Source organism: Streptomyces sp. NBC_01465 (genome assembly GCF_036227325.1).
Taxonomy (GTDB): Bacteria; Actinomycetota; Actinomycetes; order Streptomycetales; family Streptomycetaceae; genus Streptomyces.
Genome location: NZ_CP109467.1, coordinates 569596 through 625832, shown reverse-complemented (window position 1 = coordinate 625832; position 56237 = coordinate 569596). Strand labels below are relative to the sequence as shown.

Genomic DNA, 56237 nt, shown 5'->3' with positions numbered 1-56237 from the left:
CGAGCAGTTGATCTCCGCGTACGGAAGCGATCTGCGGATGCGGACCCGTATCGACCTCGCCCCCACTGCCCGCCTGGTCTACCGCGAGGAGCAGATCCTCGGCCGCCACGGCGAAACCCCCGGCACCCTCACCACCCGGCTCACCGTGCACCGCGCCGGACGCCCGCTCCTGGACCAGGAGTTGAGCTACGGCCCCGGCGCACCCGGCGGCTGGGACGGCGGCGCCGTCCTGGCCGGGCACCGGGCGGTCGGCCAACTCCTCCTCGTGGACCCGGCGTTCGAGGAGAAGAAGCCGGAGGCGAGGATGCTGTCCGAGACAGCGGTCCTCGCCCCCCTGGCCGGCCCGGCCGTCCTCGTCACGGCAGTCGCCGCCGACGCACTCCTGCTGCGCAGGCTGCTCGACGGCGTACTGCGGGACGAGGCCGGGTGACGCGGACCGTCAGCCGCCGGCTCAGCTGCCGACGTACCAGCTGAATCCACCGTTGGACGCGGCCACGGCCAGCAGGATGCCGAAGATCACCAGGTCGGCGATGCCGAGGATCACCGCGGATTTCGCCATCCCGCGACCACCCTTGACGGCTGCCTGTTTCAGGCCCACGGCACCGAACACGATGGCCAGCGGGCCGAGGACGACATTGAAGATGAGCAGGCCGACGATGCCGCAGACGAGGCCCGCGACGGCCAGGCCGTTGGTGCGCGACTCACGGCGCGATGCGCTGGTTCCGTAACCGGACATGAGCACTCCTTGAGTCTCGGGGACATCCGAGTCACCCGTAATGTCCGTTCCATGCCGGGGAGTTGACGGAAATCTCCGGGCGCACCGCTCAGCGGGACCGGCGGGTCCGGCTATCGGATTGGTAAAGAAACATCCGTACGACCTGTTGGCGGGTGCACTTCAGGCGCGAGGATCCCCGGGTACGTACAGAGACGCGCCGCCACAAGCGGCGCTTCACGGAGGGGGAGGTACCACTTGAGACGCACCGCAGTGCTCGGCTCGGCCGGCGCGATCGCCGCCGCGGCGACCCTCATAGCGAGTGCCATGGCAGTCCCGGCGACGGCAGACGGCCGTCACCACGGAGGCGGTCACGGCTCCAGCAGCAACATCGAGGCCTACGGCGCCGCGATCGCGGCCGCGAAGGCCGCGAAGACCGGCATCGACTGGAAGGACTGTCCGGCGGACTGGGGCTTCTCGAAGCCGATCCAGTGCGGCTGGGTGACCGTCCCGGTCAACTACGCCAAGCCCAACGGCAAGCAGATCAAGATCGCCGTCGACCGCGCGGTCTCCACCGGCACCGCGGCCGAGCGCCAGGGCGCGCTGGTCTACAACCCGGGCGGCCCCGGCGGCTCGGGCATGCGCTTCCCGACCCGGGTCACCAACAAGAACCCGCTCTGGACGAACACCTCGAAGGCGTACGACTTCGTGGGCTTCGACCCGCGCGGTGTGGGCCACTCGGCGCCGATCTCCTGCATCGATCCGCAGGAGTTCGTCAAGGCTCCGAAGGCCGACCCGGTCCCCGACAGCGAGGCCGACAAGCTGGTCCAGCGCAAGCTGGCCGCCGCCTACGCGGACGGCTGCGCCCAGCGCAGCGACAAGGACCTGCTGCCGCAGATGACCACGCCGAACACCGCACGCGACCTGGACGTCATCCGGGCCGCGCTCGGTGAGAAGAAGCTCAACTACCTGGGCGTCTCCTACGGCACGTACCTCGGCGCGGTCTACGGGACGCTCTTCCCGAGCCACGTCCGTCGCATGATCGTCGACAGCGTGGTCAACCCCGAGCAGTCGAACATCTGGTACGAGGCCAACCTCGGCCAGGACGTGGCCTTCCAGGGCCGCTGGAACGACTGGGAGGCGTGGGTCGCCAAGTACGACTCCGTCTACCACCTGGGCAACACCCCCGCGAAGGTCGAGGCCAACTGGCTGAAGCTGCGCGCTGCCGCGAAGAAGGCCCCCATCGGCGGGGTCGTCGGACCGGCCGAGCTCCTCGGCTTCTTCCAGAGCGCCCCGTACTACGACTCCTCGTGGGTGCCCGTCGCCTCCACGTGGAGCAAGTACGTCGCCGGTGACACCCAGGCGCTCGTCGACGCCGCAGGCCCCGACATGTCGGACATCGCGGGCAACGCCTCCGCGGAGAACGGCAACGCGGTCTACACGGCGGTCGAGTGCGCGGACGCCAAGTGGCCCACCAGCTGGAAGAAGTGGGACAAGGACAACACCGAGCTCAACAAGAAGTACCCGTTCCTGACCTGGTCCAACGCCTGGATGAACCTGCCGTGTGCCACCTGGCCCACCAAGCAGCAGACTCCGGTCAAGGTCAAGACCGGCAAGGGGCTTCCGACGGTCCTGATCGTCCAGTCCCAGCGTGACGCGGCCACCCCGTACGAGGGCGCCGTGAAGCTGCACCAGGCCTTCAAGGGATCGCGTCTGATCACCGAGAAGGACGCGGGTTCGCACGGTGTGACCGGTCTGGTCAACCCGTGCATCAACTCCAAGGTGGACAGCTACCTGCTCACCGGCAAGACCGACAGCCACGACGTGACGTGCACCCCGCACGCCACCCCCGTGCCGTAGGTCGAGCCGCAGAGGGGCCGGTCGGAGCGATCCGGCCGGCCCCTCCGTGCCGCGGTCAGCGCGCGGCCAGCCAGGCGTCCTCGGCCGCGTAGTCGAAGAGGTCGCCGTGCGGGTCGTACGTCCTGGCCATGTCGGGGAAGGCCACCCGCCAGTCCGCGCCCCGCAGCCGCTCGGCCAGCAGGGCGACGGTCACGGGCAGGGAGTCGGCGTACGAGGTCACCGGCCGGTAGCCCAACTCGCGCTCAGCGGCCGCCATGTCGAGGACGATCGGGTGCGCACCGCTCCACGGGGTCGCCCCGACGGTCTTCTCCGGCGGCGCGCCCTCCACCGTGACGATCTCGCTCCGTACGCCCAGGACTTCGTCGATCGCCGCGCTGATCTCCGCGACCGCCGGAGGCTGCGGATCGCCGCCGTTGAGCACGCGCGTGCCCGGCTTCGACGCGGCGAGACGGATGAGCTCCGCCATGTTGGAGGTGTGCACCGGGTGGAAGGTGCTGCGGCCCCCGTAGGCGAGGATGCGCACCGGCCGCCCGTCCAGCGCCCGCTTGACGAAGAACAGTTCACGCGGCGCCTTGCAGTGCGGCCCGTGGATCGCACCGGCGCGCAGCACCGTCGTGGGCAGCGGGCTCGCCAGCAGCTCCTGCTCCAGCGCGATCTTCCGCCCGGGGTACGTCGTGTCGTCCGCGCCCACGGTGTTCTGCGTCGCGGCCATCGGTACCGGGAAGCGCGGAGCGCCGTCCGGTTCGCCCTGGGTGGCGAGGCTCCGCCCCGCGGAGTCCTCGTACACCGAGAGGCTGGAGATCACCACGGCCGAGCCGATGCGGTCGGCGAGCCCGGACAGCTGCCGGCCGTGCTCCTTCCCGTACGCGACCATGTCCACCAGGACGTCGCAGCCCTCGCCCAGAGCCGCCGCCAGCGCCCCCTCCTCATTGCGGTCGACGGCGACCGCCCGTACCTCCTCGGGCCAGCTCGCGTCGCGTACGCCGCCGCGCGAGGCCGCCCGCACCTCCCAGCCGTCGGCGAGAAGCGCGGGCACCGTCGACCGTCCCAGGAGTCCTGTCGCCCCGACCACAAACGCTGTTCCTCTGCTCATGGACCGACCGTAGGCAGGGACTGATCTTCGCGACCAGGGTGTTTCGCCGTCAGCTCAAGGGCCGGCGCAGGAACTTCCTGGCCTCCTCGGCCTTCACGTCGGCCGCGTATCGGTCCACGTACTCCTGTCCGGAGAGCCCGAGGATCGCGTAGATGATCTCGTCGGTCACCGCCCGCAGAGCGGCCTTCTCGTTCTCCATGCCCGCGTATCGCGCGAATTCGAGCGGCTCCCCGAAGCGGATCGTGACGCGCTTGATCTTCGGCAGCTTCCGTCCCGGCGGCTGGATCTCGAAGGTGCCCACCATCGCGCACGGCACCACCGGCACCTGCCCCTTGATCGCCATCACGGCGACCCCGACCTTGCCCTTGTAGAGCTTGCCGTCGTGCGAGCGGGTGCCCTCGGGATAGATCCCCAGCAACTCGCCCTTGCGCAGCACCCCGAGCCCCTCGCGGACGGCGGCCTGCCCCGCCTCCTTGCCGGACCGGTCCACCGGGATCTGACCCGCGCTGCGGAAGAACGCGGCGGTCAGCCGGCCTCTGATGCCGGGACCGGTGAAGTACTCCTGCTTGGCGAGGAAGGTGATCCGCCGCTTCAGGACGACCGGCATCAGGAAATGGTCGGAGAACGAGAGGTGGTTCCCGGCGACGATTGCCGCGCCGTCCTCCGGGATGTGCTCGAGCCCTTCGATCCTGGGCCGGAAGAGGACTCTCAACAGAGGCCCCAGAAAGATGTATTTGAGCACGTAGTAGAACATTGCGGCCCTGCCCTCCCCGTGATGCGGTGCCGACGCACAGTAGTCGCTGCGGGACCTCCTGCGGAAGCCGCTGACAGGGGGAGATGCCCAGCTCGTACGAGGGAGGACCGGCGTGGCCGCTTGCCGCGCGCCGACGCCGGACGGTGCCCTGGCCTCGCCCCGTGACATCACATCCGTACCGCGAGCCCCAGGAGCCCCCTCATGCGTATCGCCGCACCCCTCGCCGCAGCAGCCCTCGTCGCCCTCGCAGTGGCCGCCCCCGCCCAGGCGGAGCCCACCCCTCCGCGAGGTCTCTTCCTCACGGTCACCGGCGACGAGAACACCTGGATCCGCGGCGTACTGCTGCAGTGCCCGGCGGACGACACCACCCACCACCCGGACGCCTGGGCCGCCTGCGAGGCGCTCGACGAGGCGGGCGGCGACCTGGACCGGCTGCCCGGCGACCCGCACGCGTGCACCAAGGAGTACGCGCCGGTGACCGTCGGCGCGACGGGCACCTGGCGCGGCCGCCCCACCGCCTGGCACAAGACCTTCGCCAACGCCTGTGTGCTGGACGCGGTGACCGGCCCGGTCTTCCGTTTCTGAGCCTCTGGGTCAGTTGCCGCGGGACGCGACCATCCCCAGCGTCGAGAGCCCCAGCACCACCCAGCTGAACCAGAGCCAGCCGTTGCTGCCCAACACCACCGTGTAGCCGGTCACGGCGACCAGCGCGCCCACGGTCACTACACCCATCGCCTTCGTGGAACCGGTCATGAATATGGCCCCCTCCTTCGAGTGGAGGGGGCCATCGTCACCCGGAGCGTGCCCGCTCCGCTACTGCTCGCGCGTCTGCAGTGATGCCAGATATGCGTTGTACGCCTGCAGTTCCTTGTCGCCGTCGCGGTCCGCGGCCCGGTCCGAGCGCCGTGCGATGCGCTGCTCGGAGCGGTACCACTGGAAGACCAGCGCGATCAGCACGAGCACCGAGGGGATCTCACTGAACGCCCAGGCGATCCCGCCCGCCGCGCTCTGATCGGCGAGCGCGTCGATCCCGAGCGAGGAGGGCGGGTTCTTGTACGTGGAGATCATCGGCTCCGTCGCCATCATCAGCGCGATCCCGAAGAAGGCGTGGAACGGCATCCCCGCGAAGAGCTCCAGCATCCGCATCACATAGCCGGGCCGGTGCGGGCCCGGGTCCACGCCCATGATCGGCCAGAAGAAGACGAGACCGACGGCCAGGAAGTGCACCATCATCGCGAGGTGCCCGGTCCTGCTGCCCATCAGGAAGTCGAACAGCGGCGAGAAGTACAGCGCGTAGAGGCTCGCGATGAACAGCGGGATGGTGAACGCGGGATGCGTCACGATCTTCATGTACCGGCTCTGCAGCAGCGCGAGCAGCCACTCGCGCGGCCCCTTGCGCTTCCCCCGCCCGGCCACCGGCAGCGCGCGCAGGGCCAGGGTCACCGGGGCGCCGAGCAGCAGCAGGATGGGGGAGAGCATGGAGATCACCATGTGCTGCACCATGTGCACGCTGAACATGACCATGCCGTAGTCGTTGAGCTTGGTGCACATCACCAGCGCGACGCTCAGCACGCCGAGCGTGAACAGGACGATCCGGTGCACCGGCCAGCTGTCGCCGCGCCTGCGCAGCCGCACCACACCCCAGCCGTAGAGCGCGAGCCCCGCCAGGCAGCCGATCAGGAAGAAGGGGTCCGCGGAGAATTCGAGCCCCCGCCCCAGCGTGAACGGCGGCAGATCCATGTTCATGCCGTGCCCGCTGTGATCCATCCACTCGCTCCTGATTCGTGCCATATGGTCCGCACCAGAGTAGAACTGCCCCCAGCCGCAGCTGCGACCGGGGGCAGTTCCTTACGAATGGGGCGTAATCAGAGCACGCACTCGGCCTCGGCGTACCGCTCGGCCGGAACCGTCTTCAGCGTCTCCGTGGCCTCGGCGAGCGGGACCATGACGATGTCGGTGCCGCGCAGCGCGGTCAGCATCCCGAACTCGCCGCGGTGCACGGCCTCCACGGCGTGCCAGCCGAAGCGGGTGGCAAGGACGCGGTCGTACGCGGTGGGCGTGCCGCCGCGCTGGACGTGACCGAGGATGACCGGGCGGGCCTCCTTGCCGAGGCGCTCCTCCAGCTCGACGGAGAGCTGGTTCGCCATCCCCGTGAAGCGCTCGTGGCCGTACATGTCCTTGACGCCCACGTCGAGGCTCATCGAGCCTCCCTCGCGCGGCTTGGCACCCTCTGCAACGACCACGATCGCAAACTTCTTGCCGGCCGAGAATCGCTTGCCGACCAGCTCGGTCAGCTCCTCGATGTCGAAGGGGCGCTCGGGGACGACGATGGCGTGCGCACCGGCCGCCATGCCCGAGTGCAGTGCGATCCACCCGGTGTGCCGTCCCATGACCTCGACGATCAGCACCCGCTGGTGCGACTCGGCGGTGGTCTTCAGCCGGTCGAGGGCCTCCGTCGCGACTCCGACGGCGGTGTCGAAACCGAACGTCACGTCGGTGGACGCGATGTCGTTGTCGATGGTCTTCGGTACGCCGACGATCGGCAGCCCCGCCTCGGAGAGGAGGTTGGCGGCCTTCAGTGTGCCCTCGCCGCCGATCGGGATGATCGCGTCGAGTCCCAGGTCGGCCACGTGCCCCTTGGCCGTCTCCACGCCGCCGCGCAGGTGCGCGGGCTGGACGCGGGAGGAGCCGAGGATGGTGCCGCCGCGTGCGAGGATGCCGCCGACCGCGTCGAGGTCGAGCTTGCGGTAGTCGCACTCGAGGAGGCCCCGCCACCCGTCGTGGAAGCCGATGACCTCGTCGCCGTGGTCGACGACGGCACGGTGAACGACCGATCGGATGACGGCGTTGAGGCCGGGGCAGTCCCCGCCGGAGGTGAGCACACCAATTCGCATTGCCCGAAAAACCTTTGCAACGTGGGCCGATGACCGGACCACGTCGTCCGGTTGGATCCCCGCCACCCTACCGGCGCAGGGTGGCGGGACCGAACCGGGCGTCCGCCTGCTGGACTTCGCTCAGAAGAGCGAACAATGCGTCATGCGGGCTGCGTTGCGGATGCAATGCGCTCGGCGCGCAGCGCCTCGTACCACCGGTCGTCGGTGGGCGGCAGCGCGTTCACATCGAGGGCCAGCTTCAGCAGCAGGTCCGCGATCTGCGGATTGCGGGCGAGAACCGGGCCGTGCATGTACGTACCGAAGACGGTGTCGTTGTACGCGCCCTCGGTGCCGTCCCCCGTGCCGTTCCCGTTGCCGAGGCGCACTCGTGCGAAGGGGCGGGCGGAGGGGCCGAGGTGGGTGATGCCCTGGTGGTTCTCGAAACCGGTCAGCTGCGGCAGCCCGAGCCGGTCGTCGATGTCGGCCAGCACGTCGCCGACGCACCGCTCGCCCTCGCCGCGGGTCGAGATCACGTCGAGCAGGCCGAGGCCCGGCTCGCGCTCGCCGAGGTCGTTGATGAACTCGTGGCCGAGGATCTGGTACCCGGCGCAGACCGAGAAGATGATCGCGCCGTTGGCGGCGGCCCGGCTGAGCCCGCCGTCACGGCGCAGCCGCTCGGAGGCGAGGCGCTGCGGCCGGTCCTCACCGCCGCCGATCAGATAGATGTCGCCCGAGGTGGGCACCGGCTGGTCGCTGCGTACGTCGATGCGCGCGACGTCCAGGCCGCGCTGACGCGCCCGGCGCTCCACGACCAGGGCATTGCCCTGGTCGCCGTAGGTCGACAGCAGGTCGGGGTAGACCCACACCAGGCGCAGGCTGTTGTCGCTCATGGCTCTCCTCAAGGGTCAGTTGCCGACTCGGCGGCGCACGTCCTGGAACGCGGTGTAGTTGGCGATGAGTTCGATCCGCCCGGGAGCCGAGTTCGAGACGGCCTCGTCGACGCTGTCGCAGACCCTGAAGTCCAGACCTGCGACCTCGAGACGTACCGCGAGGTCGAGCCTGCGGTCGCCGATGACACAGATCGGGTGTCCGGCGAGACGCGTGTAGTCGACGTCCCACAGCCAGGAGGTGTCCGTGCCGTCGGCGCCGCGGGCGTTGACGGAGAGGATCACCGGAGTGGGCGGCGGGTCGATCAGCGAGAAGGTCTCCAGCCAGCCGGCCGGGTTCTTCGCGAGGAGCAGGCGCAGATCGCGGCCCTGGAACTGGACCACGTCATAGCGTCCGGCGACGGCCTGTACGGAGTACATCCGCTCCAGCGCCACCTGCGGCGGCACACCGAACGTCGCGGCGACCGCCGCGGTGACGGCGGCATTCGCCTTGTTGGCGCGGCCCGGGAGCTGCAGCTGGATCGGCCACGCCGAGCCGTGCGGATCCAGGACGTGGTCGCCGGAGAGGGCCCAGGTGGGCGCGGGGCGGCGGAAGCCGCACTCGCCGCAGAACCAGTCGTCGCTCGGCCGCTGCAGCACACCGCCGCAGGACGGGCACGACCAGGCGTCGTCCTTCCACTCCTGGCCGGCCGCGACCCACACCACGGTGGGGGACGAGGAGGCGGCCCAGACGATCAGCGGGTCGTCGGCGTTGGCGATGACCACGGCCTTCGTACCGGCGAGGCCCTCGCGCCACTTCTCGGCCAGCATGCGCGTCTCGGCGGCGCGGTCGAGCTGGTCGCGGGAGAGGTTGAGCAGTGCGATCGCCTTGGGCGTCACATCGCGCGCGACCCCGGCGAGGTACTTCTCGTCGACCTCGATCACGCCGTAGCGGGCGTCCGAACCGCCGGCCAGCGCCGAGGTGATACCCGCGGGCATGTTGGCGCCCAGGGCGTTCGACACGACCGGGCCACTGGCCCGCAACGCCTCGGCGATCAGCCGGGTCGTCGTCGTCTTGCCGTTCGTCGCCGAGACGAGGACCACGTCCAGATGCTGCGCGAGTCGGCCCAGCAGGTCCGGGTCGAGCCTCAGCGCGACCTTGCCGCCGATCACCGATCCGCTGCCGCGCCCCGCGGCGCGCGATACCGCTGCCGCGGCCTTGCCTGCCGTCACGGCCAGTTTGGCGCGTGGCGTCAGCGGCTCCGTGTTGCCTGACATCGTCCCTGATCCTCCTTGCATCGACGCGGCCTCAGCCTATCGAGATCCTTCACGCCGCCTGACCTCGGCTCCACCGGCGGCGGGGCCCACTCGTACAGAACGTAACCTTGCCGCCATGCGAAACCGTCCGATCCCCGGCAGTTCGGGAGTCGCGCAGGACATGTCCCTGCTCGGCGACCCGGTCCTGCACGCGCCCTGCGAACCCGTGACCGAGTTCGGCCCGTCGCTCGCCCGGCTCGTCGAGAACATGTTCGCGACGATGTACGCGGCCCAGGGTGTCGGCCTCGCCGCCAACCAGATCGGCGTGGCGCAGCGGGTGTTCGTATACGACTGCCCCGACGACGAGGACGTCCGCCACCTGGGCCATGTGGTGAACCCGCGTCTGGTCGAGGCGGACGGCATCACCGTACGCGGCCCCGAGGGCTGTCTCTCGCTGCCCGGCCTGGAGGCGGCGACGCCCCGCTTCGACCACGCGGTCGTCGAGGGCTTCACGGTGAACGGCGACCCGGTCAGGGTCAGCGGGACGGGTTTCTTCGCCCGCTGTCTCCAGCACGAGTGCGACCACCTCGACGGACTCGTCTACACGGACCGGCTGAGCGGCTGGCGCAAGAGCAAGGTGATGCGCGCGGCCCGCAAGACGCCCTGGGGTGCGAACGCGTAGGGAGCTAGAAGCCCGGCCCGCCCGCGCGGTTGCCCGCCGCGGCGAGCCGGCCCCAGAGCAGATCGGCCAGCGAGCGCACCAACTCGGCGCGCGAGCAGGGCCGTTCGCCGAGCCACCAGTCTCCGGCGGCGTGCATCATCCCGACGATTCCGTGCCCCCACACCCGCGCCAGCTGCTCGCTGCCCGGGCCGAGGTCGACGCGCTCGGCGATCACCTGGGCGAGCTCCTCGCCGAGCCGGCGCAGCAGGGGCGCCGAGTGCATGCCGATGTCGAACCCGTTCGCCGGCAGCGCGGTGTCCGAAGCGTCCTCGGTGGGATGCATCAGGAAGCGGTAGACCTGGGGCCGGGCCTCGATGGCCGCGAGGTAGGTGTCGAGCGTGGCCTCGACCCGCTCGCGGCGCTCGGCCGGGGCGTCCAGGGCGGCGCGCAGGGCCTCGAGGAGGGCGTCGGTGTGGCGCTTGGCCAGGGCGCGGTAGAGGCCGCCCTTGTCGCCGAAGTGCCGGTAGAGGATCGGCTTGGTGATGCCGGCCTCGGCGGCTATGGCGTTCATGGAAGCCTTGGGGCCGTCCCGGAGCACCACGCGGTCGGCAGCCTCGAGCAGTTCGCGGCGCCGGCTCTCAGCCGTCCGCTGCTGCGTGGCCTGTGTGGTGCTCATGGTGCTTCTCCCCGCCCGTCCGTACGATTCCGTTCCCCCGCCGAAACGTAACAGGTTGACAGGGCCTACTTACCAGTAACAGACTGCCGTTACCGCAAGTAACGCCCTGGAGAACCGCAGTACTGGAGGGGACATGGCCGAGTTCACGCTCGAGCTCAACGACGACCAGAAGCAGGTACGCGACTGGATCCACGGCTTTGCCGCGGACGTCATCCGCCCGGCCGCCGCCGAGTGGGACGAGCGTGAGGAGACTCCCTGGCCGGTGATCCAGGAAGCCGCCAAGGTCGGCATCTACTCGCTCGACTTCTACGCCCAGCAGTTCTTCGACCCCACCGGGCTCGGCATCCCGATGGCGATGGAGGAGCTGTTCTGGGGCGACGCCGGCATCGCGCTCTCCATCGTCGGTACGGGCCTGGCCGCGGTCGGCGTCCTCGCGAACGGCACCGAGGAGCAGATCGGCACCTGGATCCCGCAGATGTACGGGGACGCCGCCGACGTGAAGGTCGCCGCCTTCTGCTCCTCCGAGCCGGACGCGGGCTCGGACGTCGCGGCGATGCGCACCCGCGCCGTCTACGACGAGGCCAAGGACGAGTGGGTCCTCAACGGCACCAAGACCTGGGCGACCAACGGCGGCATAGCCAACGTCCACGTGGTCGTAGCGGCCGTGGACCCGGAACTCGGCTCCAAGGGCCACGCCTCCTTCATCGTCCCGCCGAACACCCCCGGCCTCTCCCAGGGCCAGAAGTTCAAGAAGCACGGCATCCGCGCCTCGCACACCGCAGAGGTCGTACTGGAAGACGTACGCATCCCGGGCCACTGCCTGCTCGGCGGCAAGGACAAGCTGGACGACCGCCTCGCCCGCGCCCGTGAGCGCGCCAAGGCCGGCGGCGGCGAGCGCGTGAAGAACGCCGCGATGGCCACCTTCGAGGCCTCGCGCCCGGCCGTCGGCGCCATGGCGGTGGGCACCGCACGGGCCGCGTACGAGGTCGCCCTCGACTACGCGAAGACCCGCACCCAGTTCGGCCGCCCGATCATCGACAACCAGGGCATCGCCTTCCAACTGGCCGACATGCGCACCCAGATCGACGCGGCCCGTCTCCTGGTGTGGCGCGCGTCCTGGATGGCGAGCGCGGGCAAGCCGTTCACCTCGGCCGAGGGCTCGATGTCGAAGCTGTACGCCAGCGAGACGGCCAAGAAGGTCACCGCGCAGGCGATCCAGATCCTCGGCGGCAACGGCTTCACCCGGGAGTACCCGGTGGAGCGCATGCACCGCGACGCGGCGATCTACACGATCTTCGAGGGCACGAGCGAGATCCAGCGCCTGGTCATCGCCCGCACGCTGTCGGGGATGCCGATCCGCTGACGCGGGTCACGCAACCGTACGAAGAGCCCGAAGAGCCCTCTCCCGCGCACGGGGGAGGGCTCTTCGGCATGCCCGAAAGTTTTTTCCGCGGCGATGTCGAGAACCCGTGGTCCACTCCGTCCCAGGGGTGGAAGCGGCCACAATGGGCCGCACCAGTACCGAGGAGTGATCACGATGGCCAAGTACCTGCTGCTCAAGCACTACCGGGGCGCCCCGGCCGCGGTGAACGACGTCCCCATGGACCAGTGGACGCCTCAGGAGATCTCGGACCACATCCAGTACATGAACGACTTCGCCGCCCGGCTCGAGAAGACCGGCGAGTTCGTCGACGGTCAGGCGCTGGCCCCCGAGGGGACGTTCGTCCGCTACGACGGCGAGGGCCGGCCGCCGGTCACCGACGGTCCGTTCGCCGAGACCAAGGACGTCATCGCGGGCTGGATGGTCATCGACGTCGACACCTACGAGCGTGCCGTCGAGCTGGCCGGGGAACTGTCGGCCGCTCCGGGTGCGGGTGGCAAGCCGATCCACGAGTGGCTCGAGCTGCGCCCGTTCCTGACCGAGATGCCCACGATCACCGAATGACGTCCCCGATGAACGAGGCCCGCCTCCGGAGCCTCACGCCGGGTGTGCTCGGCATCCTCGTCCGCCGCGGAGCACCTTTCGCGGCGGCCGAGGACGCCGTCCAGGACGCGCTGGTGGAAGCGGTCCGCGTCTGGCCGTCCGACCCTCCGCGGGACGCGAAGGGCTGGCTGGTCACCGTGGCCTGGCGCCGCTTCCTCGACGCGACCCGGGCGGACACCGCCCGCCGCCGGCGCGAGGACCTGGTCGAAGAGGAGCCGGAGCCCGGGCCCGCGCCCGCCGCGGACGACACGCTCCAGCTCTACTTCCTGTGTGCCCACCCGTTGTTGACACCGTCGTCCGCGGTCGCGCTCACGCTGCGCGCGGTGGGCGGGCTGACCACCCGGCAGATCGCCCAGGCCTACCTGGTGCCGGAGGCGACGATGGCGCAGCGCATCAGCAGGGCCAAACGTACGGTCTCCGGCGTACGGCTCGACCGGCCCGGCGACGTCGCCACCGTGCTGCGCGTTCTCTACCTGGTCTTCAACGAGGGCTACTCCGGCGACGTCGACCTCGCCGCCGAGGCCATCCGCCTCAACCGGCAACTCGCGGCCTCGATCGACCACCCGGAGGTGGCGGGGCTGCTCGCCCTCATGCTGCTCCACCACGCCCGCAGGGCTGCCCGCACGGCGCCCGACGGCAGCCTGGTCCCGCTCGCCGAGCAGGACCGCGGCCGGTGGGACACCGGGGCGATCGCCGAGGGAATCGGGATGTTGCAGGCGGCCCTCGCCCGCGACCGGCTCGGCGAGTTCCAGGCGCAGGCCGCGATCGCGGCACTCCACGCGGACGCACTCACGGCCGAGGAGACGGACTGGGTGCAGATCGTCGAGTGGTACGACGAGTTGGCGCGCCTGACCGACAGCCCGGTCGTCCGGCTCAACCGCGCGGTGGCCGTCGGCGAGGCCGACGGGCCGCGCGCCGGCCTGGCGGCGCTCGCCGCACTGGACGGATCGGTGCCCCGCCACGACGCGGTCGCCGCGTACCTCCACGAACGCGACGGCGACCTGGCGACGGCGGCCCGGCTCTACGCGGAGGCGGCCAGAAAGGCCCCCAACCTCGCCGAACGCGACCACCTGACCCGCCAGGCCGCCCGGATCAACGCCGGCGGGGTCAGGCAGGCAGGTGGGCCTCGATAGCCGCGACGAGCTCAGGAGCCTCGGGCTCCGTACGGGGCGGAAGCGGCCCGCCACTTCACCCCGGCCGCCGTACCAGCGCTTCACGCCGTCCATGAAGCACACGGTGCCGTGAGCGCGCCGGCCAGGCGGTCTTAACCCTTGTCCCTCACGTCGCGCCAAGATGCTTGGAGAAGCGCAGCGCCCTCGAACAGGTCGCCCAGGCACAGATCGAAGCAGCGCGCGACAAGTGGTGGACCGAAGCGCAGAAAATGTCACTCGCCGCGTGCCCGCACGGAGGCTCTTCATGGACGCGGCGAGTGAGCACTTCGCGCGTGAGCGGGATCTCACCGGTTCTGAACCCGGATCGTGATCGTGCGCTCGTCCGTACGGCTCTGGCTTGTGGAGATCAGGCACGCCGCCGAGTACGTGGAACCGGCAACACCGCCTGAGATCCACGCCGATGTGGTTCAGAGGTGCAGAGTCAGGTGCCAGGCATGGGATATGGCCCGATCTCCCATTCGTCGACGGTGAGGTTGTCGCCGCCGAATGCGCGGGTCGGTGCGAGCAACGCGGTGAGGCGTTCGGCCGCCATGGCGCGGGAGTCTGCGCGGCTGACGTGGCAGGGATGTTCGGGCTTCCCGTAGTCGTTCATGAGTGCCCAGCCCGTGCGCGAATCGCCGCCCACCCATTCGGTGTACCGCAGCCCCATCCAGTCGTGCGAGAAGCGCAGCGCGCGGGCGCACGGGATGGCGTTGAACTCCTCTTTGGTGATCGCCCCTTTGAAGGTGGTCACGGTGCCGGGCGTCGGGTGGGTGTAGATCGTCTCGCGGATCGACCAGAGCGGCGGAGCCTCATGCCACTCCGGTTCGTCGGGCGTCACGCACAGCCCGGTGTGCCGCTTCCTGACCGTGCCGGGAGGGTCGCCTTCCGTGTGGTAGGTGATCTTGTAGAGCCAGAAGGTGCCGTATCGCCTGCCGTCCTTCTTGACCATCCGGCGCCCGACCTGAACGGTCAGCAGCGGCGCTTCGCGTTTCGGCTGCGTCCAGTCGACGCGGTGCTCCCACCCACGGCTTTCGGCGTACGTGATCAAGTCCGCGACGATCTTCGGTACTTCGTAGCCGTCTGGCGCCTCAGCCATTGCGGTCCACCTCCTCAGGTTTCCTGATCAGCCGTGCGATGCAACGGAGCGCGCCCGCTTCGGTCTTGAAGCGCGCGACGGAGAAGCCGTCTCGGTAGACGACCGGCCAAGGCGATTCGTCCCACGGACGCGGTGCGAAACCGGGCTCGGGGCGGGTGTCGGTGAGGCCTCGCTCCGCGTTGTGTCCGGACTGGCCTGTCTTTTCGATTCCCTGTTCCGTGGCGGTGAAGCGAGAGTGGGCCGGGTCCCGTCGGCCGGCCCCTGAAGGATCTGCTCCTTGTCAGCGGCTGTGAGTCCGCCGGAGCGCAGAAAAGCGCCCGGTCCCCCTTCGGGGCGGGCGCTCTCTTCCGGGAAGGAATTCCGATTCAGGCAGGCAGGTGCGCCTCAATAGCCGCGACGAGCTCGGGAGACTCCGGCTCCGTGCGGGGGCGGAAGCGGCCCACCACTTCGCCCTGGGCGTCAAGCACGAACTTCTCGAAGTTCCACTGGATGTCGCCCGCCTCGCCCTCCGCGTCCGCGACCTGCGTCAACTCCGCGTACAGCGGGTGCCGGTGCTCGCCGTTGACCTCGATCTTCTCCAACAGCGGGAATGTCACGCCGTACGTCGCCGAGCAGAAGCTCTGGATCTCCTCCGAGCTGCCCGGCTCCTGGCCTGCGAACTGGTTGCAGGGCACGCCGAGAACGGTGAAGCCCTTCTCGCCGTAGCTCTGCTGCAGGCGCTCGAGACCGGCGTACTGGGGGGTGAGGCCGCACTTGGACGCGACGTTCACCAGCAGCACCGCCTTGCCCCGGTAGTCGGCGAGCGAGGTCGCCTCGCCGGTCAGGGTGCGCAGCGGGATGTCGTAAAGGCTCATCAGATCTCCAGTCGTCAGGGTTGCGTACGTACTGTTTCAGAGGCCCGTCGCGAGACTGCGGTCAGCCGCCCAGTTTGCGGAACAGGCCCTCCTGGACCACCGACACCAGGAGGTTCCCCGCCCGGTCGTAGATCCGTCCGCGCGCCAGCCCGCGGCCGCCCGTCGCGATGGGGGACTCCTGGTCGTACAGGAACCACTCGTCGGTACGGAACGGGCGGTGGAACCACATCGCATGGTCCAGCGACGCCATGTCGAAGCCCCGCGGGCCCCACAGCGGTTCGACGGGGATGCGGACCGCGTCGAGGAGCGTCATGTCGCTCGCGTACGTGAGGGCGCACGTGTGGACCAGCGGGTCGTCGCCGAGCGGGCCGACCGCGCGCATCCAGACCGCGCTGCGCGGCTCCGCGCCCTTGACCTCGTCCTGCGTCCAGCGCAGCCGGTCGACGTAACGGATGTCGAAGGGCTGGCGGCGGGCCATCCGCTCCAGGGCGTCGGGGAGCGCGCCCAGGTGCTCGCGGACCTCCTCGGCGACCGTCGGCAGCGACTCCGGGTCCGGGACCTCGCGGGCCGGCGGCAGCTGGTGCTCGAACGTGCCCTCCTCCGGCTGGTGGAAGGAGGCCGTGAGGTTGAAGATCGTGCGGCCCTGCTGGACGGCGGTGACCCGGCGCGTGGTGAAGGAGCGGCCGTCGCGCATCCGCTCGACCTGGTAGACGATCGGGACGCCCGGGCGGCCCGGCCGCAGGAAGTACGCGTGCAGGGAGTGGACCGGGCGGTCGCCGTCCGTCGTACGGCCGGCCGCCACCAGCGCCTGGCCCGCGACCTGACCGCCGAAGACCCGTTGCAGGGACTCCTGCGGGGACCGGCCGCGGAAGATGTTGACCTCGATCTGCTCCAGATCGAGCAGGTCGACGAGTCTCTCGGCGGGGTTCGTCATCTGTGGTCTCCTTCAGGGCTCAGAGCTGGCCGACGGCGGTGACGCGGACGACCGCGCGGCCCTCTTCGTCGGAGGCCGCGAGATCCACCTCCGCGCTGATGCCCCAGTCATGGTCGCCGTTCGGGTCGGCGAAGATCTGCCGGACGCGCCAGAGACCGTGGGCCGCGTCCTCCTCGATGATCAGCAGCTTGGGACCGCGGGCGTCCGGGCCCGTGCCCAGCTCTTCGTACTCGTCCCAGTACGCGTCCATCGCCTCGCCCCACGCGTCCTGGTCCCAGCCGGAGTCGCCGTCCAGCTGCCCCAGGTCGTAGACGCGGTCGAGCGCGGCCAGCTCCACGCGGCGGAACATCGCGTTGCGGACGAGGACACGGAAGGCGCGGGCGTTGGCGGTGACCGGCTTGACCTGGTCGGCGCGCTCGGCGGCCTGCTCGGCGGTCTCCACCTCGGGGTTGGCGAGCTGCTCCCACTCGTCCAGGAGGCTGGAGTCGACCTGGCGGACCAGCTCGCCGAGCCAGGCGATCAGGTCCTGGAGGTCCTCGGACTTCAGGTCGTCGGGGATGGTGTGGTCGAGGGCCTTGTACGCGCCCGCGAGGTAGCGCAGCACGATGCCTTCGGTGCGGGCCAGCTCGTAGTGGGAGGTGAACTCGGCGAAGGTCATGGCGCGTTCGTACATGTCGCGGATGACGGACTTCGGCGAGACCGGGTGGTCGCCGACCCACGGGTGGCTCTTGCGGTACACGTTGTACGCGTGGACCAGGAGCTCTTCCAGGGGCTTCGGGTACGTGACGTCCTGCAGGAGCTCCATCCGCTCCTCGTACTCGATGCCGTCCGCCTTCATCTGGCCGACCGCCTCGCCGCGCGCCTTGTTCTGCTGGGCGGCCAGGATCTGGCGCGGGTCGTCGAGGGTCGACTCGACGACGGAGACCATGTCCAGGGCGTAGGACGGGGATTCGGGGTCGAGGAGGTCGAAGGAGGCCAGCGCGAAGGTGGAGAGCGGCTGGTTGAGGGCGAAGTCCTGCTGGAGGTCGACGGTCAGGCGGATGGTGCGGCCCTCGGCGTCGGGGGTGTCCAACTGCTCCACGACACCGCCGTCGAGCAGCGAGCGGTAGATCGCGATCGCGCGGCGGATGTGGCGCAGCTGGGCCTTGCGCGGCTCGTGGTTGTCCTCGAGGAGGTGGCGCATCGCGTCGAAGGCGTTGCCCGGGCGGGCGATCACGGAGAGCAGCATGGTGTGGGTGACCCGGAAGCGGGAGGTCAGCGGCTCCGGGTCGGCGGCGATCAGCTTCTCGAAGGTGGCGTCCGTCCAGGCGATGAAGCCCTCGGGTGCCTTCTTGCGGACCACCTTGCGGCGCTTCTTCGGGTCGTCTCCCGCCTTGGCGAGAGCCTTCACGTTCTCCACCTCGTGCTCGGGCGCCTGGGCGGCGACGAAGCCCGCCGTGTCGAAGCCGGCCCGGCCCGCGCGGCCCGCGATCTGGTGGAACTCGCGGGCGCGGAGCGTGCGGACGCGAGTGCCGTCGTACTTCGTCAGCGCGGTGAACAGCACCGTGCGGATGGGGACGTTGACGCCGACGCCCAGGGTGTCCGTACCGCAGATGACCTTCAACAGGCCTGCCTGCGCCAGCTTTTCGACCAGGCGGCGGTACTTGGGGAGCATGCCGGCGTGGTGGACGCCGATGCCGTGACGCACGTAGCGCGAGAGGTTCTGGCCGAACTTGGTGGTGAAGCGGAAGTTGCCGATGAGGTCGGCGATCTTCTCCTTCTCCTCCTTCGAACACATGTTGATGCTCATCAGCGACTGCGCGCGCTCGACGGCGGCCGCCTGCGTGAAGTGCACGATGTAGACCGGGGCCTGCTTGGTGTCGAGGAGCTCGGTGAGCGTCTCGGTGATGGGGGTGCGGCGGTACTCGTACGACAGCGGGACCGGGCGGGACGCCGAGCGGACCACCGAGGTGGGCAGGCCCGTGCGGCGGGTCAGGTCCTCCTCGAAGCGCGCGACGTCGCCGAGCGTGGCGGACATCAGGATGAACTGGGCCTGGGGGAGCTCCAGGATCGGGATCTGCCAGGCCCAGCCGCGGTCCGGCTCCGCGTAGAAGTGGAACTCGTCCATCACGACCTGGCCGATGTCGGCGTGCTTGCCGTCGCGCAGCGCGATCGAGGCCAGGACCTCGGCGGTGCAGCAGATGACCGGGGCGTCCGCGTTGACGGAGGCGTCGCCGGTCAGCATGCCGACGTTCTCGGTGCCGAAGAGCTTGCAGAGGTCGAAGAACTTCTCCGAGACCAGCGCCTTGATCGGGGCGGTGTAGAAGGTGACCTTGTCCTGGGCCAGTGCGGCGAAGTGCGCACCCGCCGCGACCAGGCTCTTTCCGGATCCGGTGGGGGTGGAGAGGATCACGTTGGCCCCGGAGACCACCTCGATCAGCGCCTCCTCCTGGGCCGGGTAGAGAGTGATGCCCTGGCCCTCCGCCCATGACGAGAAGGCCTCGAAGAGGGCGTCGGGGTCGGCGGTCGGCGGCAGCTGATCGATAAGGGTCACACCCCCATCTTGCCTGCCGGACGACCGGATCAGGGAACCGGACGGCCGTACGAAGATCACGAGCGATACGCTCATCCCTCAACTGGCTTGACCACAACGGCTTTGGGGCGGAATCGACCATGATGGGACCGGCACACTCTCTGTCAGGAGCGGCAGCCTGGCTGGGGGTGGGGGCGGCCGCGGCGGCCAAGGGCCACCCGATGCCGTGGCCCGTACTCGTCGTCGGAGCGCTGATCTGCGCGGGCGCGGCGCTCGCACCCGACCTGGACCACAAGTCCGCGACCATCTCGCGGGCCTTCGGACCGGTGTCCTGGGCGCTCTGCGAGATCGTCGACAAGATCTCCGCAGGCGTCTACAAGGCGACCCGCGCCAAGGGGGACCCGCGCAGGAACGGCGGCCACCGGACGCTGACCCACACCTGGGTGTGGGCGGTGCTGCTCGGGGCCGGGATCTCGGCCGCGGCCATCTTCGGCGGCCGGTGGGCGGTGCTCGGCATCCTCTTCGTCCACCTGGTCCTCGCCATCGAGGGCCTGCTGTGGCGGGCGGCGCGCGGCACCAGCAGCGACGTCCTGGTGTGGCTGCTCGCCGCGGCCGGTGCGTGGATCCTCGCGGGGGTCCTGGACAAGCCGGGCAACGGCTCGGACTGGCTCTTCACCCAGCCCGGCCAGGAGTACATGTGGCTGGGCCTGCCGATCGTGCTGGGCGCGCTGGTGCACGACATCGGGGACGCGCTGACGGTGTCGGGCTGCCCGATCCTGTGGCCGATCCCGATCGGCCGGAAGCGCTGGTACCCGATCGGGCCGCCGAAGATGATGCGGTTCCGCGCCGGCAGCTGGGTGGAACTGAAGGTGCTGATGCCGGTCTTCATGGTGGCGGGCGGGGTGGGCTGCGCGGCGGCGCTCGGCTACATCTGAGGCTCGGTCTCGGGCTTGGGCGGAAGTGCCCCGATCAGCGCTTCCAGAGCCGCGGCATAGGCATGCTCGGGCGGGGTCGCGTACCCGACGACCAGCCCGTCCGCCGCGGGCATCGACGCGGCCGGGTGACGGAAGTCGGCCAGACCGTCGAGGGCCAGCCCCTGCCAGGCCGCGGCCTTGAGCGTGGTGCGCTCCGTGCCCGGCGGCAGCCGCAGTACGGCATGGAGTCCGGCGGCGATGCCCGTCGGCGCGATGTGCGGGGCCCGTTCGGCCAGGGCGGCCACCAGGAGGTCGCGGCGGGCCCGGTAGCGCTGGCGCATCCGGCGGATGTGCCGGTCGTAGTGGCCGGACGCGATGAATTCGGCGAGCGCGAGCTGGTCCAGCACGCTCGCCGACGGCTCGCGCTCGCCCTTGGCTGCCAGGGCGGGGGCGAGGAGATGCTCGGGCAGGACCATCCAGCCCAGGCGGAGGGCGGGGCTCAGGCTCTTGCTGGCCGAGCCGATGTAGACGACGCGTTCCGGGTCGAGGCCCTGGACGGCGCCGACCGGTTCGCGGTCGTAGCGGAACTCGCCGTCGTAGTCGTCCTCCAGGACCACGCCCCCGGTGGACCGCGCCCAGTCGACCGCGGCCGCGCGCCGGTCCGGGTGCAGGGGGCCGCCGGTCGGGAACTGGTGGGCGGGGGTGAGCAGCACTCCCCGTACGCCCTTCTGTGACCCCAACTCGTCGGTCCGCGCGCCATGTTCGTCGAGGGAGAGCGGGACCGTACGGACGGAGGCTGCTTCCAGCAGCGCGCGGTGGAAGCCGAGCCCGTACGACTCCACGGCGAGGGGTCCGCGCAGCACACCACCCCCGTACAGCAGCCGCAGCGCGTGGGCGAAGCCGGAGCAGACGACGATCCGGTCGGGGCTGGTGCGCACGCCGCGGGCGCGCGAGAGATAGTCGGCCAGGGCCTGGCGCAGCTCGGGGCGGCCGTGGGGGTCGCCGGGGCCGAAGGCGTCGTTGGGGGCGGCGTTCAGCGCGCGCCGGGACGCGGCCAGCCAGGCGGTGCGGGGGAAGGAGGCGGCATCCGGCTGCCCCTGGCGCAGATTGTGCGCGGTCGCTGCGGGACGTCCCGGCGCCTTCTTCGGTACGCGGGCGGGGCGTACGGGCTCGGCGCGCCGGGCGACCCGGGTGCCGGACCCCTGCCGGGCGGTCAGCCATCCCTCGGCGACCAGCTCGGCGTAGGCGTCGGCGACGGTGTTGCGGGCGATGCCCAGGTCGGCGGCGAGCGAACGGTACGGCGGCAGCCGGGTGCCGGGGGCGAGGCGTCCGTCGCGTACGGCATCACGCAGCGCCCGGATGAGGGCGGCACGACGACTGCCGCCCCCCGACAGCTCCAGATGGAGGTCGCTGCCGATGGACTCCGCCGAATTGACCCACTGATCCGCCATGAAGGCGCACCTTAGCGGAGGTCATCCGCCCGCCGCCCCACCCATGCGGAGCGGCGGGCAGGTCACCTCAGCCGTGCCAGGACCTCCACAGCGCCGCGTACGCGCCGTCCGCGGCGACCAGTTCGTCGTGGCTGCCCAGCTCGCTGATCCGGCCCTCCTCCACCACCGCGATCACATCCGCGTCGTGCGCGGTGTGCAGGCGGTGGGCGATCGCCACCACCGTGCGGCCGTCCAGGACCCGTGCCAGTGATCGCTCCAGGTGGCGGGCCGCCCGCGGGTCCAGGAGCGACGTCGCCTCGTCCAGGACCAGCGTGTGCGGGTCCGCCAGGACCAGGCGGGCCAGGGCGATCTGCTGGGCCTGCGCCGGGGTCAGTGCCAGGCCTCCCGAGCCGACCTCCGCGTCCAGGCCCTCCTCCAGCGCCCGCGCCCAGCCGTCCGCGTCCACCGCTCCGAGCGCCGCCCACAGTTCGGCGTCGCCCGCCCCGGTGCGTGCGAGCAGCAGGTTGTCGCGCAGGGAGCCCACGAAGACGTGGTGCTCCTGGTTGACCAGCGCCACGTGCTCACGCACCCGTTCGGCCGGCATGCGGGACAACTCCGCCCCGCCCAGGGTGACTTCACCCGTCCGTGGCGCGTAGATCCCGGCCAGCAGCCGGCCCAGCGTCGACTTGCCCGCGCCCGAAGGGCCGACCAGCGCCATCCGCGTCCCCGGAGGCACGTCGAGCGTCACCCGGTGCAGGACGTCCACGCCCTCCCGGTACCCGAAGTGCACGTCGTCGGCGCGGACTTCGCGCCCGTCGGGGCCGATCCGCTCGTCCCCGGCGTCCGGCTCGATCTCCCGTACGCCCACGAGCCGGGCCAGTGACACCTGCGCCACCTGCAGCTCGTCGTACCAGCGCAGGATCAGGCCTACCGGGTCGACCATCATCTGCGAGAGCAGCGCACCCGTCGTCAGCTGGCCGACCGTGATCCAGTCCTCCAGGACGAACCAGCCGCCGAGCATCAGCACCGAGCCGAGGATCGTCACGTACGTGACGTTGATGACCGGGAAGAGCACCGAGCGCAGCCACAGCGTGTACCGCTCCCAGGCCGTCCACTCCTTCACCCGCTGGTCGGACAGGGCCACGCGCCGCGCGCCCAGCCGGTGGGCCTCGATGGTGCGGCCCGCGTCGACCGTCTCGGTGAGCATCGCGGCGACCGCCGCGTACCCGGCCGCCTCCGAGCGGTACGCGGAGGGCGCCCGCTTGAAGTACCAGCGGCAGCCGACCATCAGCACCGGCAGCGCCACCAGCACGGCGAGCGCCAGCGGCGGCGCGGTCACCGTCAGCGCGCCGACCAGCAGCGCCGCCCACACCACGCCGATGGCGAGCTGCGGTACGGCCTCGCGCATCGCGTTCGCGAGCCGGTCGATGTCCGTGGTGATACGGGAGAGCAGGTCACCCGTGCCGGCCCGCTCCAGGACGCCCGGCGGCAGCCCGACCGACCGCACGAGGAAGTCCTCGCGCAGGTCGGCCAGCATCTCCTCGCCGAGCATCGCGCCGCGCAGCCGCACCAGACGCGTGAACACCGTCTGGATGAGGAGCGCGACGCCGAACACGGCGGCGGTGCGCTCCAGATGAAGCTCCTTCGCCCCGTTCGACAGGTCCTCCACGAGCGAGCCCAGCAGATACGGGCCGACCAGCGAGGCGATCACCGCGACCGCGTTGACCCCGATCAGCAGGGCGAAGGCCTTGCGATGGCGCCGTATCAACTCGCCCACATAGGCCCGTACGGTCGCGGGCGTGCCGACCGGCAGGGTGGTGGCCGTCTGGGGTGCCGCCGGGTCGTACGCCGGGGGCGCGACGCCGATCATGCCGACTCCTCGATCTCTGCGAAGGCTTGGGTTTCTTCTTCTGTCTCGCGGGTGACGACCGCGCGGTACATCGGCTCGCTGTGCACCAGTTCCCGGTGCACACCCACCGCTGCGACCTCGCCGTCGTGCACGAACACCACACGGTCGGCGTGGTCCAGGAGCAGCGGCGACGAGGCGAAGACCACGGTCGTACGGCCGGCGCGCAGCCGCTTGATTCCGTCGGCCACCCGCGCCTCGGTGTGCGAGTCGACGGCCGACGTCGGCTCGTCGAGCACCAGCACCTCAGGGTCGGTGACCAGCGACCTGGCCAGCGCGAGGCGCTGGCGCTGGCCCCCGGAGAGCGACCGGCCGCGCTCGGTGATCCGGGTGCGCATCGGGTCGCCGCTGTCGTCGGCCGACGCCTGGGCGAGGGCGTCAAGGACGTCACCGCACTGGGCGGCCGCAAGGGCCTCCTCGGCGGTCACGTCACCGGACGACGGCACATCGAGCAGCTCGTGCAGCGTGCCCGACAGCAGCACCGGGTCCTTGTCCTGTACGAGCACGGCCTTGCGGGCCGCGTCGAGTTCCAGGTCGTCCAGCGCGATCCCGCCGAGCAGCACGGACGGCACCTTCTCCTCGGCGGCCGCGTGCCCGCCGAGGTGTTCGGCGAGGGTCCCCGCCGCGTCCGGGTCCCCGCACACGACGGCGGTGAACCGGCCCGCGGGCGCGAGCAGCCCGGTGGCCGGGTCGTAGAGGTCTCCGGCCGGGGTGTCCGTCACGGTCGCGTCCGTCTCGTACGACGTCCGCTCCAGCGAAAGCACCCGGGCCGCGCGCTTGGCCGAGGGGCGGGAGAAGGAATAGGCCATGGCGATCTCTTCGAAGTGACGCAGAGGAAACAGCATCAGCGTCACCGCGCTGTACACAGTGACCAGTTGGCCCACCTCGATCTTGCCCTCGGAGGCGAGTTTTGCCCCGTAACAGACCAGGCCGATCAGGAGCAGACCCGGCAGCAGCACCTGGATCGCCGAGATCAGCGACCACATGCGCGCACTGCGCACGGCGGCCTTGCGGACCTCCTGCGAGGCGCGGCGGTAGCGGCCGAGGAACAGCTCCTCGCCGCCGATGCCGCGCAGGACGCGCAGGCCCGCGACGGTGTCCGACGCCAGCTCGGTGGCCTTGCCGGCCTTCTCGCGCTGGACGTCGGCACGCTGGGTGGCGCGCGGCAGCAACGGCAGTACGGCCAGGGCCAGTACAGGCATGGCGACCGCGACCAGCACGCCCAGCGACGGCAGGTAGAAGGCGAGTCCGACGCAGATCAGGACCAGCGCGGTCGCGGCGGCGGCGAAGCGCGACAGCGCCTCGACGAACCAGCCGATCTTCTCGACGTCCCCGGTGGAGACCGCCACGACCTCGCCCGCGGCCACCCGCCGGGTGAGCGCCGAGCCGAGCTCGGCGGTCTTGCGGGCGAGCAGCTGCTGGACGCGGGCCGCAGCGGTGATCCAGTTGGTGACGGCGGTGCGGTGCAGCATGGTGTCGCCGACGGAGATCACCGCGCCGAGCAGCAGAATCAGCCCGCCGGAGACGACGAGACGGCCGCCCGAGCGGTCGATCACGGCCTGTACGGCCAGACCGACGGCGAGCGGAAGCCCGGCGATGCCGCACTGGTGGAGCAGCCCCCAGGCAAGGGACTTGAGCTGTCCGCGCAGCTGGTTGCGGCCCAGCCAGTACAGGAAACGGGGGCCCGACCGGACGTCCGGATCGCCAGGATCTGAATACGGAAGATCGCGAATCTGCATGACGTCCCAGAGATTGAAGGTTGGCGCAAACCGTGCAAGGTTCGCGCTCCAGACACCCTGGGGGCAATCGATTTTCCGCGCCCCGAACCGGAACGAGCCACCGTCGTCCGGCCGGGCCCCCGCCCCGCCGTTACACCTGTGGCCTCGTGGAGTCCATTCCGGAACGCGCCTTCTTCCACTCGCCGCGGGTGAAGTCCGGGATCTGCTGGGGCTGCCCCTTCGCCTTGATCGACAGATGGCTCAGCGGTACGGGCGAAGTCCAGGTCGCGGCGTCGTACACATCGAAGTCGGGCACCAGGCCGAGCTGCATGCACTGCATCAGCCGGAAGACGAGCATGTAGTCCATGCCGCCGTGGCCGCCGGGCGGATTGGCGTGTTCCTTCCACAGCCAGTGGTCCCACTCGGCGTACTTGGAGAAGTCGCCCCAGGCGTCGTTCTTGTGGTCGGGCTCGATGTAGATGCGCTCCGGGTAGTCCTCGAAGACGCCCCGGGTGCCGCCCAGGCTGTTGATCCGGCTGTACGGGTGGGGCGTCGAGACGTCGTGCTCCAGACGGATCACCCGTCCCTTCGCCGTCTGGACGAGACTGATCGTCCGGTCGCTCTCGATATAGGTCTCCTTCCAACTCGGGTCGCCCGCAGGCATGTTGGCGGCCCGGTACTCGGCCAGGCCGAGCGAGGGCGAGCCGACGCTGGTGATGGAGACCGCCCGGTCGCCCCGGTTGATGTCCATGTAGTTGGCGACGGGGCCGAATCCGTGGTTGGGGTAGAGGTCGCCGCGCAGCCGGGTGTGCCACAGGCGCCGCCACGGGCCCTCGTAGTACGTCGGCGAGAACATCAGGCCGCGCAGATCGTGGTTGTACGCGCCCGCCCCGTGCAGCAGATCGCCGAAGAGCCCGGCGTGCGCCATGCGCAGGACACGCATCTCGTTCCTGCCGTAACAGCAGTTCTCCAGCTGCATGCAGTGCCGTCGGGTGCGCTCGGAGAGGTCGACCAGCTCCCACAGCTGGTCGAGGCGGAGCGCGATCGGGCACTCCACGCCGACGTGTTTGCCGTTCAGCAGGGCGGCCTTCGCCATGTCGAAGTGGACGTCCCAGGGGGTGGCGACATGGACGAAGTCGATGTCGCCGCGCTTGTAGAGATTCTCGTAGTCGTGCTCGCCGTTGGCGTAGACGGCCGGTGCGGGCTGTCCCGCCGCGACGACCTTTGCGGCGGCCTTCTCGGCCTTCGTGCGCACCGGGTCGCAGACGGCCACGACCTGCACGCCGGGTACGGCGAGATAGAGGTCGATGACGCTGCCGCCCCGGTTGCCGAGGCCGATGATGCCGACGCGCACGGTGGAGCGCCGGTCGAACGGCACCCCGACCATGGTCGCGCCCTGGCGTTTCGGTACGGGGGCCGCGGCGCTCTCCGCGGCGGCGGCACTGCCCGTACCGAGCCCGCCGAGCCCGATCCCGGCCGCGCCGACCGCGCCCGCGGTCAGTGCGGACCTGCGGCTGATGCCGCCCTCGCGCCCTTCCTCGCTGCCGTGATCCTGAACTTCTGCCTCGTTCATCGAGCCTCCAAGAGTGCTGACGGTGCGCGGCGGATTCATGAATCCCGTCAGGACCTTGGTGGTTGAGGCTGCTGTTGCGCAAGGGAGAGATTTGGACTCTTGTTTACGAACCCTTGGACTTAACTCCCTTGATTTGTCCGGCGATCAGCTGCGCCGGAGGTAGTCGGGGCCGGGGCGCGTCGCCCGTTCGAGCTCCAGGAGGACGGAGAAGTAGCTGCGGCCCGTCGCATGGTCCATGCCGACCTCGCACATCCGGTTGGCCGAGAGGTGCACCTCGAAGTCCCTGGCCGTGACCTCGGCGGCCTCCTTCGCGGTGGCCGAGGCGGTGAGCTCCTTGTGGAGCATGCCGCGGTCGCCCGCGAAGGCGCAGCAGCCGAGGTCGTCCGGGACGACGACCTCGTCCGCGACGGCCTCGGCGACCGCCTTCAACTGCCCCTCGTCGCCGAGGTGTTGCATGGAGCAGGTGGGGTGGAGGATGGCCGAGCGGGCCGTGCGGACGACGGTCAGCTCGGGGAGCAGCTCCTCCGCGGCCCAGACGATCGAGTCGACGATCGTCAGCTCGCCGTGGAGGGCGCGGTTGTCGTCGGTGAGGTACGGCACGACCTCGTGCGCGATGCCGAGCGTGCACGACGACGCGTCCACGATCAGGGGCAGCCGGCCGCCGCCCGTCCAGCCCCAGGCCGCTTCGACGATCCGGTTGGCCATGACGGTGTTGCCCTCGTCGTACCCCTTGGAGTGCCAGATGGTCGCGCAGCAGGTGCCCGTGACGTCCTCGGGGATCCAGACCGGTTTTCCGGCGCGCTCGGCGAGCAGGACCACGGCCTGGGGGAGGGAGGGGCCGCGGTATCCGGCGGGCTCGCCGAAGATGCGGTTGACGCAGGCCGGGTAGTAGACGGCGGTGGCGCCCGCGCGCGGGGTGCGGGGGAGTGTCCGGGCCGCCGCGCCCGGGATCTCCGGCAGCCACTCGGGGACGAGGTCGGGGCGGATCGCCTTGCGGGCGAGGCCTGTCACGGACCCGAGCAGCCGGTCGCTGATCTTGTCGGCGGCGGCCACCGCGAGGCGTGCCGACTTCTCGACCGTCTTGAAGTTCTTGGCGGCGAGGGCCGCGATCCGCTCCTCGCGCGGGGTGTGCCTGCGGTGCCGGAAGTCCTTCATCATCGCGCCCGTGTCGATGCCGACGGGGCAGGCGAGCTTGCAGGTGGAGTCACCGGCGCAGGTGTCGACGGCGTCGTACCCGTACGACTCGAGCAAGCTCTCCTCGACCGGTGAACCGTCCGGCTGGCGCATCATCTCGCGGCGCAGCACGATCCGCTGGCGCGGCGAGGTGGTCAAGTCGTGGCTGGGGCAGGTCGGTTCGCAGAAGCCGCACTCGATGCAGGGGTCGGCGACCAGCTCGACCTTGGGGATGGTCTTGAGGCCGCGCAGATGCGCCCGGGGATCGCGGTCGAGGACGATACGCGGGGCGAGGATCCCGGCGGGGTCGATGATCTGCTTCGTACGCCACATCAACTCCGTTGCCCTGGGGCCCCATTCGAGCTCCAGGAACGGTGCGATGTTGCGGCCGGTGGCGTGCTCGGCCTTGAGCGAGCCGTCGAACCGCTCGACGGTGAGGCGGCAGAAGTCCTCCATGAACGATCCGTACCGCTCCACGTCCTCGGGGATCGCCGCGTCGAAGGCGAGCAGGAAATGGAGATTGCCGTGCGCAGCGTGACCGGCGACCGCCGCGTCGAATCCGTGCCGGGTCTGCAGCTCGATCAGGGCCGTGCAGGCGTCGGCGAGCTGCGAGGGCGGTACGGCGAAGTCCTCGGTGATCAGCGTCGTACCGGAGGGGCGGGCGCCGCCGACCGCCGTGACGAAGGCCTTGCGGGCCTTCCAGTACCCGGCGATGGTCTTGGCGTCCTGGGTGAACTCATTGGTCACCGACGCGACGGGCGCGACCAGTTCGAGCCCGGCGACCGTCCGCGCCGCCGCCTCCTCGTACGTCCTGCGGCTCGCTTCGTCGGGTGCCCGGAATTCCACCAGGAGCGCGGTGGTCTCCTTGGGCAGCTCGGCCCAGTCGGCGGGCACGCCCTCCACGCTCACCGAGGCGCGCAGGGTGTTGCCGTCCATCAGCTCCACCGCGATGGCGCCGGCCTCGTTGAAGAGCGGGACGGCGGCGGCCGCGGCGGGCAGGGAGGGGAAGAAGAGCAGCGCGGAGGAGACCAGCCGGTTCAGCGGGAGGGTGTCGAAGACGACCTCCGAGATGAAGCCGAAGGTGCCCTCGGAGCCGACCATCAGCCCGCGCAGGATCTCGGCGGGGGTCGATCCGTCGAGATAGGCGTCCAGGCGGTAGCCGTTGGTGTTCTTGATCTCGTACTTGGCGCGGATGCGGTCAGTGAGCTCCGCGTCGGCCTCGATCTCCGCCTTGACGGCGAGCAGACCCGCGCAGAGGTCCGGTTCGGTTCTGGCCAGATCGGCGTCGGCGGTCGGGGAGGCGGTGTCCACGACCGTGCCGCTCGGCAGGACGAAGGTGAGCGAGGCGAGCGTCCGGTAGGAGTTGCGGGTGGTGCCCGCCGTCATGCCCGACGCGTTGTTGGCGACCACTCCGCCGAGGGTGCAGGCGATGGCGCTGGCCGGGTCGGGGCCCAGGATGCGGCCGTGCCGGGCGAGGGTGGCATTGGCCCGTACGACCGTGGTCCCCGGCTGGATACGGGCCCGCGCGCCGTCGTCCAGGACCTCGATGCCGGCCCAGTGGCGGCGTACGTCGACGAGGATGTCCTCGCCCTGCGCCTGCCCGTTCAGCGAGGTGCCCGCCGCCCGGAAGACGACCTCACGGCGCTTGCTGTGCGCGTACGCGAGGACCGCGGAGATGTCGGCGACGGACTCGGCGATCACGACGACCTGCGGGACGAAGCGGTAGGGGCTGGCGTCCGATGCGTACCGTACGAGGTCCGAGACCTTGGTCAGCACCTTCTCCGGGCCGAGGAGGGCCGTCAGTTCGCGGGCCAGCGGCTCGGGCGTGCCGGCCGCCCGGCCGTCGGTGACCCGGTCGGGTGAAGGGCCCTCGCTGGTCGTCGGGCGGAGAGCTCCGGGTTTCGGCTCGAGCAGCGGCATCTGCGCACAGTCCCCTCAGCAGCGGTGCTCCAGTGATCCATCGACCAGAGCGGACAGCAGCCCGCCGAGCACCTCGCGCTGATCGGCGGACAGTGGGGCCAGGATCTCCTCTGCGGCCCCGCGGCGCGCGTTGCGCAGCGCCCGCACGGTGGTGCGGCCCTCGTCGGTGAGCTCGATGCGCACCACCCGGCGGTTGGTCGGGTCGGGCACGCGGCGGACCCGGCCGGCCTCCTCCAAGGCGTCCACCAGGCTGGTCACGGCACGCGGCACGACCTCCAGACGGGCGGCGATGTCCGCCATCCGGGGCGGCTCCGCGTAGTGCGAGACGGTGCGCAGCAGGCGGGACTGCGCGGGGGTGATGCCGACCGGCTCCAGATGCTGTTTGTGGACGCGGTGCAGTCTGCGGGTGAGGCGCAGCAGCTGCTCGGCCAGCACGCCGTCGGCGTCGGCGTTGGGAATGCTCATGCCGGGAACAATATCAGGACCTAGTGCATTGTGAGTATAGGTAACAATGAGCTATGCTCTCAAAATCTTAGTCGTCTCACCCCTGATGAGGGAGCCCATGAAGCCCGATCGACCCGACTGGACACCCCCGCCCCGTGACGGAACGCAGCCGCCCGCCGAGGTGCGGCGGATCCTCCGTCTCTTCCGCCCCTACCGAGCCCGCCTGGCGCTCGTCGGCCTGCTGGTCGGCGCCTCGTCGCTGGTCTCGGTCGCCTCCCCGTTCCTGCTCCGCGAGATCCTCGACGTCGCGATTCCGCAGGGCCGTACGGGACTGCTCAGCCTGCTCGCCCTCGGCATGATCGTGACCGCGGTCGTCACCAGCGTCTTCGGTGTACTGCAGACCCTGATCTCCACGACGGTCGGCCAGCGCGTCATGCACGACCTGCGCACCTCCGTCTACGCCCAGTTGCAGCGGATGCCGCTCGCCTTCTTCACCAAGACCCGCACCGGAGAAGTGCAGTCCCGCATCGCCAACGACATCGGTGGGATGCAGGCGACCGTCACCTCCACGGCGACGTCCCTCGTCTCCAACCTCACCGCCGTCATCGCCACGGTCGTGGCGATGCTCGCGCTCGACTGGCGGCTCACGGTCGTCTCGCTGCTCCTGCTGCCGGTGTTCGTCTGGATCAGCCGCCGTGTAGGCCGGGAGCGCCGTCGGATCACCACGCAGCGGCAGAAGCAGATGGCCGCGATGGCCGCGACGGTCACCGAATCGCTGTCGGTCAGCGGCATCCTGCTCGGCCGGACCATGGGCCGCGCGGACTCGCTCACCAAGGGCTTCGCCGAGGAGTCCGAGCGCCTCGTCGGCCTCGAAGTGCGCTCCAGCATGGCCGGACGCTGGCGGATGTCGACCATCGGCATCGTCATGGCCGCCATGCCCGCCGTCATCTACTGGGCCGCCGGTCTGGCGCTCCAGACGGGCGGACCCTCGGTCTCGATCGGCACGCTCGTCGCCTTCGTCTCGCTCCAGCAGGGCCTCTTCCGCCCGGCCGTGAGCCTCCTGTCGACCGGTGTCGACATCCAGACCTCGCTCGCCCTCTTCCAGCGGATCTTCGAGTACCTGGATCTGCCCGTGGACATCACCGAGCGCACCGACCCGGTCAGCTTCGACCGCGCGAAGGGCGAAGTCCGCTTCGAGGACGTCGAGTTCCACTACGAGGAGAAGAACGGGTCGACGCTCGACGCGATCGACCTCACCGTCCCCGCGGGCGGCAGCCTGGCCGTGGTCGGCCCGACCGGATCGGGCAAGTCCACGCTGAGCTATCTGGTGCCGCGGCTCTACGACGTGACCGGCGGCCGCGTCACGCTGGACGGCGTCGACGTACGGGACCTCGACTTCGACACCCTGGCGCGGTCCGTGGGCGTCGTCTCCCAGGAGACCTACCTCTTCCACGCCTCCGTGGCCGACAATCTCCGCTTCGCCAGGCCGGACGCCACCGACGAGGAGCTCGAGGAGGCGGCCAGGGCGGCGCAGATCCACGACCACATCGCCTCGCTGCCCGACGGGTACGACACCCTGGTCGGCGAGCGCGGCTACCGCTTCTCCGGCGGCGAGAAGCAGCGCCTCGCCATTGCCCGTACGATCCTGCGCGATCCGCCGGTACTGATCCTCGACGAGGCCACCAGCGCGCTGGACACCCGTACCGAACACGCGGTGCAGCAGGCCATCGACGGGCTCTCGGCCGGCCGGACGACCATCACCATCGCGCACCGCCTCTCCACCGTGCGCGACGCCGACCAGATCGTCGTCCTGGACTCCGGGCACATAGCCGAGCGCGGTACGCACGAGGAACTCCTCGCCCTGGGCGGGCGGTACGCGGCCCTGGTGCGCCGCGACAGCGAACTGACGACGGCTGCCTGACGGCTCGGGGCTCCGCACATGACAGCGCCGCCGCTCCCGTGGGACGGGGAACGACGGCGCCGGTCGGGACTACGGTCAGACGAGCCAACCCACGAAGTGGACGATGCCGGCGAGCAGGTTGGTGAGGAAGTTCATGGTGGTGCGTTCTCCTTGTGCATGATTCATCAGTGGGACTGCGCAATCACGGTCTGCAGCCCGTCGCTTGCGCACCGTAAGCATCATGCGCAGCAGGGGAGTTGGGCAATGATTTCTGGGACGATCACGCGTTCTGACGAACAACCGATCCCCTGTTCGTCTGTTCGCGGAGACTCCGCCGGGCGTCCGGCTGCCGTATTCGGTCGGTATGGCGGGATAAGTTGCCCGCATGCCGAACGACAAGCCCCGACTCACGCGCCGCGGCCGACTGATCCTTCTCGCGGGCGCGGTGGCCGTTGTGGCCGTCGCGGTCTCTGTCGCGCTCTTGGTCGGTGGAGGCGGCAGCGGGCGTACGGGAACCCTGCTCGTCCCTGAGGGCTGGCGCGCCAGTCAGGTCTACGCGGCCTCGGACAAGGCCCTTGGGGTGGCGCCCGGCACCACGCAGAAGGCCGTGCCGACGGCGGGCCTGAAGCTGCCGCCGGAGGCCAAGGGCAACCCCGAGGGGTACCTCTTCCCGGCGACCTATCCGATCGACGGGCAGACGACCCCGGCCGGCCTGCTCACGTACATGGTGAACACCGCCAACCAGCACTTCGGAGCGGATCACATCACCGAAGGGGCGAAGCGCAACAAGGTGACGGTCTATCAGACCGTCGTCATCGCCTCCATCGTGCAGGCGGAGGCGGACACCATCGCGGACATGGGCAAGGTCTCCAGGGTCATCTACAACCGCCTCGCGCAGGGCATGCCCCTGCAGATGGACTCGACCCTCAACTACGCGCTGAACCGGTCCACCCTGGACACCACGACCGGTGACACCAAGATCGAAAGCCCCTACAACACCTACGAGCACAAAGGCCTTCCGCCCACGCCGATCGGCAACCCGGGGCAGGACGCCATGAACGCCGCCATCAGTCCGACGCCGGGCAACTGGCTGTACTTCGTGACGGTCGCGCCGGGGGACACGCGCTTCACCGACAGCTACAGCGAGCAGCAGAAGAACGTCCGGGAGTTCAACAACAACCAGAAGAGCGCCCGGAGTTAGAGGCGTCAGACGAGGGCGGGCGTGCGAGCGAGGAGCCGCCGGATGTCGCGCACCGCGGCCCGCCCGGCCCGGTTGGCGCCGATCGTGGACGCCGAAGGGCCGTATCCCACCAGGTGGATCCGCTCGTCCCGGACTGCCTGTGTGCCCTCGACGCGGATGCCGCCGCCCGGCTCGCGCAGCTTCAGCGGCGCGAGATGGTCGATCGCGGCACGGAAGCCGGTGGCCCACAGGATGACGTCCGCCTCGACGGTGCGGCCGTCGTCCCAGGCCACCCCGTGCGGGGTGATCCGGTCGAACATCGGCAGCCGGTCGAGAACGCCCTCGTCGCGCGCCTGCCGTACGGCGTCGTTGACGGGCAGCCCGGTCACCGACACCACACTCTGCGGCGGCAGTCCCCGCCGCACGCGCTCCTCGACCATCGCCACCGCCTCCCGCCCCGCGTCCTCGCCGAAGGGGCCCTCGCGGAACACGGGCGGCCTGCGGGTGACCCACGTGGTCGCGGCCGCGTACGGCGCGATCTCCATCAGGTGCTGCGTGCCGGAGGCCCCGCCGCCCACCACGACGACGCGCTGCCCCGCGAACGCCTCGGGCCCCGGATAGCCGGCGGTGTGCAACTGCCGCCCCAGGAAGGTCTCCTGGCCCGGGTAGCGCGGCCAGAAGGGACGGTCCCAGGTCCCCGTCGCATTGATCAGCGCCCGCGCCGCGTAATTCCCCTCCGAGGTCTCGACGAGCAGCCGCCCGCCCTCTCCCTCGCGTACGGCGGCGACCTCGACCGGCCGGTGCACCCGCAGATCGAAGGCTTCCTCGTACGCGGTGAAGTACTCCCCGATCACCTCGGACGAAGGGCGGAGCCCGTCCGCGCCCTCCAGTTCCATCCCGGGCAGGGAGTGCATCCCGTGCACCTTGCCGTACGTCAGCGAGGGCCAGCGGAACTGCCAGGCGCCCCCGGGCCGCGGCGCATGGTCGAGCACCACGAAGTCGCGGCCGGGCTCCAGGCCCGTGCGCCGCAGATGGTAGGCGCCGGACAGACCTCCCTGTCCGGCGCCGATCACGACCACATCGATGTCTCGCGCCCCGAAGTTGTTCACGCTTCTACCAACAGCGTCGGAGTCCTGGATCTTCCCGTACGGGAGCCTCAGCCGGAAGGCAGCAGCCCGCGGGCGGCCAGCTCGGGCCGTACGCCCTCCCCGAACCAGTAGGCCTCCTCCAGATGCGGATAGCCCGAGAGCACGAAGTGCTCGATGCCCAGCGCGTGGTACTCCTCGATCCGGTCCGCGACATCGCCGTGGCTCCCCACCAGCGCGGTTCCGGCCCCGCCACGCACGAGCCCTACGCCCGCCCACAGATTCGGCGCGATCTCCAGCTTGTCCCGCGACCCGCCGTGCAGCGCCAGCATCCGCTGCTGTCCCACCGACTCGCTCTTGCCGAGCGCCTGCTGCGCGGCCGCCACGGTCTCGGCGTCCAGATCGCCGAGCAGCCGGTCCGCGGTCGCCCAGGCCTCGCGCGCCGAGTCCCTGGAGATGGTGTGGATCCGGATGCCGAACCGCACGGTCCGCCCCCGCTCCTCGGCCAGCCCCCGGATCCAGTCGATCTTCTGCTTCACCTGGGCGGGCGGCTCGCCCCACGTCAGATAGACGTCCGCGTGCTGGGCCGCGACAGGCCCGGCCGCCGCGGACGAGCCGCCGAAGAAGATCTCCGGCAGCGGGTCCGGCGGAAGCGCGGTGAGCCCGCCCTCCACCTGGAAGTGCTCCCCGTCGAAGTCGTACGGCTTGCCGCCCCAGGCGCCGCGCACCACCGACAGGAACTCGGCGGTGCGCGCATAACGCCGGTCGTGGTCCAGATGGTCCCCGAACCGCCGCTGCTCGGTGGAGTCCCCGCCGGTCACCACGTTCAGGAGCAGCCGCCCACGGGTGATCCGCTGGTACGTGGCCGCCATCTGCGCGGCGAGCACGGGCGAGATGACTCCAGGGCGGAACGCCACCAGAAACTTGAGCCGCTCGGTGTGCTGGGCCAGCGCGACCGTCGTCAGCCAGGCGTCCTCGCACCAGGTCCCGGTCGGCGTGAGCACCGCCTCGAAGCCCAACTGCTCGGCGGCCTTGGCTATTTGAGCCAGATACTCGATGTCGGGAGCGCGCACCCCGGCGGTGGGAGTGATCTGCGAACGCGTGATCCCTCCGTCGGTGTACGCATGACGGTCGACCAGGGTGCGGCCGTCACCGCCGGTGGGCAGGAACCAGTGCAGATGCACGGACATGGCGAAGCCTCTTCCGTAGAAGAAAAGAGCGAAGAAAGTGCGAGGGGGGCGTCAGAATCCGCGGAGACAACACGCGGCAGAGGCCACCCGCAGCAGGTCGATATGACCGCGCGTGGTGAGCAGCACTGAACGCAACATGGCGCCGAAGTTAGCGAGCGGCCCGTGCCCGGTCAATGGCGTCTCGTCCCCTGGACGGGGCCGGGACCGCGCGAGAATGAACCGCATGTCCGACTCCTTCACCACCCGCGTCCTGAACATCACCACCGGCCGGTCCGAGACCGTGACCGACCTGACCCACGACTGCGAGCAGTTCCTCCGCGAGGCGGCGGCGGGCCGCGACGGCCTGCTCAATGTGTTCGTCCCACACGCGACAGCCGGGATCGCCGTCCTGGAGACCGGAGCGGGCAGCGACGAAGACCTGCTCGCCACGCTGCACACCCTGCTCCCCGCCGACGACCGCTGGCGCCACCGCCACGGCAGCCCGGGCCACGGAAGGGACCATGTCCTGCCCGCCTTCGTACCCCCGCACGCGACGCTGCCTGTGATCGGCGGCCGGCTGGAACTGGGCACGTGGCAGTCGGTCTGCCTGGTCGACACGAATCAGGACAATATCGACCGTCAGGTCCGGCTGAGCTTCCTCGGTTGATGGGTGGTCGATGTATCCGTCAACCTCGGGGCGATTCACCTCGGCGCGGGGACCGCGCGATCACTCCATGGCCTCTTCGTTCACCCCGGTGGCGGGCGTCCCGTCCTCGGGCCCCGGCGGTGCTGCGTCCCCGTGCGGGGGCACGGGTGGGGCCACCCATCCATGTGCTGCGGCGTGTATGCCGAGTTGGAAGCGTGTCTGCGCGTGCGCCCGCTCCATCAGCGCGTGCAGACGTCGTTGCAGCGTGCGGTAGCTGACACCGGTCTGCCGTGCGATGGCCTCGTCCGGAAGTCCGGCTGTCAGGAGGCCGATCAGCAGGCGCTCCTCCGACGACAGACTGTGGGGGTCGGTGCTCTCCGTGTCGTCGAGACCGAACGGCAGGGCCACCACCCACAGCGTCTCGAACAGTGCGGACAGTGCGTCGAGCACCGCTGAGCGGTGCAGGACCACAAAGGACGGGCTCGGGTCCGGACCCGAGCCCGAACTCAGCGGCAGGATCGCGATCCTGTCGTCGACCAGGGCCATCTTCGTCGGAACGTCGTGGAGCACGCGGGCCTGTTCACCTGCGGCTGCCCACATCTGCAGAACGCTCAGCCGATCGGGCGTGTTGATGCCGTCCGAGTCGTACAGCGCGCGGACGGTGACACCGCGGGCGAGCAACTCGAGTTCGGGTTCGTTCGCGTAGAGGGGGCCCGGGTAGTACGGCGGTTTGTCGAAGCCGCGCAACTGGTGGCGGGCACCGCGTACGGCCTGGTCGACCCGCTGGCGTACCGCGTCGGCGCCGGTGACGATCTCGACGAGGGCGGCCGGGTCGCGGGTGGTCACCGCCTCACGGAACCGCTCGGCGAACTCCCCGGCGCGGACCTTGGCTCGGTGCAGCTGTTCCTGCCCGCTCAGCAGCAGCCCGTCCAGGGCGACTTCGGGATCGATGGCCACGTAGGTGACCGGGCGGCCGGGCCGGCGGCTCACCAGTCCGGACGACTGGAGCCGGCGCAGCGCCACGCGCACCCGGGCCGGTGACAGCCCGGTGGCGGAGGCCAGGTCGTCGGGCGCGGTCGGCCGCGCGGTGAGCAACGCGGCGTAGAGGGTCTCTGATTCCGCATCGACACCGAGTACCTCGAGCATGATCGTCGTCCCCCACCGCGTGTGGCAAAAACTCGTCATTGGCGACGTTACGCCTGGTGCGAAGCCCCCGGCGCTGCGGTGGATGCGTTTCACTTCCACCGCAGCAGACCCACACGTCAGCCCGTCGGCCGCGATGAACCCGCCTTCGGCGCCACCTGTGTACGTCTCACCAGTTCCGCCCGCGAGAGGATCCTTGTGCATATCTCCACCGACCGAATAGGACGAACCGCCGCCGTCGGGGCGGCACTTGCCCTCACCCTGTCGCTGACAGCCCTGCCCGGCATCGCGACGGCGTCGCCGCCTGCGGCGGTCCCGCTGTCCACCGCGCAGTCGCCGACCGCAGCCGGGGCGAGGCTGACCCTCATCACCGGGGACACCGTCGCCGTGACGGCCGACGCCGGGGGCAAGCAGTTGGTGGACGTCGTCTCCGAGGCGGGCACCTCGAAGCAGTTCCAGATCACCAGCGGCCGGCACGGCGACGTGTACGTCTATCCCGAGGACGCGCTGACCGCGATCGCTGCCGGCACCGTGGACCCCGAGCTGTTCAACGTCACCCAGATGCTCAAGGACGGGTACGGCGACGCCAAGGACGCCCAACTGCCCGCCATTGTCGAGTTCCAGGGCAAACCGACCCCGGCCGCTTTGAACCAGGACGCCAAGCGCCTGCCGAACGCCCGCGCCAAGAGGGCCATGCCCGAGCTGGGCATGACCTCTGTGGACATCGACAAGTCCAGGGCGAAGAGCTTCTGGCAGGCCGTCAAGCCGGTGCGAAGAGCCGGTGCGGCCAAGGCCGGCACCCCGGCCACGATGCCCGGAAGCGCCGGGGTGGCCAAGGTCTGGTACGACGGAAAAGCGAAGGTCTCACTCGACCGGAGCGTGCCGCAGATCGGCGCGCCGCAGGCGTGGGCCGAGGGTTACAACGGCAAGGGGGTGAAGGTCGCCGTGCTGGACACCGGGGTCGACCTGACCAACGCCGATGTCGCGCCGAGCATCACGGCCAGCGAGAGCTTCGTTGCCGGACAGACCGTCCAGGACGGCTTCGGCCACGGCACTCACGTCGCGGACATCATCGCGGGCAACGGCGCCAACTCCGACGGCAAGTACAAGGGTGTGGCCCCCGGCGCCGGCCTGCTCATCGGCAAGGTGCTCAACAACGCCGGCAAGGGCAGTTTCGCCGACATCCTCGCCGGAATGGACTGGGCGGTCGCGCAGAACGCCAACATCGTCAGCATGAGCCTCGGAGGCACCGCCGCCCCGGGCGGGGACGTGCTCAGCCAGGCCGTCGACTCGCTCAGCGCCTCCTCCCACACCCTGTTCACCATCGCCGCCGGCAACGCCGGGCCCGGCACGTCGACCCTCGGCACCCCCGGCATCGCCGACTCCGCGCTCACGGTCGGCGCCGTGGACGGGTCCGACGCACTGGCGGACTTCTCCAGCCGCGGTCCGCGGCTGGTCGACAACGCCATCAAGCCGGACATCACCGCACCGGGAGTGGACATCGTCGCCGCCCGTGCGGCCGGCACCACCATGGGCACCCCGGTGAACCAGTACTACACCTCGGCAAGCGGCACCTCCATGGCCACCCCGCACATCGCCGGCGCAGCGGCGATCCTGGCCCAGCGCCACCCCGCCTGGACCGGCCGGCAGCTGAAGGACTCCCTGACCGCCCACTCCAAGGTCTCCGCCTCCTACACCCCCTTCCAGCAGGGTCACGGCCGGGTCGACGTCCCCGCAGCGGTGGACTCCACGCTCGGGTTGTCGGGCCGGGCCGACTTCGGTCTGATCGCCTGGCAGAAAGGCACGTATTCCTCGCAGACCCGCACCCTGACCTTCCTCAACTCCGGTTCTGCCGACACCACGTTGAACGTCGCCACCACGATCGCGGACAGCAGCGGAGCGGCCCCGGCCGACGGCGCCGTGACCCTGTCGGGCGCAAGTCTCAGCGGCGGCAAGCTCACGGTGCCTGCCGGCGGCAGCGCCGACGTCACCGTGACCCTCGACCCCAACGGGCTGGCCCCGCAGCAGTACACCGGGTACATCTCAGCGACCGCAGGCAGCGGCGAGACGGTGCACACCCCGGTCGCCTTCAAGCGGGACGTCGAGCACCACGATGTCACCGTCAACATCAAGGACCGCTTCGGCAATGCCCCGTACATTGCCAACCTGACCATCCACGGCATCGACAACGACAGTTGGCAGCAGGTGTACGTGTACGGCGGACAGACGAGCACGACGTTCACGATGCCGGTGGGTCAGTACTCGATCGAGGGCGCGGTGTACACCGCTGTTCCCGGCGAACCCACGCGCGTCTACGCGGAGGACCTCTTCTCCCTGCCCAACATCGGCGTCACCCACCAGGACCAGACCCAGACGGTCGACGGCACCACCGCGACCGACGCCACCCTCAGGGTCACCGGCGAGAAGCGGCCGCTGGAGCGGTCCTCGTACATGACGATGATCTCCCGCGACGACGGGGCCGGGGGCCACAGCAACTTCTTCGGCTCGGCCGGCCTGCTCAACGGGGCCGAGAGGGGGGTCGGAGTCATCCCCAGTCAGACGGCCACCACCGGCGCGCTGCGGACGTACAGCTACCTCACCGAGCGCCAGCCGCTGCTCCAGGTGTCGGTCACCAGCCCCGAGCGGACCAGCATCCCCGTGGCCGGATCGGCCCTCGGCCTGCGCTTCGCAGGTACGGAGAAGGTGCAACTGGTCGACGCCGGGGAAGGCACGGCGGAGGACTTCGCCAAGATCCACGCCGCCGGCAAGGCAGTCCTCATCTCCGCAGCCGACCTGGATGCCGTGGACGCCCAGGTCGTACGTGCCGCAGCCGCAGGGGCAGTGGCCGTGCTCGTGACACCCACCAAGGCGAATCCGCTGGTCGGCGGAACGATCGCCGCGGACCTGCCCATCCCCGTCACCGACACCGACTACGACAGCGGCCGCGCCCTGCTCGCGATGCTCGCCAAGGGCAGGGTCACCGTCGCGCTGACCGGCGTCCTCGAATCCGGCTACACGTACTCCGCACAGTTCGCCTCGGACGGCCGGATTCCCGACAGCCTGGCCAAGACCGTGAGTGCCAAAGACTTCGTGAAGGTCCGGAGCACCTACCACGCCGACCGGACCAGGCACCTCGGCTACGAGACGCTCAACGTCTGGAGCCCCCACCAGCCGACATCGTTCAAGGCCTCGCAGTACGTCTCCATGGGCGGCAGCATGGACGACTACGTGCTGGCGAGCCCCGACCTGGCCTACGCACAGGCCGTCAGTCCCAGCATCCTGTCCTCCGCGTACATGACGGAACCCGCCGTCACCTACCCCACGCCGGGCAGGTCCTTCCAGAAGGACTGGCTCGCCGCGCCGATGCACCCGTCGGTGGACGATCCTGCGGTCTGCGCCTTCTGCCGCAGCAACCTCTGGGTACGGACCACGAGTTCCGCCGGCGGCGACGCCGAACCCGCACACCAACTCGTCAACGGACCGGTCGCCGCCTGGACCTTCTTCCGCGACGGCCAGCAGATCACCGACACCGGCCAGCTGATGGTCCCGCAGAAGGCCCCGTACACCTTCGTCCAGGACGTGTCCCGTCCCACGGACTACCCAGGCGTCACCCTGGGCAGCAAGGTCCACACCGAGTGGAACTTCACCTCGGCCGCACCGACCGCGATGGCCGTCAAGGACTGCGACACGGGCGTGCTGCCCGCGGCAACGCTGTGCGAGTCCCTGCCGGTGGTGACGATCGACTACCGCATGCCGCTCGACGTCCTCAACCAGGCACCCGCCGGCCGGGCGTTCGTCTTCGCCGTCGACGGTGGCCGGGCCAAGGGCTGGAGCGGCGGCAACTCCGCCATGGCCGGGGCCAAGGTCTCGGTTTCGTACGACGAGGGCGCCACCTGGAAGCCCACCACCGTCCTGCGCAAGGGCAGTCACTCCTTCCAGGTCGTGGTCAAGCACCCCGAACTGGCGGAGACCAGCGGGTACGTAACCCTGAAGACCGAGGTCTGGGACTCCGCGGGCGACCGCACCGTTCAGACCATCACCCGGGCGTACGCGCTCAAGTAGGACTCACCCGGCACACTGGCACTACGGCCCAGCCTCTGGCGGCCGAGGTCTGTCCGACCTCCGCCGCCAGAGGCTCCGGCGCTCTTCCACCAGCCAGCCGCTGGTGACACCCCCTGCGGCTCTCAACAGCATCACGGCCCTGCGCCAGGTCTGCCGGGAACGCGGCTGATCGCCGCCGCTGCGATGATGGCGGTATGTCTGATGGGGAAGTCAAGGCGCCCGCGTCACCGCGCGGGTACGCGAAGGGGCGCGCCCGCCGTGAGCAGATCGTGACGACGGCCGTTGAGGTGTACGCGGATGTGGGGTACCAAGGCGCCTCGTTGCGGGAGATCGCGAAGCGTTCCGGGATCAGTCACGTGGGCCTGCATTACTACTTCCCCAGCCGTGAGGCGCTGTTGGCGGCGGTATTGGAGCGCCGGGACGAGGAGGACACCGCGCGGCTGGGACCGAAGGCGTACTCGCCCAGGGCGGTGGTCCAGCATCTGGTCGATCTGGCCGATCACAATGCCCGGCATCCGGGGATGGTGGAGTTGTACGTGCGTCTCGCGGCGGAGGCGATCGCCGGGGACCATCCCGCGCACCTGTACTTCAGGGATCACTACAGGACGACGCGGGAGTATGTGCACCGTGCCTTGCGGGAGCTGGCGGACCAGGGGGCGTTGCGGGACGGGGTGGATCCCGGGGTGGCGGCGGCCGGATTCGTGGCGCTGATGGACGGGTTGCAGGTGCAGTGGCTGACAAGTCCGGGTGAGGTGGACATGGCCGGGGTGCTGCGTTCCCACGTGGAGCAGCTCCTCAGGGAGCCTTCGGCGTAGAGCCGTGCAGACGTCGCAGCAGCAGGAGGGCGACTGCTGCGGTGGCGACTTCACCGGCGGCCAGTGCGGTCCAGACGCCTGTGGTGCCCAGTGGGCCGAGGGCGGCGATCAGGGGAACCTTGATCAGGAGCAGGGTGCCGATGGAGATCAGGTACGCGGGTGACGGGCGGCCCAGTGATTGGGCGTAGGCCGCTACCAGTGGGCCGATTCCGGCGACGGTGAGCCCGATCGCGATGATCGGCAGCGCCTGTCCGGCGATGGTGACGGTGTCGGCATCGTTGAGAAACAGGGCGGCGAGGGGCCTGGCCAGCACGGCGAGGGCGGCGGCTGTGATCAGGCCGTACAGCACGGAGGCGAGAAGGGCGTAGTTGCGGGCTTTGCGGGCACGGCCGGGCAGCCCGCGCCCGCTGTTGTAGCCGACGATGGGCTGCAGTCCCTGGCTGATGCCTGTGTGCGGCATCATCACGAACGTCTGCAGGCGGGCGCAGACGGCGTAGGCGGCGAGCGCGGTGGCCGAACCGGTGGCCGCGAGGGTGGCGTTGACGAGGACAGCCAGGAGTGTGACACCGGTTCCTGCCAGGAACGAGGGCAGGCCGACGCCCAGCAGCGCTCGCAGCGTCGGGCCGTGGGGCAACAGGTCCCGCAGGCCGATGCGGTAGGGGCGACGCGTCTGGACGAAGAAGAACCACAGACTCATCGCCGCGGAGACGGCCTGGCCGCCGACGGTGCCGAGCGCGGCGCCCCGTACACCCATGTCGCATCCGAAGATGAGCAGTGGGTCGAGGGAGATCTGGACTGCGACGGGCACGAGCCACAGCAGGGTCGAGAATCCCATGCGGCCTTCGGCTCGCACCAGGCTGGAGAAGCCGGTGGAGACCAGGGCCCCGCAGAGCAGGACGGTGGCGTAGGGGCGGGCGGTCGCGCTGAGTTCACCGGTGGCGCCGAGCAGGTTGAGCAGCGGGTCCAGGAAGGTCAGCCCGAGCGCGGTGGTGACTGCGGCGCAGATCCAGAACAGGGCGAAGGAGTTGCCCGCCGCACGGGCGGCGGCCCGGTGGTCCCCCGCGCCGAGGGCACGGGAGACCAGGGACGCGCCGCCCGCGCCGACGGTGGTGGACACCGCGCCGAGGAGCAGCAGGAGCGGGGCGACCAGGTTGACCGCGGCCATGGCGGTGTCGCCCACGCCGCGGCCGACGAACCAGGCGTTGGTGAGGGCGTAGATGCCGTACACGCCGACCGCGGCGGTGGTCTGGGTGCAGGCGCGCCACAGCAGTCGGCCCACCGGGTCGGTGCCGAGCCTGGTCGTGTGGTCGGTGACGGCCGTCGCCTGCGCGGCGGTCACTTGCGGGGGCGGCCGAGCAGAGCCATGGCCTCGTCGAGGCGGAGGCGCGCCCAGTCGTACTGCTGGGTGTCGGTGTGCCCGCGGTACACGGTTTCGATGACCATGATCAGCACCAGGTACAGGCAGTAGAGGCGGCGGCGCGTCTGCTCGGTCGCGGTGAGCTCGCCGTGACCGTAGCCGCGCATGAAGGGTGCCGGGTCGCCGAAGGCGGACATCTGGGTGCCGGTGAAGCCGGCCTCGATCAACGGGTCGCCGTAGAAGGCGCGTTCGTGGTCGATGATGCACTCGATCTTGCCGTCGCGGACCATGACGTTGCCGGCCCAAAGGTCCCACTCCACCAGGCGGGGTTCGGTGACCTCGTCGAGGCTGCCGGCGTGTTCGGCCAGGACCGCGCGCACGGTGTCGTACTCCCAGCCGATGTCGACTCCGCGGCGCTCGCCGTCGACGAGTACGTTCTCGGTCATCGTGGTGAACGCCTGTCGCCAGGTGGTATGGCCGGGCCCGGCCAGCGGGCCGAAGTGCTGCCCGCGGATGGAGTTGATCTCCCGGGTGGCCGCACCGAGTTGCTCCATCAAGGCGTCGTGCTCGGTCGTGGGAAGCGTCTCGGCGATGATGCCGAGGTTGTCGGCGTCGACGTACGGCATGAAGAAGTAGTCGGCGTCGCACAGTTCGCGGCTCTGGTCGGCGAAGTCGACGGCGGGGACGGGAACGGTGGTCCGTGCGCGCAGCAGTTCCAGCGTGGTCAGCTCGATCGACATGGCGCCGTGCTCGTAGGTCATCACCTCCACCGCGGGCGGCGGGGCGATCTTCAGGACGACCTCGGCGCCGTCGCTCAGGCGGATGCGATAGGCGACGTTGAACCAGCCGTGCCCCAGCTCGCTCACCCATCCGTCCCCGGCCGGGACCTGCTCTGCTCCGTAGGCGCGCTCGATCATGGCGCGCAGCACCGAGGGCGACTGCCTGTTCTTGGTGATGCTCTCCACGCTCGTCCCTTTCGTCGATCCGCGGTAACCGTCCACGAAATACCTACCACGTGTTAGAAATTCTCCGCCAGGGATAAGGGCAGGTTCGTACGCACCTGATCCGGGAGCTGTCCGGCGGGTGGCGGTCGAAGGCGTGGGTGGATCGCCGAGGTCTTCACGGGAATCGCTGGTGAGGATCGCCAAAGTGCCCGGCCCACCTTCGGGCCGGGCACCTCCTGGGGCTACTCCAACTCCACCTGCGTACTGGCGAGCGTGCGCCGGTGATGGGTGGTCAGCGGCGGCCGGTGGACAGGATGACGAGGAACTGGCCGCCGCCCGCCTCGATGTCGGCGGTCACCGGCAGTCCCGGTACGAGTCGGGAGAACCGGTCCACCAGCCAATCCGCCGCCTCTTGGGCGTCGCGCCTGGTCGGACAACGGCCCACCATCTCGCGGCCCCCCTTGCGCTCCAGCCTCGCGGCAACGGTGATCAGCGGCGCGGGTTCGACCACGTACAGGCGGTCCGGCCAGGCGATGACCACCTTGACCGCGCCCTTGCGAGAGTTGCATCCGCGGTGCGCGAGCCGCTCGGCGACCTTGGCCTTGCGGTCGGCGGTCCGGCTGTCGACGCTGGGCCCCCGCAGGTCGTTGACCGACTCGTCGGGGTCGACCGGTTCGTCGCACACCCAGCATCGCCAGCCGTCGCGTTCGGCCACATCATCAAGGAGACTCATCCGAGCAAACTAGCCTGCCTGGCCACTGACCCGCGCACTCGTCAGCAACTGGCCGCCCCCCCGGCCATCTTGACGAGCCCTCGACGCAGATTCATTCCGCCGCGCCTGGCAAGATCATGCCAATCGGCCGGGCCGTCCATCCTCATTTGTCCGGCCCACCGGCCGATCCGGATCCCCTCCGCTCGAAAGGTTCCACTTCATGCGCGTGAAGAAGTTGCTCACCGTCGGCGCGGCGGCGCTCGTCGCCACCGCCGGAACCCTTGTCGCCGCCTCCCCCGCGCAGGCCGTCGACTGCGACCACGTCTGGTACACCGACGAGTCGGACTCGATAGGCTCGGTCGACCAGGGCGGACGCCTGTGCTTCGCCGAGCACGGCGACTACGTCTTCCTGACCGACTACGACGCCGACGGCTACAGCGTCGTCCTCGGTGTCTACATGGACGGCACGGGTCAACTCCTGTACACGCTGCAGGCGTCGGGCGCCGGTGACGTGCAGACTGCCAACGCCGGCGACGGCATCGCCTTCCACAACCTGCCCGAGGTGAACATCAGGTTCCGGATGTACCTGACCAAGTCCGGCTCGGGCCCGGTCGGGGACGTCACGCACGTCGTGAACAACGACCACTGATCGACGGGGGCGGCCGGGAGCGGGATCCGATACGACCGACGCACGCGCGAGTATTGCGGGCATTGTCCCGCCGAGAGCCGGCGGGGATCATGACCGGGTGCAGCACCGAGAGGGACTCCAGGAACTGCTCGTCCGCGCCGGGCTCGCGGTCGTCGAGGATGTGCACCCGGGCGGCCTGTTTCCGCCGGAGGCCGCCTGGCGCATCGCACGGGGGATCGCGGCGCCGGACGGCGCAACCCGAGAAGCGCTCGACGCCGCCTGGTGGCGCCGCCTTCCCGATGCCGACGGCGAGTTCCTGGTGGCTGTCCTCGGGCATCGGATCGGCGGGAACGACTCCTGGTGGATCCGGGTCCGTTGCGTCGGTGGCGGCGTGCCGGGGCTGACCGGCGACCCCGGGTTCGTGGCGCTCTCCCTCGACGGGCAGGTGCTGCTGGCGGACGTGCCATGCGCGGACGGGCCGCGGGTGACGGCCGTCGACCGCCTCCCGGAGCGGTTGGAGGGGGCCGCCATAGCTGCCGGGCGCGAGACGGAGGCCGAGCGCGCCGAGGTGTGGGCGGCGGTGCCGGACCGGCCTGCGTGGCCGCTGCACTGGGCGGAGGGGATCGGGTCCAATCCGGCCGCACCGGACGAGCTGCTGATCCAACTGCTGGATGTGGACGAGGGGTTCCTGCACGGTTGTGACCGGCCCGCCGTCCTCGACGCCGCCGTTGCGCACCCCGATCCGCAGGTACGTTCCAGGCCCGCCGACACCTTCCGGCCCAAGCTCACGTCCGGGCAGTGGGTACGCCTGGTCCGCGCCGAACCGTCGCCGAGGCGGCGCGTGCTCTGGGCCGAACAGGCCTGCGCCTGGGGCGCCGAACTTCCCGCGGATCTGTACGACGACCTCCTCGCCGGGCCGTCCCGCGCCCTGGCCGCCGAACTCCTGGAGCTCCCCGCACACCACCTCCCCGGCCTCGCCGCCGACGCCGATCCCCGGGTACGGACGGCAGCCTGCGCCCGGTGGGAGGACCTCTCCGAGCCGCTGCAGGAGCGGCTGCTGGCCGACACCGACAACACGGTGCGAACGGCGGCGCTGCTCGCCCACCACACAGGCACCCCCATGCCCCGCATGGTCTTCGCCGCGCTGTCCACCCAGCGGCTTGCACTCGAACGGTGCCGCTTCGAGCCCGAGTTGGAGGCGGATCTGGTCCGGGGCAGTGACGCGGAAGTACGCCGGGTGCTGGCAGCCAACCCGGGCCTGAGCGTGCGCGGCATCGCCGTTCTGGCTCAAGACCCGCACGACGACATCCGCTCCGCGGTGGCGCTGCGCCCCGACGTCACCGAGGAGCAACGCGCCCAGGTGCCCTACGACTTCGACCCGACGTCGGCGTCGCACACCCTGCCCTGGGTCGCGGACCTGCACGGCGACACCGACGCGATGCGCCGCCTGGCCTCGTCGTCCCATCCGCTCGTCCGCCGCAGCGTGGCCCGTGCCCAGCATCTCCCACCGGACGTCGTGAGGCGTCTGGCGCGGGACGAGGACCGGGTGGTGCGCTTGTTCCTCGCCGAATCGTGCGACGACGCGCCGGCTGACCTGCTGCTGGAGGTCTGGCGCTGGTGGGACGGCAGCCTCAGCCACCCCGACCGCCCCCGCAGCCACCCCAACTTCCCCCGTACCGGCCTGCTGCGCTACGCCGACGACCCCAGCGGACGGATGCGCCGCCTGGTCCTGGACGATCCGCAGTCCACACCGGCCGACGTCGCGCGCCTGGCCCGCGACCCCGAAGCCGAGGTGCGCTGCCGCGCGGCCGAAGACCCCGGGCTGTCACCGGCCGATGCGGTGCGGCTGCTGAACGACCCGGCCGCCCACGTCCGCGGCACCGTGATACGCAATCCGCGGCTGCCGGCCCGCGTCCTGGCCGGGCTGCTGCACAACCGCGACACGGCAGGCGTGGCGGTCACCAACCCGGCCATCCCCGTCCCCGTCCTGCACCGCGTCCTGGCCACGGCCACGGCGGCCCGACACGTCAGTTCTGCTGGACGTTGACCCCTGAAGACAAAGAGGTGAGCCGGTTCCGGGGTTGCATCGCCGTGCGGGGGCACACGGCAGCCATGGCTACTGGATCGGCAACAGCACGAGGACATGCCCGGCGTGCGGCGAACAGCACGGCGGTCGCGGTCGCGGCCCGTGCGGGCTTCGTCGCCCGCGGGGTCATCTACGCACTGATCGGGATCCTGTCCCTGCGGATCGCCTTCTCCGACAGCGGTGGCAAACAGGCGGACCGGGGCGGTGCGATCGCCGAGATCGCCCAGAAACCCTTCGGCACCGTTCTGTTGTGGCTGCTCGGCACAGCCCTGGCGGGCATGGCCCTGTGGCGGCTGTCCGAGGCCGCGTTCGGCCAAGCGGGCCCCGATGGCGACAAGGCGAGCAAGAGGGCACTGGCGGCAGGCCGTTGTGTCTTCTACGGATTCGTCTCCTACTCCGTCCTGTCCTACGCGGCCGGCGACAAGAGCAGCGGGAGCGGAAGCTCCGACAAGCAGTCGCAGGACGTCACGGCCAAGGCGCTGGACTGGCCCGGCGGGCAGTGGATCGTCTCCGTCGCCGGAATCGCGGTGGCCGCGGCCGGTGTGTGGATCGCGGTGCGGGCCGTCATGCGCAAGTTCGAGAAGCACCTGAAGATGTCCGAGATACCCCAGAAAGCCCGTAAGGCGGTCGTCTTCCTCGGGGTGTTCGGCGGGACGGCCCGCGGGATCGTCTTCGCGGCTGCGGGCACTTTCGCCGTCGTGGCGGCCGTACAGCACAAGCCCGGCAAGGCCAAGGGCATGGACGACACTCTGCGCTCTTTCACCGACACCCCTGCGGGCCCCTGGGCGCTGGTGCTGATCGCGGTCGGCCTCATCGCCTTCGGGATCTTCTCCTGGGCCAACGCCCGCTGGCGCGAGGTCTGACCTCCCTGGAGGCCGGTGGATTCGCCAGGATTCAGCGGATCCACCAGATGACCGTGCCGCCGACGAGAAGAGCGAGGCACATGCCGAGGTTGGTGCGCCGGTAGGCGAGAAAGATCGCGACGAACTCGCGGATCATCGCGCTGGGCCAGAAGTACGAGGCCGTGGCAGAGCCCACCACATGACCCCGCACGCCGACTCGCCGTGCTGTCACTGCCGCTCGGAACGCGTGGAAATTATTCGTGACAATCACGCAACGGTAATCCGGATTTGCCTTTTCCATCATGGATTTGGTGAACCTGAGGTTTTCCTCGGTCGTTGCCGAACGGTCCTCGCGTTCGACGAGCGCGGGTGGAAATCCGCGCTCCACGAGATAGTCGGCCATCGCATGGGATTCCGGGATCTCCTCGTCCGGACCGCGGCCGCCGGAGGTGAGAAGGACGGGTGGCCTTCCTCGTACGGAGAGCCTGGAGTGGACGGCACGGGCCCGCTCCAGACGGCTTGCGAGGAGCGGCGGCACTGTGGAGCCGCCCACGAGTCCTGAGCCCAGGACCACCACGTAGTCCGCCTTGCGGTACAGGTGCAGCCGTCCGTAGAGAAATGCGTACACGATGAAGCAGAGGAAGAGGAAAGCAACGTATCCCGTCAATGCGACGGCTGTTCCCGCTGCGATCAGCAGCGTGCGGGTGTGCAGCACACGTGCGAGAACCAGCAGTACGAGCAGCCCCAGGAGTGCGATTCCTGCCAGAAGTGACAGAAGATTCGCAGGACTCCGGCCCTCTTTGCGGATCATGGTCACACCGTTGGACACCAGGAACCCGGCAAGGACGACGATGCCCAGCGCTGCGAGGGCGAGGAGACCGATGACGACGGATCTGCCCAACGGTGCGTCGTCCCGGGTGAGTTCGACCAGCCAGGCGGAGAGGGCGAATACGCCGGTGAGGCCCAGGAGTACGGCGTTGCTGAAACGACGGCGCTCCCGCACGACGCCGACGCAGAACGCGAGGAGGAACAGGATCGCGGGAGCGTAGATCATCAGCGGCTGAGGACGGCGCGCACGTTCTTGCCGCCCTGCCCGGAGGGCTTGACGGTGACCGAGCGGGAGAGGAAGCGCACCAGTACCCAGCCGAAACCACCGCCGCCCCCGTCCAGGTCCGGCGGGCGCTCGCGCGGCGGTGCCTGGCTGGGGTCTCGTACGCTGATCTCCAGTGTGGACCGGTCCGCGGCCAGACTCAGGGCGGTGAGACCACCCGCGTGCCGCAGTGCGTTCGTGACCAGTTCGGAGACCACCAGGACCGCGTTGTCGGCGCACTCCGGTGTGGGGGCGGGCGACAGCTCCGAGAAGAACTCGCGCATGTCTTCGCGTGCTTGTGCGGTTGTGGCCGGACATGTGGTCCGCCGGGCTCGCTCGGTTCGCCGTTCCCTCGTGACGTGTGGCTTGTCCATGTTCTGAACCCCCATCGCTGAGAAGTCCTTCTCCGGTGAACCGTGCTCCTGCCCGCGTTGGCGGGGGACTAACTCGGCCGTACGGGTGTGAAGGGAAACGGGGCGCGGGAGCGCTGGCGGGGGACGGCGGGGAAGTCGGCCCAGTCCAGGCGCAGTACGGCGAGATCGTCCGAGTGGCGTCCGGCGTTGCGTCGTCGTACCTCGGCGATGACCTGGTCGAGGTGTGCGCCGGCGTCGGTGTCCTTGCAGGTGTCGAAGATGGCCAACAGCCCTTCGACACCCAGGCGTTCGTGCGCGTCGTCGTTGTGGCCCTCCACCAGTCCGTCCGTGTAGAGGGTGAGGCTCCCGGACGGGGGGAGCGGGACGTGTGTGGGGGACCAGGTGCACACCCCGGGGGCGAGCCCCAGGGCCACTCCATGACCCGCGGTGAGTTCCACGGTGCGTCCGCCGGTGGTGAGCAAGGGGGCGTGATGGCCTGCCAGGTGCACGGTGGCCGTGGCGGCGGCGTGGTCGAGGGTGAGGAGGGAGCAGGTCGTGAACAGGTCCGACGAGCTCCGCTCCGCCACGTGCATGTGCTCCAGGAGGCGCAGGAGGTCCATGCCGCGGTGCCCGCCCAGGGTGAGGGAGCGCCAGGCGATACGAAGGCACACGCCGAGCGCGGCGGCGTCGGGTCCGTGGCCGCTGACGTCGCCGATGATGGCGTGTACGAGACCGTCGGAAGTCTGTACGACGTCGAGGAAGTCGCCGCCGAGCAGGGCTTGTTCCCGCCCCGGAAAGTAGCGGCTGGTCGCCTGGATCTGTTCGGAGTCCAGCATCGGCTGCGGCAGCAGACCGCGCTCCAGGCGGGCGTTCTCCTCGGCCCGCAGCCTGTCGGCGCGGAGGCCGGCGTTGGCGAGCTCGGCCTGCTTGCGGTGCACGGCGTAGCGCACGGCGCGCTGGAGCAGGTCGGGGTCCACCTTGCCTTTGACCAGGTAGTCCTGGGCGCCGGCGGCGAGCGCCTCCACGCCGGCCCGGGACTCGGCGAGGCCGGTGAGGACGATCACTGCCGCGTCGGGTGCTGCCCGGAGGGTGGCTTCGACGGCAGTGAGCCCGGCCGCGTCGGGCAGGTGCAGGTCGAGCAGGACGCAGTCGGCGGGCTGCTCGGCGAGCTTGCTCCGCGCCTCGGCAAGCGTGCGGCAGTGCACCAGGGCATGGTCGAGGACGGTGTCGACCAGGAGCTCTTCGACGAGGAGTGCGTCGCCCTCGTCGTCCTCGACGAGAAGGATCCGGTACTGCGACGTGATCCCGGTGAGCGCTGTCATCTCGGTTCGGGTGCTCCGTTGTCGACCGCTTCCGCGGGAGGCTGAAGGGGAAGGGTGAAGCAGACGGCCGTGCCGTCGCCGTCGACGGGCTCGATGTCGATCGTGCCCCCGTGGTACTCGACTGTCTTCTTGCACATGGCCAGTCCGATTCCCGTTCCCGGGTAGGCGTCCCGGGTGTGCAGCCGCTGGAAGATGACGAAGACCTTCTCGCGGAACTCCGGGGCGATGCCTATGCCGTTGTCGCGGACCGTGAAATGCCAGTCCTCTCCCTGCCGGCGGACACTGATCCGGATGTGCGGAGGGCGGTCGGGGGCGCGGAACTTGAGGGCGTTGGAGAGCAGGTTCTGCCACAGGAGTCCGAGCTGTTGGGGCTCGCCGACCACGACCGGCAGCGGGTCGTGTTCGACGGTGGCTCCTGTCTCTTCGACCAGCACGCTCAGCGAATCGAGCGCCTGCGCAAGACTGTGTTCCAGGTCCACTTGCGACGGTTCGATCTGCATCCGGCCGACCCGGGAGAAGGCCAGCAGGTCGTTGATGAGGATCTGCATGCGGTTGGCGCCGTCCACCGCGAAGGCGATGTACTGGTCCGCCCGCTCGTCCAACTGGTCGCCGTAGCGCCGTTGCAGCAGCTGTGTGAAGCTCGAGATCTTTCGCAGGGGCTCCTGCAGGTCGTGGGACGCGACGTAGGCGAACTGCTCCAGTTCGGCGTTGGAGCGGCGCAGTTCTTCGGCCTGTTGGTCCAGGAGTTCCCGTGCCAGTTCGCTCTGTTCCAGTTCGTGTACGAGCCTCAGGCGCATCGTCTCGACGTCGGTGGCGAGCTGATGGAGGTCGGCGGGTCCGCTCGCGGGCACCGCGTGGCCGAACCGGCCGCGTCCGATCTCCCGTGCGGCTGCCCCGATGCGGTCCAGGGGCGCCGTGACACCTCTGCGCAGGGCGTCGAAGATGACGACGGTCACCACGACGATGACCAGGGCGATGGCGGTGAAGACGATCGTGCGCAGGCGCTGCGCCCGATCGAGGTCCTCCCCGGCCTGTGCGCGAGCCGAACGGAGATGGTCCTGCTGCGCGGTGAGCGCCGCTCGCACGTCGTCGAAGAGGCGCTTGCCGTCGTCCGTCCGCCGGGCCGAGAGCGCGACGGCATCGCCGGGAGACGCCTCGGCCACGGGGCGGGCCACCCGGCTCTGCCAGGCGGCCACCTTCGCCCGCACGACGATCAGGTCCTCGCGGGCGGTTTTGTCGCCCTGGAGCAGACCGGTGAGCGAGTCGGTCGCGATCTTCTCCGTCGACAGGCCCTGTGTGTAGGGCTGGAGGAACTCGCGGCGGCCGGACAGGCCGTACCCCCGCACGCCTGTCTCCTGGTTGACGAGGGCCGTCTCCAGACGGACCGCGCTGATCAAGGCGGGGGAGCGGAACTGCACCACCTGATCGGTGAGTTGGGACGTCCTGGCCAGCGCCCACATGCCCAGCGATCCCAGCGTGACGAGGACGACGGCCACGACCGCGACCCCACTGAGCAGCCAACGCCGTGTCGTCCAGCGGGATATCACCGGCCGCTCACGCGCGGCAGTGCCAACTCGCATGCGTCCCCAGCCCTTTCATGCGCCATCAGCCGCACAGAGAGCCGTCGCGGCGACGATACTGTACGCCTGTGGACAACAGCTGTTGTCCACACGGATCGCCCCTTATACGGTGGGAACATGCCTGAAGCCGACGTCACCCCGCCAGGAGGTGAGGATCCTCTCGCGGTGCTCGCCGTACAAGCGCTCGACGAGCTCGTGGGCGGCCTCGAGCCGCACCTCGCGTATCCGCCGGAACCAGGCGGCCGGCAGGGCGGTGAGAGCCGACCGGCGCTGCGGCGCCTGCGCGTTCTGGCCCATCTTGAGAACGCGGTCAAGGAGTTGGAGTGCGCGGCCGCTCGGGAGGCCGCCGAAGCCGGTGCGGGCTATCCACAGATCGGTGCCGCATCCCGCCTGAGCCGACAGGGCGCACGCCGTCGCTGGCCGGGCCTGGTGAATGACAGCGCCGGTCCGTACACCACCCTCGTTTCCCGGAGCACACAGACATGATCGCCGCTGCTGGCCCGTACGACCTCCTGCTGGTCGAGGACGATCCGGCGGATGTCATGCTCATCCGGGGCGCCTTGGCCGAACGTGGTGCTGCCCGCAACCTCACTCAGGTCGAGGACGGCATCGCAGCCCTGGAGTATCTGCGCGATCCCGCCCACGCGCAGCCGGATCTCATCGTCCTGGACCTGAACATGCCGCGGATGAACGGCCGTGAGCTGCTGGCCATCCTCAAGGACGACGCCGACCTCAGGGCGATTCCCGTGGTGGTCCTGACGACGTCGGCGGCTCCGGACGACGTCACCGACGCCTACCGCCGGCACGCGAACGCCTATGTCACCAAGCCGGTGAACCTCGAGGACTTCGAGGAGGCTGTCCGCAGCATCGACGCCTTCTACTTCGACACGGCCGCCAAGCTCCCCAAGAACTAGGACTCGGGGAGGGTACGGGGCAGGCCGTGGTGGGGGTGGGTGCTGTTGTCCGTGAATCGGGTGAGAGCGCTGATGCGGTCGCCGGACAGGGTCAGTACGAGGAGGCCGTACGCCTTCAGCAGCGGCGTTCGGGTGTCCCGCACATAGAGACCGAAGGCGGGCTGGCCGTTGGCCCGGACGGGCACCAGGCGTACGGTGCGTCCCGCGGGGTGGGGGCAGGCCACCGACAGGAAGCGTTCGGCGTCCCGGGTGCCCCGGTACTCCAGCGGCAGCGGCGGCATGGTGATCAGGACGTTCTCGCTCAGCAGCGTCACCAGGGACGGTACGTCCCCGCTTTCGTAGGCCGTGACGAAGGCGGCCACCAACTCCCGTTCCCGCACTGAGCCGGGGGGCGGGGGATCGTCGCGGCCCGTTTCCCCGCGGCGTTCCACGAGGACCGCACGGGCCCGTTTCAGTGCTCCGGCAATTGCGTCGGGGCTGCATTCCAGCACCTCGGCGGCCTCGGTCGGCGGCCTGTGCCCTGGCACCCTCCACCGGGATACTGATCACGGCCCGGGCCGTGCAGGGCATGGGCGCGGCCCTGCTCGGGCCGGTGGTCGGCGGGGCCCTCGCGTCCGGCCCGGGCTGGGAATGGATCTTCTGGCTGAACGTGCCGGTCGCAGCGGTAGCGATCCCGCTGGTCCTCGCGCGCATCCCCGACGGCCTCGCTGCTCCCCGCCCCCGCCTCGACCTTCCCGGTCAGCTGCTGCTCGCCGCCGGAGTCCTCGGCGTCGTCTGGTGCCTGATTCGCGGCAACGAGGTCGGCTGGGCCACCGCAGAGGCCCTGGGCACCCTGACCGCCGGGCTCCTGGCCCTGGCAGGCTTCGCCGTACGGGAGCGGCGCGCGCCCGCGCCGATGCTGCCACCCCGGCTGTTCCGCTCCCGGGCGTTCAGCGCGGGCAGCGTGGCGGTCTTCTGCCTCAACGCGGCGCTGACCGGGGCCATCTTCTTCACCGCCCAGTACCTCCAGACCGGCCTCGGGCTGAGCGCGTTCGACGCCGGGCTGCGGCTGCTGCCGTGGGGTGCGGCCCCGTTCCTGCTCGCCCCGGCCGCCGGGGCGCTGGCCGACCGGATAGGTGAACGACCGCTGGTGGCAGGCGGGTTGGGGCTTCAGGCAGTGGGATTCGCGTGGATCGCCCTGGCCACGTCCGGAGACCTCCCAGGCTATCGCGCGCTGCTCGCCCCACTGATCCTCCGGAGTGGGCCTCGCGACGGCGATCCCCGCCGCCACCCGCGCGGTCACCAGTACCGTCGCCCGCGCCGACCTGGGCCGGGCCTCCGGCACCTTCACCACCATGCGCCAACTCGGCGGCGCCTTCGGCGTGGCCGTGGTCGCCGCCGCCTTCGCCACGACCGGCGCCACCACCTCCGCGCGCGCCTTCGCCGACGGATATCCGGCCGCCATGGCCGTCGCCGCAGCGCTGGCCCTGGCCGGCCTGGCAGCAGCGCTCCTCCTCCCGGGCCGCCGCGTCGACGGGACGTGAGGCCACGGCGCATGGGCATCGCCGGTACGGTGACCGTCTGCCGCATGGAACGTCCATGTGTCCGGTCGGCCCGTGCGAGGGTTTCCGGTGGCGAACGACAGGACCGTGATGAGCGAACCGACGAAGCCCCGCATCGAGGTCCCGGAAGGTGCCGCGCCCACCGAGCTGACGGTCCGGGACCTCGTGGTGGGGGAGGGGCCCGAGGCGCAGCCGGGCCGGGTCGTCCAGGTTCACTATGTCGGGGTCACGTTCGCGTCCGGGAAGGAGTTCGACTCCTCCTGGGAGCGGGGGCAGCCGTTCAAGTTCGCTGTGGGCGGGGGCAGGGTCATCAAGGGCTTGGACCGGGGGGTGAGGGGAATGAAGGTCGGTGGCCGGCGCGAGATCATCGTTCCCCCGCGTCTTGGCTACGGCAGGCAGTCGCCCTCTCCGCTCATCCCGCCGGGCTCGACACTGATCTTCGTCGTGGACCTGCTCACGGTGGTGGGCGGGCCGCCGGCGCGGGGCGCGGCTTGACCGGAGCGA

General features: G+C 70.2%; 49 protein-coding genes and 3 pseudogenes (1 of these 52 running past the window's edge). 21 read left to right on the top strand and 31 right to left on the bottom strand.

Going from position 1 to position 56237, the window contains the following annotated elements:
- Nucleotides 1-430 carry the 3' portion of an urease accessory protein UreD gene (locus OG707_RS02705; protein WP_329113906.1) on the top strand. It extends 323 nt beyond the left edge of the window, so the window shows 430 of its 753 coding nt (coding positions 324-753); the start codon falls outside the window, past its left edge; the stop codon is at nt 428-430.
- Between the two features lie 21 nt (nt 431-451).
- On the opposite strand, the gene OG707_RS02700 is transcribed toward OG707_RS02705, so the two are convergent.
- Nucleotides 452-736 carry a DUF4190 domain-containing protein gene (locus OG707_RS02700; protein ID WP_329113904.1) on the bottom strand — a complete coding sequence of 95 codons (285 nt, stop codon included), beginning with the start codon at nt 734-736 and terminating at the stop codon, nt 452-454.
- A gap of 234 nt (nt 737-970) precedes the next feature.
- On the opposite strand from OG707_RS02700, the gene OG707_RS02695 reads away from it, so the two are divergent.
- Nucleotides 971-2572 (top strand): alpha/beta hydrolase, encoded by a 1602-nt coding sequence (locus tag OG707_RS02695; protein ID WP_329113902.1) that lies wholly within the window; start codon nt 971-973, stop codon nt 2570-2572.
- Between the two features lie 55 nt (nt 2573-2627).
- Here the strand turns inward: OG707_RS02695 and OG707_RS02690 are convergent, their stop codons facing one another.
- Together OG707_RS02690 and OG707_RS02685 are read right to left on the bottom strand one after the other, a co-directional pair.
- Nucleotides 2628-3665, bottom strand: a complete 1038-nt coding sequence (locus OG707_RS02690) for an NAD-dependent epimerase/dehydratase family protein (RefSeq protein ID WP_329113900.1) — start codon at nt 3663-3665, stop codon at nt 2628-2630.
- Between the two features lie 49 nt (nt 3666-3714).
- Nucleotides 3715-4419, bottom strand: coding sequence for a lysophospholipid acyltransferase family protein (locus OG707_RS02685; protein ID WP_329113898.1), 705 nt, complete (start codon nt 4417-4419; stop codon nt 3715-3717).
- A 201-nt stretch (nt 4420-4620) separates the two neighbouring features.
- Between OG707_RS02685 and OG707_RS02680 the strand changes: the two genes are divergently transcribed.
- Nucleotides 4621-5004 (top strand): SSI family serine proteinase inhibitor, encoded by a 384-nt coding sequence (locus tag OG707_RS02680; protein WP_329113896.1) that lies wholly within the window; start codon nt 4621-4623, stop codon nt 5002-5004.
- A 9-nt stretch (nt 5005-5013) separates the two neighbouring features.
- Here OG707_RS02680 and OG707_RS02675 read toward each other — a convergent pair whose 3' ends face one another.
- The 5 genes from OG707_RS02675 to OG707_RS02655 all read right to left on the bottom strand — a co-directional run bounded on the left by OG707_RS02675 (nt 5014) and on the right by OG707_RS02655 (nt 9436).
- A complete protein-coding gene (locus tag OG707_RS02675; RefSeq protein WP_329113894.1) occupies nt 5014-5172 on the bottom strand; it encodes a hypothetical protein in 159 nt (52 codons plus the stop codon).
- 60 nt (nt 5173-5232) lie between these two features.
- Nucleotides 5233-6186, bottom strand: coding sequence for a cytochrome c oxidase assembly protein (locus tag OG707_RS02670; RefSeq protein ID WP_329113892.1), 954 nt, complete (start codon nt 6184-6186; stop codon nt 5233-5235).
- Between the two features lie 98 nt (nt 6187-6284).
- Entirely contained in the window at nt 6285-7313 is a 1029-nt protein-coding gene (locus tag OG707_RS02665) for a 6-phosphofructokinase (RefSeq protein ID WP_329113890.1), read from the bottom strand.
- A 140-nt stretch (nt 7314-7453) separates the two neighbouring features.
- Nucleotides 7454-8182 carry a type 1 glutamine amidotransferase gene (locus OG707_RS02660; protein WP_329113888.1) on the bottom strand — a complete coding sequence of 243 codons (729 nt, stop codon included), beginning with the start codon at nt 8180-8182 and terminating at the stop codon, nt 7454-7456.
- Between the two features lie 15 nt (nt 8183-8197).
- Nucleotides 8198-9436 (bottom strand): Mur ligase family protein, encoded by a 1239-nt coding sequence (locus OG707_RS02655; RefSeq protein WP_329113886.1) that lies wholly within the window; start codon nt 9434-9436, stop codon nt 8198-8200.
- 115 nt (nt 9437-9551) lie between these two features.
- Here OG707_RS02655 and def point away from each other — a divergent pair, with 115 nt between their 5' ends.
- Nucleotides 9552-10097, top strand: coding sequence for a peptide deformylase (gene def, locus OG707_RS02650; RefSeq protein WP_329113884.1), 546 nt, complete (start codon nt 9552-9554; stop codon nt 10095-10097).
- Between the two features lie 4 nt (nt 10098-10101).
- Here the strand turns inward: def and OG707_RS02645 are convergent, their stop codons facing one another.
- Nucleotides 10102-10752 carry a TetR family transcriptional regulator gene (locus OG707_RS02645; RefSeq protein ID WP_329113882.1) on the bottom strand — a complete coding sequence of 217 codons (651 nt, stop codon included), beginning with the start codon at nt 10750-10752 and terminating at the stop codon, nt 10102-10104.
- 133 nt (nt 10753-10885) lie between these two features.
- Here OG707_RS02645 and OG707_RS02640 point away from each other — a divergent pair, with 133 nt between their 5' ends.
- The 3 genes from OG707_RS02640 to OG707_RS02630 all read left to right on the top strand — a co-directional run bounded on the left by OG707_RS02640 (nt 10886) and on the right by OG707_RS02630 (nt 13869).
- Nucleotides 10886-12115, top strand: coding sequence for an acyl-CoA dehydrogenase family protein (locus OG707_RS02640; RefSeq protein WP_329113881.1), 1230 nt, complete (start codon nt 10886-10888; stop codon nt 12113-12115).
- A 174-nt stretch (nt 12116-12289) separates the two neighbouring features.
- The gene (locus OG707_RS02635) at nt 12290-12697 is read left to right on the top strand and encodes a YciI family protein (protein ID WP_329113879.1); all 408 of its coding nucleotides are present in this window, start codon (nt 12290-12292) and stop codon (nt 12695-12697) included.
- Nucleotides 12698-12705: 8 nt separating this feature from the next.
- Nucleotides 12706-13869: an RNA polymerase sigma factor gene (locus tag OG707_RS02630; RefSeq protein ID WP_329127587.1), complete on the top strand. Its 1164-nt coding sequence runs from the start codon at nt 12706-12708 to the stop codon at nt 13867-13869.
- A gap of 323 nt (nt 13870-14192) precedes the next feature.
- Here the strand turns inward: OG707_RS02630 and OG707_RS42410 are convergent.
- The 5 genes and pseudogenes from OG707_RS42410 to OG707_RS02610 all read right to left on the bottom strand — a co-directional run.
- Nucleotides 14193-14303, bottom strand: a pseudogene (locus tag OG707_RS42410) (phage fiber-tail adaptor protein); the annotation flags it as partial.
- A 26-nt stretch (nt 14304-14329) separates the two neighbouring features.
- Nucleotides 14330-14986 (bottom strand): hypothetical protein, encoded by a 657-nt coding sequence (locus OG707_RS02625; RefSeq protein WP_329113878.1) that lies wholly within the window; start codon nt 14984-14986, stop codon nt 14330-14332.
- Nucleotides 14987-15351: 365 nt separating this feature from the next.
- Entirely contained in the window at nt 15352-15840 is a 489-nt protein-coding gene (locus tag OG707_RS02620; RefSeq protein ID WP_329113876.1) for a glutathione peroxidase, read from the bottom strand.
- A gap of 61 nt (nt 15841-15901) precedes the next feature.
- Nucleotides 15902-16774: an acyl-CoA thioesterase gene (locus tag OG707_RS02615; protein WP_329113874.1), complete on the bottom strand. Its 873-nt coding sequence runs from the start codon at nt 16772-16774 to the stop codon at nt 15902-15904.
- Between the two features lie 19 nt (nt 16775-16793).
- Nucleotides 16794-19307, bottom strand: coding sequence for a DEAD/DEAH box helicase (locus OG707_RS02610; RefSeq protein WP_329113871.1), 2514 nt, complete (start codon nt 19305-19307; stop codon nt 16794-16796).
- Between the two features lie 119 nt (nt 19308-19426).
- Between OG707_RS02610 and OG707_RS02605 the strand changes: the two genes are divergently transcribed.
- A complete protein-coding gene (locus OG707_RS02605) occupies nt 19427-20221 on the top strand; it encodes a metal-dependent hydrolase (protein ID WP_329113870.1) in 795 nt (264 codons plus the stop codon).
- On the opposite strand, the gene pdxR is transcribed toward OG707_RS02605, so the two are convergent.
- The 6 genes from pdxR to OG707_RS02575 all read right to left on the bottom strand — a co-directional run bounded on the left by pdxR (nt 20212) and on the right by OG707_RS02575 (nt 30385).
- Nucleotides 20212-21651, bottom strand: coding sequence for a MocR-like pyridoxine biosynthesis transcription factor PdxR (gene pdxR, locus OG707_RS02600; RefSeq protein WP_329113868.1), 1440 nt, complete (start codon nt 21649-21651; stop codon nt 20212-20214). The two genes, OG707_RS02605 and pdxR, sit on opposite strands and share 10 nt — an antisense overlap.
- A gap of 67 nt (nt 21652-21718) precedes the next feature.
- Nucleotides 21719-23500 (bottom strand): ABC transporter ATP-binding protein, encoded by a 1782-nt coding sequence (locus OG707_RS02595; RefSeq protein WP_329113867.1) that lies wholly within the window; start codon nt 23498-23500, stop codon nt 21719-21721.
- Nucleotides 23497-25275 (bottom strand): ABC transporter ATP-binding protein, encoded by a 1779-nt coding sequence (locus tag OG707_RS02590; protein ID WP_329113865.1) that lies wholly within the window; start codon nt 25273-25275, stop codon nt 23497-23499. The genes OG707_RS02595 and OG707_RS02590 overlap by 4 nt, the downstream gene beginning before the upstream one ends.
- Nucleotides 25276-25405: 130 nt before the next feature.
- Nucleotides 25406-26827: a Gfo/Idh/MocA family protein gene (locus OG707_RS02585; protein WP_329113863.1), complete on the bottom strand. Its 1422-nt coding sequence runs from the start codon at nt 26825-26827 to the stop codon at nt 25406-25408.
- Nucleotides 26828-26971: 144 nt separating this feature from the next.
- The gene (locus OG707_RS02580) at nt 26972-29920 is read right to left on the bottom strand and encodes an FAD-binding and (Fe-S)-binding domain-containing protein (RefSeq protein WP_329113862.1); all 2949 of its coding nucleotides are present in this window, start codon (nt 29918-29920) and stop codon (nt 26972-26974) included.
- Between the two features lie 15 nt (nt 29921-29935).
- On the bottom strand, nt 29936-30385 hold the full coding sequence (locus OG707_RS02575; protein WP_329113860.1) for a MarR family winged helix-turn-helix transcriptional regulator: 450 nt from the start codon (nt 30383-30385) through the stop codon (nt 29936-29938).
- Between the two features lie 97 nt (nt 30386-30482).
- Here OG707_RS02575 and OG707_RS02570 point away from each other — a divergent pair, with 97 nt between their 5' ends.
- Both OG707_RS02570 and mltG read left to right on the top strand, forming a co-directional pair.
- The gene (locus tag OG707_RS02570) at nt 30483-32285 is read left to right on the top strand and encodes an ABC transporter ATP-binding protein (RefSeq protein ID WP_329113857.1); all 1803 of its coding nucleotides are present in this window, start codon (nt 30483-30485) and stop codon (nt 32283-32285) included.
- Between the two features lie 364 nt (nt 32286-32649).
- The gene (gene mltG, locus OG707_RS02565; RefSeq protein WP_329113855.1) at nt 32650-33465 is read left to right on the top strand and encodes an endolytic transglycosylase MltG; all 816 of its coding nucleotides are present in this window, start codon (nt 32650-32652) and stop codon (nt 33463-33465) included.
- A gap of 5 nt (nt 33466-33470) precedes the next feature.
- Here the strand turns inward: mltG and OG707_RS02560 are convergent, their stop codons facing one another.
- Nucleotides 33471-34553 (bottom strand): NAD(P)-binding domain-containing protein, encoded by a 1083-nt coding sequence (locus OG707_RS02560; protein WP_329113853.1) that lies wholly within the window; start codon nt 34551-34553, stop codon nt 33471-33473.
- Between the two features lie 59 nt (nt 34554-34612).
- A pseudogene (locus OG707_RS02555) lies at nt 34613-35719 on the bottom strand (LLM class flavin-dependent oxidoreductase); the annotation flags it as partial.
- Nucleotides 35720-35942: 223 nt separating this feature from the next.
- Between OG707_RS02555 and OG707_RS02550 the strand changes: the two are divergent.
- A complete protein-coding gene (locus OG707_RS02550; RefSeq protein WP_329113851.1) occupies nt 35943-36365 on the top strand; it encodes a secondary thiamine-phosphate synthase enzyme YjbQ in 423 nt (140 codons plus the stop codon).
- A gap of 60 nt (nt 36366-36425) precedes the next feature.
- Here OG707_RS02550 and OG707_RS02545 read toward each other — a convergent pair whose 3' ends face one another.
- Nucleotides 36426-37490, bottom strand: coding sequence for a helix-turn-helix domain-containing protein (locus OG707_RS02545; RefSeq protein WP_329113849.1), 1065 nt, complete (start codon nt 37488-37490; stop codon nt 36426-36428).
- A 195-nt stretch (nt 37491-37685) separates the two neighbouring features.
- On the opposite strand from OG707_RS02545, the gene OG707_RS02540 reads away from it, so the two are divergent.
- Both OG707_RS02540 and OG707_RS02535 read left to right on the top strand, forming a co-directional pair.
- Nucleotides 37686-41549 (top strand): S8 family serine peptidase, encoded by a 3864-nt coding sequence (locus OG707_RS02540; protein ID WP_329113847.1) that lies wholly within the window; start codon nt 37686-37688, stop codon nt 41547-41549.
- 194 nt (nt 41550-41743) lie between these two features.
- Entirely contained in the window at nt 41744-42364 is a 621-nt protein-coding gene (locus tag OG707_RS02535; protein ID WP_329113845.1) for a TetR/AcrR family transcriptional regulator, read from the top strand.
- Here the strand turns inward: OG707_RS02535 and OG707_RS02530 are convergent.
- From OG707_RS02530 to OG707_RS02520, 3 genes are all read right to left on the bottom strand, one after another.
- The gene (locus OG707_RS02530; protein ID WP_329113843.1) at nt 42345-43703 is read right to left on the bottom strand and encodes an MATE family efflux transporter; all 1359 of its coding nucleotides are present in this window, start codon (nt 43701-43703) and stop codon (nt 42345-42347) included. The two genes, OG707_RS02535 and OG707_RS02530, sit on opposite strands and share 20 nt — an antisense overlap.
- Nucleotides 43700-44686 (bottom strand): phosphotransferase family protein, encoded by a 987-nt coding sequence (locus OG707_RS02525; protein ID WP_329113841.1) that lies wholly within the window; start codon nt 44684-44686, stop codon nt 43700-43702. The genes OG707_RS02530 and OG707_RS02525 overlap by 4 nt, the downstream gene beginning before the upstream one ends.
- Nucleotides 44687-44957: 271 nt before the next feature.
- Entirely contained in the window at nt 44958-45398 is a 441-nt protein-coding gene (locus tag OG707_RS02520; RefSeq protein WP_329113839.1) for a hypothetical protein, read from the bottom strand.
- 199 nt (nt 45399-45597) lie between these two features.
- On the opposite strand from OG707_RS02520, the gene OG707_RS02515 reads away from it, so the two are divergent.
- The 3 genes from OG707_RS02515 (at nt 45598) to OG707_RS02505 (ending at nt 48954) form a co-directional block, all read left to right on the top strand.
- Nucleotides 45598-46026, top strand: coding sequence for a hypothetical protein (locus OG707_RS02515; protein WP_329113837.1), 429 nt, complete (start codon nt 45598-45600; stop codon nt 46024-46026).
- 97 nt (nt 46027-46123) lie between these two features.
- Nucleotides 46124-48052, top strand: coding sequence for a hypothetical protein (locus OG707_RS02510; protein ID WP_329113835.1), 1929 nt, complete (start codon nt 46124-46126; stop codon nt 48050-48052).
- 65 nt (nt 48053-48117) lie between these two features.
- The gene (locus OG707_RS02505; RefSeq protein ID WP_329113833.1) at nt 48118-48954 is read left to right on the top strand and encodes a DUF1206 domain-containing protein; all 837 of its coding nucleotides are present in this window, start codon (nt 48118-48120) and stop codon (nt 48952-48954) included.
- A 31-nt stretch (nt 48955-48985) separates the two neighbouring features.
- Here OG707_RS02505 and OG707_RS02500 read toward each other — a convergent pair whose 3' ends face one another.
- From OG707_RS02500 to OG707_RS02485, 4 genes are all read right to left on the bottom strand, one after another.
- Nucleotides 48986-49990, bottom strand: coding sequence for a YdcF family protein (locus OG707_RS02500; protein ID WP_329127586.1), 1005 nt, complete (start codon nt 49988-49990; stop codon nt 48986-48988).
- Nucleotides 49987-50307, bottom strand: a complete 321-nt coding sequence (locus tag OG707_RS02495; RefSeq protein WP_443071256.1) for an ATP-binding protein — start codon at nt 50305-50307, stop codon at nt 49987-49989. The genes OG707_RS02500 and OG707_RS02495 overlap by 4 nt, the downstream gene beginning before the upstream one ends.
- Nucleotides 50308-50465: 158 nt before the next feature.
- Nucleotides 50466-51698, bottom strand: a complete 1233-nt coding sequence (locus tag OG707_RS02490; RefSeq protein ID WP_329113828.1) for a PP2C family protein-serine/threonine phosphatase — start codon at nt 51696-51698, stop codon at nt 50466-50468.
- Nucleotides 51695-53278, bottom strand: coding sequence for a sensor histidine kinase (locus OG707_RS02485; RefSeq protein ID WP_329113826.1), 1584 nt, complete (start codon nt 53276-53278; stop codon nt 51695-51697). The genes OG707_RS02490 and OG707_RS02485 overlap by 4 nt, the downstream gene beginning before the upstream one ends.
- Nucleotides 53279-53395: 117 nt before the next feature.
- On the opposite strand from OG707_RS02485, the gene OG707_RS02480 reads away from it, so the two are divergent.
- Nucleotides 53396-53764 (top strand): hypothetical protein, encoded by a 369-nt coding sequence (locus OG707_RS02480; protein WP_329113824.1) that lies wholly within the window; start codon nt 53396-53398, stop codon nt 53762-53764.
- On the top strand, nt 53761-54192 hold the full coding sequence (locus OG707_RS02475; protein ID WP_329113822.1) for a response regulator: 432 nt from the start codon (nt 53761-53763) through the stop codon (nt 54190-54192). Before OG707_RS02480 ends, OG707_RS02475 begins: the two co-directional genes overlap by 4 nt.
- Here the strand turns inward: OG707_RS02475 and OG707_RS02470 are convergent.
- Complete coding sequence (locus OG707_RS02470; protein ID WP_329113821.1) at nt 54189-54554, bottom strand: hypothetical protein; 366 nt, start codon at nt 54552-54554, stop codon at nt 54189-54191. The two genes, OG707_RS02475 and OG707_RS02470, sit on opposite strands and share 4 nt — an antisense overlap.
- A gap of 206 nt (nt 54555-54760) precedes the next feature.
- Here OG707_RS02470 and OG707_RS42405 point away from each other — a divergent pair.
- From OG707_RS42405 to OG707_RS02455, 3 genes and pseudogenes are all read left to right on the top strand, one after another.
- Nucleotides 54761-55330, top strand: a pseudogene (locus OG707_RS42405) (MFS transporter); the annotation flags it as partial.
- Nucleotides 55331-55430: 100 nt separating this feature from the next.
- Entirely contained in the window at nt 55431-55715 is a 285-nt protein-coding gene (locus OG707_RS02460; protein WP_329113817.1) for a hypothetical protein, read from the top strand.
- A gap of 108 nt (nt 55716-55823) precedes the next feature.
- Nucleotides 55824-56228 carry an FKBP-type peptidyl-prolyl cis-trans isomerase gene (locus tag OG707_RS02455; RefSeq protein WP_329113815.1) on the top strand — a complete coding sequence of 135 codons (405 nt, stop codon included), beginning with the start codon at nt 55824-55826 and terminating at the stop codon, nt 56226-56228.
- The last annotated feature ends 9 nt before the right edge of the window (nt 56229-56237 follow it).

Excerpts from the sequence above, each read along its gene's own strand:
- OG707_RS02700 (WP_329113904.1), bottom strand. The coding sequence starts at position 736 with ATGTCCGGTTACGGAACCAGCGCATCGCGCCGTGAGTCGCGCACCAAC.
- OG707_RS02690 (WP_329113900.1), bottom strand. The coding sequence starts at position 3,665 with ATGAGCAGAGGAACAGCGTTTGTGGTCGGGGCGACAGGACTCCTGGGA.
- OG707_RS02685 (WP_329113898.1), bottom strand. The coding sequence starts at position 4,419 with ATGTTCTACTACGTGCTCAAATACATCTTTCTGGGGCCTCTGTTGAGA.
- OG707_RS02680 (WP_329113896.1), top strand. The coding sequence starts at position 4,621 with ATGCGTATCGCCGCACCCCTCGCCGCAGCAGCCCTCGTCGCCCTCGCA.
- OG707_RS02675 (WP_329113894.1), bottom strand. The coding sequence starts at position 5,172 with ATGACCGGTTCCACGAAGGCGATGGGTGTAGTGACCGTGGGCGCGCTG.
- OG707_RS02670 (WP_329113892.1), bottom strand. The coding sequence starts at position 6,186 with ATGGATCACAGCGGGCACGGCATGAACATGGATCTGCCGCCGTTCACG.
- OG707_RS02665 (WP_329113890.1), bottom strand. The coding sequence starts at position 7,313 with ATGCGAATTGGTGTGCTCACCTCCGGCGGGGACTGCCCCGGCCTCAAC.
- OG707_RS02660 (WP_329113888.1), bottom strand. The coding sequence starts at position 8,182 with ATGAGCGACAACAGCCTGCGCCTGGTGTGGGTCTACCCCGACCTGCTG.
- OG707_RS02655 (WP_329113886.1), bottom strand. The coding sequence starts at position 9,436 with ATGTCAGGCAACACGGAGCCGCTGACGCCACGCGCCAAACTGGCCGTG.
- def (WP_329113884.1), top strand. The coding sequence starts at position 9,552 with ATGCGAAACCGTCCGATCCCCGGCAGTTCGGGAGTCGCGCAGGACATG.
- OG707_RS02645 (WP_329113882.1), bottom strand. The coding sequence starts at position 10,752 with ATGAGCACCACACAGGCCACGCAGCAGCGGACGGCTGAGAGCCGGCGC.
- OG707_RS02640 (WP_329113881.1), top strand. The coding sequence starts at position 10,886 with ATGGCCGAGTTCACGCTCGAGCTCAACGACGACCAGAAGCAGGTACGC.
- OG707_RS02635 (WP_329113879.1), top strand. The coding sequence starts at position 12,290 with ATGGCCAAGTACCTGCTGCTCAAGCACTACCGGGGCGCCCCGGCCGCG.
- OG707_RS02630 (WP_329127587.1), top strand. The coding sequence starts at position 12,706 with ATGAACGAGGCCCGCCTCCGGAGCCTCACGCCGGGTGTGCTCGGCATC.
- OG707_RS02625 (WP_329113878.1), bottom strand. The coding sequence starts at position 14,986 with ATGGCTGAGGCGCCAGACGGCTACGAAGTACCGAAGATCGTCGCGGAC.
- OG707_RS02620 (WP_329113876.1), bottom strand. The coding sequence starts at position 15,840 with ATGAGCCTTTACGACATCCCGCTGCGCACCCTGACCGGCGAGGCGACC.
- OG707_RS02615 (WP_329113874.1), bottom strand. The coding sequence starts at position 16,774 with ATGACGAACCCCGCCGAGAGACTCGTCGACCTGCTCGATCTGGAGCAG.
- OG707_RS02605 (WP_329113870.1), top strand. The coding sequence starts at position 19,427 with ATGATGGGACCGGCACACTCTCTGTCAGGAGCGGCAGCCTGGCTGGGG.
- pdxR (WP_329113868.1), bottom strand. The coding sequence starts at position 21,651 with ATGGCGGATCAGTGGGTCAATTCGGCGGAGTCCATCGGCAGCGACCTC.
- OG707_RS02595 (WP_329113867.1), bottom strand. The coding sequence starts at position 23,500 with ATGATCGGCGTCGCGCCCCCGGCGTACGACCCGGCGGCACCCCAGACG.
- OG707_RS02590 (WP_329113865.1), bottom strand. The coding sequence starts at position 25,275 with ATGCAGATTCGCGATCTTCCGTATTCAGATCCTGGCGATCCGGACGTC.
- OG707_RS02585 (WP_329113863.1), bottom strand. The coding sequence starts at position 26,827 with ATGAACGAGGCAGAAGTTCAGGATCACGGCAGCGAGGAAGGGCGCGAG.
- OG707_RS02580 (WP_329113862.1), bottom strand. The coding sequence starts at position 29,920 with ATGCCGCTGCTCGAGCCGAAACCCGGAGCTCTCCGCCCGACGACCAGC.
- OG707_RS02575 (WP_329113860.1), bottom strand. The coding sequence starts at position 30,385 with ATGAGCATTCCCAACGCCGACGCCGACGGCGTGCTGGCCGAGCAGCTG.
- OG707_RS02570 (WP_329113857.1), top strand. The coding sequence starts at position 30,483 with ATGAAGCCCGATCGACCCGACTGGACACCCCCGCCCCGTGACGGAACG.
- mltG (WP_329113855.1), top strand. The coding sequence starts at position 32,650 with ATGCCGAACGACAAGCCCCGACTCACGCGCCGCGGCCGACTGATCCTT.
- OG707_RS02550 (WP_329113851.1), top strand. The coding sequence starts at position 35,943 with ATGTCCGACTCCTTCACCACCCGCGTCCTGAACATCACCACCGGCCGG.
- OG707_RS02545 (WP_329113849.1), bottom strand. The coding sequence starts at position 37,490 with ATGCTCGAGGTACTCGGTGTCGATGCGGAATCAGAGACCCTCTACGCC.
- OG707_RS02535 (WP_329113845.1), top strand. The coding sequence starts at position 41,744 with ATGTCTGATGGGGAAGTCAAGGCGCCCGCGTCACCGCGCGGGTACGCG.
- OG707_RS02520 (WP_329113839.1), bottom strand. The coding sequence starts at position 45,398 with ATGAGTCTCCTTGATGATGTGGCCGAACGCGACGGCTGGCGATGCTGG.
- OG707_RS02515 (WP_329113837.1), top strand. The coding sequence starts at position 45,598 with ATGCGCGTGAAGAAGTTGCTCACCGTCGGCGCGGCGGCGCTCGTCGCC.
- OG707_RS02505 (WP_329113833.1), top strand. The coding sequence starts at position 48,118 with ATGGCTACTGGATCGGCAACAGCACGAGGACATGCCCGGCGTGCGGCG.
- OG707_RS02495 (WP_443071256.1), bottom strand. The coding sequence starts at position 50,307 with ATGCGCGAGTTCTTCTCGGAGCTGTCGCCCGCCCCCACACCGGAGTGC.
- OG707_RS02490 (WP_329113828.1), bottom strand. The coding sequence starts at position 51,698 with ATGACAGCGCTCACCGGGATCACGTCGCAGTACCGGATCCTTCTCGTC.
- OG707_RS02485 (WP_329113826.1), bottom strand. The coding sequence starts at position 53,278 with ATGCGAGTTGGCACTGCCGCGCGTGAGCGGCCGGTGATATCCCGCTGG.
- OG707_RS02480 (WP_329113824.1), top strand. The coding sequence starts at position 53,396 with ATGCCTGAAGCCGACGTCACCCCGCCAGGAGGTGAGGATCCTCTCGCG.
- OG707_RS02475 (WP_329113822.1), top strand. The coding sequence starts at position 53,761 with ATGATCGCCGCTGCTGGCCCGTACGACCTCCTGCTGGTCGAGGACGAT.
- OG707_RS02455 (WP_329113815.1), top strand. The coding sequence starts at position 55,824 with ATGAGCGAACCGACGAAGCCCCGCATCGAGGTCCCGGAAGGTGCCGCG.